The sequence below is a fragment of the Bacillus sp. CH140a_4T genome (genome assembly GCF_008923725.1).
GTDB lineage: Bacteria > Bacillota > Bacilli > Bacillales > Bacillaceae_G > Bacillus_A.
In genome coordinates, this window is the sequence record NZ_WBPF01000013.1 from 949,580 (window position 1) to 1,006,845 (window position 57,266).

A 57,266-nucleotide genomic window follows, 5' to 3' on the forward strand; every position below is an offset into this window, starting at 1 on the left:
ATTTCAAAAATTAAACTTCTTCTTTCAATGTTTATCATACAAGTGCGAGAAGTACGGCATTGAGTATGTAAAAGCTGATAAATGGTTTGCCTCAAGCAAGATTTGCTCATGTTGCGGAGTAAAATACGACCATTCAGTTCAACCAGAAGGACAGTCGAGTTTAAAAATACGTGAGTGGTGTTGTGCTTCATGCAATAGCCATCACGATAGGGATTTAAATGCTTCGATAAATTTATCAAGATGGGTAAAATAAAAGCTTGATAATAGGAGGTAACGATACTGCCTCGTGTTCTCGCAACCCCTCGTCCCTTTGGGGTTGCGAGAACACGATGAAGCACTAACTTGTGTAAATTTGATTGAATTGTATAGATTTAGTTAAGTTTATCGTATCGGTGGGAATAAACATGAACAAACCTAAAATTGGGATGATTGGACTTGGAAGTATTGCACAAAAGGCCTATCTTCCAACACTTACAAAAGAAACAGATTGGAATTTTGTAGGAGCGTTTACACCTAACGCTGAGAAAAGAAAACAAGTGTGCCAGCAATACCGCATTCAAGATTTTCATTCTATTGAAACGTTAGCTTCAGAATGCGATGCAATCTTCGTTCATAGTTCAACTGCTACACATTATGAAATCGTTTCTGAACTTCTGAAAAAAGGAATCGACGTTTATGTTGATAAGCCGCTAGCAGCTACAGTAGAACAAGCTGAGAAACTAGTCGAGTTGAGCGAAAAGCATAACCGAAAATTAATGGTCGGATTTAATCGCCGATTCGTTCCTATGTATGTTGCGGCAAAAGAGCAAGCTCACAATATTTCATGGGTTCGAATTGAAAAGCACCGTACAAATAAAGTCGGGCCATATACGTATGACTTTACTATGTTAGATGATTACTTACATATTGTAGATACTGCTCGCTGGTTAGCTAACGATGACCTTAACGTCGTTCATAATATGATGCAAACTAATGAAAAGAATGAACTTCTTTACGGACATCATACATATACAACGCCAAGTGGACTGTTGCTTTCTACTGCAATGCATCGCCATGCTGGTACAAATTTAGAACAAATTGAACTTGTAACGACAGGGAAAATCATTCGCGTAAAAAATATGAACACATTTGAAGTTGAGCAGGAAAATTCCGTTTCTCAAATTGGTTCACCATCATGGGATACAACGTTAAAACAGCGCGGCTTTGAAGATGCTGTTCATCATTTTATCGAATGTGTACATGGAGATACAAAGCCTGTTGTAGATGGATTAGAAGGATTAAAAACACAACAACTGCTGCAATCTCTACTAGATGATATAAATAAAAATTAAAACGGATACATTTTTCAGAATTTACTTTCATTCCCATTTCCCCTTTATTTCTGTCACAAATTTCTATAGAATATGTTGATAGGAATTATAAATTTCATATTGAATCGTGGAAAGGATGGGATTAACACATGTGGAACGAGTTTAAAAAATTCGCATTCAAAGGGAATGTAATCGATTTAGCTGTCGGGGTTGTAATTGGTGCTGCATTCGGTAAAATCGTTAGTTCTTTAGTAAAAGATATTATCACACCATTACTTGGTATGGTATTAGGTGGCGTTAACTTTACAGATTTAAAAATTACATTCGGTAAATCATCTATTATGTATGGTAACTTCATCCAAACTATTTTTGACTTCTTAATTATTGCAGCTGCTATCTTTATGTTCGTTAAAGTATTCAACAAATTAACATCTAAAAGAGAAGAAGAAGAAAAGAAAGAAGAACTTCCAGAACCAACAAAAGAAGAAGAACTTCTTAGCGAAATTCGCGACTTATTAAAACAACAAAATTCTTCAAAAGATAGAGCATAATTGAACGGATAAAAAGGCATGTCCCGAGGGACATGCCTTTTCTATATGCTATAACGTTTCCGAATTCATATGAATAAATAAAATAATACCAGCAACCATAAGTACCATGACACTACCTGCAAATAGTGTAATACCGATAAACATTAAACTCGTGCTCATGTCCACTGATACACTTTCAATAAAAATAGAAATTACATACGTGATAAGGGCAATTCCTGCAAGAATACTTCCTGGAACTAATCGCTTTAAGCCATTTTGTTTTAACGTCATATATGCAAAAATAGCAGTCATACAAAGCGTAATTATCCAAAGAACGATCATCTCTTCTCCCCCCTCACAAGCCTTTTCTTTCTATTATACATGACATTGCCCTATAATAGTTAAATTTGCACTTATGTGACATATAACAAGGAATCACTCCCACAATAGCGAAAGCATTACAACATACACTTACACAATAGGGAGGCTTTCTTTTGGAATACACTACCATATGCAATTTGGAACTAACCGAACGATTTGATTACGTTACGATTGACTTAGAAAAACAATCTTTTTATATCGAAGTTGTAAATTTACAAAGCAATACAACTGTACTAAAAATATCAATTAACTTGGAAAAAGACGAAACGATAGTAGAGGGAAATATAATTCAGTACGATACTTTTCACATAGAAGCATTATTACAAGGATTGAAACATACCGCTCAAACATGTATTGAACACAATTTAAGAAACCAAAGGGAACTGTTCGCATTTTTAGAAGAAAACTAGCTCCGAAAATGGTTATTTTTTATTTTTATTGATATAATTACCATATACAAATATTCTTTATAAGGGAGTGTTCATAATGATTTGGATTTCACTAATCGTATTAGCCTATTTCATCATTCTCGTCCCAATACAGTATAACTATATTAAAATGCTCAAGACAAAACAGAAAAAAATGAACATGTCACAAAACGAACTATATGACAACATGTCTTATGAAGAATCTCAAATACACTATCATTATCAAAGTAACGTATTTACAATACCTGCTTCACTTGTCGCAAGTATTATTTATAGAGTGAAACATGCAGCATAATATGTACGCTGTAAAATTATTGTTTGAATCTGTTCATTCTGGTGAGCCTCATCCTACGAAAATTGATGAGCATTATGAAGAAAGTCACGATACACTTTTTGAAGAAAGTATTATTCTTGTTAAAGCAAACAGTTTAGAAGAAGCTCACAAACTAGGTGAGAAAATCGCTATGCAATCTGAAGATACGTACGATAACATGTATGATGAGCAAGTGACGTGGACGTTCCGGAAAGTGTTGCATGTGTTTGAATTAGATGATACACCATTTGAAACTGGAAAAGAATTATACGCAAGATTTTTACACGTTAAGAAAAATGAAACGGTAGATACAGTAGTAGAAAAATACTACCATGAATACGAATAAAAGCTCACAGCAATCGCTGTGAGCTTTTTTATACTTACTTCGTTGAATCTCTAAATTGGATACGGTGAGGTAAGATAACAGTGTGATCTTCCACTTTTTCTTTGTTCATATACTTTGTTAATAGACGCATTGCTACTGCACCGATATCATACATTGGTTGTACAACTGTTGAAAGTTGTGGACGAACCATTAATGCAAGGCGTGTATTATCGAAACCAAGTACTTCTACATCAGTTGGTACGTTTAATCCAGCGTCTTGTGCTGCATGGATTACACCTAGTGCCATTTCGTCAGAAGATACGAAGATCGCTGTTGGCTTCTCATCATTACCCCAAAGCTTTTCGAATGCCTCGATACCTGAATCATATGTGTAATCTCCATCGATTATAAGATTTTCATCATATGAAATACCTGCTTCTTCTAAAGCTTTTTTATAACCTTGTAACTTCTTCGCGCTTCCCGCTTTATCCATGAAAGGACCAGAGACGAAACCGATACGCGTATGCCCTTGCTCAATAAAGTGCTTCATTGCGTCGTAAGCTGCTTGTGTGTAATCAATATTTACTGATGGCGTTTCATTTTGCTCATCGAATGACGCTGCTAATACGATTGGTACTGGAGACTTTTTGAATTCTTCAATGTGAATGTCTGTAATATCTTCACCCATGAAAACAATTCCGTCCACTTGTTTTCCAAGCATCGTATTTAATAAATGGAACTCTTTCTCTTTGTTTTGGTCAGAGTTACTTAAAATGATGTTATATTTGTACATTGTTGCAATATCTTCAATTCCACGAGCAAGTTCTGCATAAAACGTATTTGAGATATCAGGAATAATAACACCTACTGTAGTTGTCTTCTTACTTGCTAATCCACGTGCTACCGCATTTGGGCGGTATCCTAAACGATCAATTGCTTCTAATACTTTCTTTCTTGTTGTAGGCTTTACATTTGGGTTACCGTTCACAACGCGTGATACGGTAGCCATTGAAACGTTCGCTTCGCGCGCTACATCATATATTGTTACGTTCATCTCATCGCACACTCCTTCTATTTTTGTTATCTATTTTTATGTATCGGTTACTTGAATGAAAAAAAGACATCAACTCTATTTGCAGATGCCACCAATCGTCCCGAGTTCTTCCTTTTACTAATGATACGATAAAAACGCAGGCTCATACAATATTTTCCCGCAAAAGTTTCGAAAAAATTCGCTTCTTTTCTCGTATTTTCGTATTTTTTATGAAAAAAAGGGCATTTTTTGTAAAAATATAGATATTTCATAAATAGAAACTGTATATTAAGCCGTACGTTAGTATATGAAATTTATATCGGCGATTTTTCAAATATATCAACCACAACTCAAAATATATCAGCGATTTTCCAAATATATCGATCACAACTCAAATTATATCAGCGATTTTTTTAATATATCGACTTACCGACAGAAACCGACAATGGTAGTTATTTGATATGCTAGATCTGGAGGTGCGCGGTGCCCTGTAGAATGCGTTATATCAAGAACGACAGGGATAACTATATTTCATCCTTTAAAATTGGCACAGCGTAAATATGACGCGCTCTTTCCCATCGTACATTTTCACTTACAATATAAAAAAGACAGTTTAAACACTGTCTTTTTTACAAGAAGGAAACAAATGGTTTTTCGCTGTTTTTCTCTTTTATAATAATTGCCTCGATTTTACTCTCGGACTTGATCTGCAATTGTACTTTCGCATCTTTAGGTAATTTTTCTAACATACTTTGAGCAGCCATTTGGGTAAGGGCCATTAATTCTGTTTTACCGTTATATTTAATAACAATATTCATATTTAATGCATCCATTTGATTTTTCTTATAAGACACTTTAGCATTTACTGGGATAAAATCTCCAGGCGAAAACAGTTTCATTGCCTTAGCGAAGTCAGTTATTTTTGTATTATCTTCTCCATGCGCTTTTGTAAATTCATCAGAAGGATATGAATACGCTTGCTCATCGATTGTACTCCAATTTCCAAGATTCGTATCATTCTTTTGAACGGTAGCACTAGCAATATATGTACCATTTTTCAAAGAACTCGTACTTTCTTGCTTAAAGATAGCAAACGTAATTGGAGATTTGTTATACTTGTCATTTTTATTAATAGCGTCTATAAGTTGTCCAGCAACTTCAGTACCTTTAGACATTGCTTCTTCATTTGATACAGTTGACGACATTGCTAACCCGATCACAACGCCAGATAAACTTAATTCATTTGAATTCTGCTTCCCGAAATAGTCTTGTTCTATAATATTTGTCAAAACTGGCGCTTTTACTTTTGCGACTAGTTCATCAATTAACTTCTCAGGGATATACTGATTTAATTGTAGTACGTGATTTTCTGTATCGAATTGCTCTTTTGCAATATTCATTAAACCATTTTCATACTCTGCTAAATCTAATTTAGAATTTGTTGTTATATTAGCTGTATTTATAACCTTTTGTTCTTTTAAAGGAATTACAGTTCTATAATAATCTTTCGAAACAGCAGTTCTCGGAATCATGCTTTTTTCTTTCGTATCTTTCTGTATAACTTCATCCTTCTTACTAATCGTATCATTACTATTACTACAAGCTCCTAGTAATAAACTTACGACCGCGAAGGATAATGCCATTTTCTTCATTACTTAAAACCTACTTTCAACAATCTAGTTATTTAATTTGAACTAATAACAGTGTACCATTAAATATATTTCAACAAAAACAAAAAAAAGAAGCAAGCACCTTTAGCTTGCTTCTTTTTACTTAATATTCTCTTCTAAAGCGTCTTTTTTAATGTTCCAATGGGACGTATTCCATACTACCATCCCATCTTTTATGTATAACACTTGCGGAGATTCATGTTTTATGCTGTACTGTTCTGCAACACGATTCGAAACATCTCTCGCGTCTTGTACGTATAAATAATACGCTGGTACTGCTCTTTCTTCACTACAATACGCTTGAAATTCTGTATAGGCACCATGACTAATCGGGCATGTCGTACTATGTTTAAAAAGAACATACGGCTCGTTTTTTTCTACTAATACTTCAAGCTCTTCAATTGTTTCAACTTTTGTCATATTCATCACGATTCACCTCTCATACGAAGTCTAGAGCGCTTCTCTTTCTTTTCAGCTTTTTTCTCAAGTCTTTCTAATTTACGCTCTTCTTTTTCAACCTTTTTCTCTTGTCTTGACGCACGATAATGGTTGTATACTTCAATTGCTGCGCTACTCCACTGTACAACTTGCGCTACTTTATCCGCATTATTTTCAATTTCGTCCGTAACAGACTCTGATACATTACGAAGTTTCGTATTTAAAGAATGGATTGTCGTTCCAATTCCATCTACACCTGATACTACTTTATTTAACGATTGTGACTTCTGTTGAATGTCATCAGCTAACGCATTTGTTTTATGTAATAATTGCTCCGTCTCTACGCTAATCCCTTGCATTTGCTTTTCTAAACCTTCTAACGTGCTTGCAACGTTTTCTAACGTCTTCTGAACCGATAACAACGTTCTGCATACATACACTACTAATACAGCGAAAGCAACCGCGATAATAGCCGCACTTACATATAAAAGAACTTGCATTTCATCACTTCCTTTATCTTTTTCTTACTTTCTCCTATTATACAATCATTTTCCGTTTCGTTCTAATCCCTATCTTTTCATTAGAATTTTCATACTTGTTCGTTAACTTTAACATAAATCATTCAACAAATTCCACTAAGTAGGTTACAATAAGAGAGGATACATAATTAGTAGGGAGGCTTTACATATGAAAGATCCACGCATTGAAAAGTTAGCATACAATTTAATTAACTACTCTATCCGCTTACAAAAAGGCGAAAAAGTATTAATTGAAAACTTTGGCTTACAAAAAGAACTTGTAACTGCACTTGTAAAAGAAGCATATGCAGCTGGTGGTTTCCCATTCGTTTCTTTAAAAGATCATCAAGTAGATCGCTCTTTATTAATGGGTGCTACTGAAGAACATTTTGAACAAATCGCTGCATATGAAGCAAGCGTAATGAAAGATATGGACGCTTATATCGGTCTTCGCTCTGGCGATAACATTAACGAACAAGCTGACGTACCAAGTGAAAGAATGCAAATTCACGGTCAAACAGTTGGTAAGAAAGTTCATAGAGACATCCGTGTTCCGAAAACACGCTGGGTTGTTCTTCGCTACCCAAATGCTTCTATGGCGCAGCTTGCTAAAATGAGCACAGAAGCTTTCGAAGACTTCTACTTCGAAGTTTGTAACTTAGACTACGGTAAAATGGATAAGGCGATGGATAGCCTTGTTACATTAATGAATAAAACAGATAAAGTTCGCTTAACTGGCCCTGGAACTGACTTAACATTCTCTATTAAAGACATTCCAGCTATTAAATGCTCTGGTCATTTAAACATTCCAGACGGTGAAGTATACTCTGCACCAGTTCGCGATTCTGTTAACGGTACAGTTTCTTACAACACACCATCTCCTTACAACGGTTATACGTTTGAAAATGTACAACTTAAGTTTGAGAATGGCCAAATCGTTGAAGCAACTGCAAACGATACAGAGCGCATTAACAAAATCTTCGATACAGACGAAGGCGCACGCTTCGTTGGTGAGTTCGCAATCGGCGTAAACCCATACATCTTACATCCAATGGGAGACATCCTATTCGATGAAAAAATCGATGGCAGCTTCCACTTTACACCTGGACAAGCTTACGACGATGCATGGAACGGCAATAACTCGAACATTCACTGGGATTTAGTATGCATCCAGCGCCCTGAATACGGCGGCGGCGAAATTTACTTCGACGACGTACTAATCCGTAAAGACGGACGCTTCGTTGTATCTGAATTAGAAGCTTTAAACCCTGAGAACTTAAAATAATAATAAAAACGCTCGGAATTTTCTCCGAGCGTTTTTTTAATACTTTAATAAGTCTTTCGCCACATCTTCTGGCACTTTAAAACTCATTTTCTTATTTTTCATTTCAACTTCAACATACGGAACATCTTTATATACTGTCATAGTACCAATTTCATGTAATTCCTTTTTATCTTTACTCGACTCTGATAATTTTGGTGTATCTTCTTGATACATTTTAAATGTTTTCCCTTGCGGAGTATGTAAAGGCGCCGATTGCATTTCCCACTTATCCATTTTCATGACTTCAAACAGCTTTTCAATTTCTTTCTTATCGGTAATTACTTTTTTATCATTTGATTCTGTAAGTGATTCAATCTCAACCTTTTGTGCCTTTTCAAAGTTCATATCAGCCTTTTCCTTCTTCGCACTACACCCTATTAAAAGAACGGATGCGGTTAGCAAAAGTAAAAATAACGTAAGGACTTTTTTCATTTCTAATCCTCCTAACTACATAGAGCTACTTTTTTCGTTTTTTGTTTGCTGAAAATGAAAATAATATAAAAGCGCCACTGCAATAGTACCTATTAATATCGGTACATATAAGGGCAGATCCCATTTCATATATACTCTAGTGCAAATAGCAAGCACCAACAAAATTTCCAAACAAAACAAAGGTTTTACATATTTCATTTCTTACCTACCATTTCTATTTTTACATGTGGATTCTCTTGTTCTACAAGCGATAAAAACCGCTCCATATGTTGCGGCATCGCAACCATATGTACTTTATATGCATTCGTCGTAATTTCAAGAGATTTCCCAACTTGACGAATGATTCTTATCTCTTTCAATACGATATCGTCATTTAAAATGCCGTACTTTAATATACCATTTTCTACTTTATGCTTTTTAATAAATACTTCCCAAACGAGTGGCACATTGACAATGAAGCATAAGCCCATTCCAATTAACGCTGACATCCACTTTTCTTGATTGGTGAAAAGTATGACAAGTGGATACACAAACATAAAAGCTAATGTGAGACCAACGAAAATTACTACTGACTTACTTCTTTGAATTGGAAAATTCATACCTACACCCCTAACTAAATTATACCATTATTTCCATTTTAGTTCATAAAAAAAGGCCATTTCTGAATGACCTTCTTAAACGATATACATATAACATTTCTTACTTACCTTGAATCTCTTTCCACTCAGAAGCTAGTAAACTATATACAGCGATATCATGAAAATGATCATATAACCATTCATCATCTCTTAAAATACCATCTAACTTAAAACCTAAACGCTCTGGAATAGCGCGACTTTTCACATTTTCAACACCGCATCTAATTTCCATTTTATTTAATTTTAAACTCTCAAATGCATAGTGAAGTACAGCCTTCACGCTACGCGTCATAATACCTTTCCCACCAGCATCTTCCGCAAGGTAATATCCGAGACTCGCCGCTTTCTTTCCCCAGCTTACCGGATGAATGCCTACCATCCCAACGAGCTTTCCTTTGTAACGTATGCCACTTTCAAAACCGTCTCCCTCTGCAAACTTCTTTAACCACATCGGACAAATCTCATCATACGCACCAGCAGATTTTACCCCATCTACCCAAGGAAGCCATCTTCGTAAATGATTACGGTTTTGGTCTATTAATTGATATAGATCCTCTTTATGATGCTTCTCTAATAACTGTAATTCGATTTCATCGTCTACTCGAAGTGTGAACATGTTTTTTAGCTCCCTTTTAGTTTTCTTATTATTCTAACACTTACAGATGTAAATTGTTAAATATTAACACTTTCTTATAATTTTATATATGAACAACCACTATATATGATTGATATCTAGATATGAATCATATATAGTTAAAGCATGGAAAAAAATGATAATTTTATAATTCAATTACGTAAAGGTGTTTTTGATCTCGCTATTTTGTCTTTAATAAGTAAACAACCTATGTACGGATACGAAATTACAAGTGCATTACAAGATATCCCTGTGTTTCATATCCCAAACGGTTCGATTTACCCTATATTAAATCGAATCACGAAAAACAATTGGGCTGTTTCCTATTGGGAAGAGTCCGGTGATGGCCCAAAAAGAAAGTACTATCGCATTACAGACGAAGGGAGAGAAATTTTATATAGTCGCTTACATGATTATGATGCAGTTTATCAAGCTCTAATGTTACTAGCTAAAGGAGAGGATAAAAAATGAACAAGGAACAATTCTTCGCAAATGAACTCATTACTTCTTTCTTACAGGATTTCAACAAAGGTTTAATGAACTTACCTACACCAGCAAGAGAACAACATGTGCTAGAAATCAAATCTGATTTATATGAAAATGCATTAAGTAAAGAAAGTGAAGGGATACCATTAGAAATCATCCCTTCACAAGTGATTGAAGAATTTCTTCCTCCAAAAGAGTTAGCAAAGGAAATTGCAGTAGAATATACAGATGTTATTCAAAATGCACAGCAATCTACAAATACATTTATCAAATACTTTACAGGTCTATCAGTTGCTCCACTTGTTGCTTTATCAGTACCTATCGCACTTGGCTTTATAAATATTTCAGCTAATTTACCATTTTTATTAGCCTTTATCGCAAGCAACATTTGGTTCATCTGTAGAGAAAACCATTGGAATACACAGCAATTAAAATTTTTAAAAACAATGATTTCCTTTAGTACTAGCGTTTTAATCGCACTTCCATTTGCATTTTTTGCAATTCGAATTATGATAACAAAACAATTCGATATGTTTTCATTCTATTATTTAATTGGATACGTACTTTTTAGTTCAATTTATATCGTTTTGTTGAAACAACTATACAAAAAGAATCAACAATACCAACATATCAACGCTTTTTAAAATATATCGAACACAACAAAAAAGACGCACAGCCACAGCTATGCGTCTTTTCTATTACTTCTCTGCAACTTGAACTTCTTTTACGTAAGCTGCTTCGAATTTTTGGATGTCTCCTGCGCCCATGAAAATTAGAACACCGTTTTTATGTTTCTTTAATACATCCGTTGTTGTATCTGTAATTAGTTCTGCACCGTCAATACGCTTTTGCAGATCTTCAATTGTTAATTCGCCTTTGTTTTCGCGCGCTGATCCGAAAATATCACATAAGTATACTTGATCAGCTTTGCTTAGGCTTTCAGCGAACTCATCTAAGAACTTTTCTGTACGTGAGAATGTATGTGGCTGGAATACAGCGACAACTTCACGCTCTGGATGTTTTTGACGAGCTGCTTCAATCGTTGCATTAATTTCTGTCGGATGGTGTGCGTAGTCATCGATAATAACTTGCTCTCCCATCGGCTTTTCATTAAAGCGACGTTTTACGCCTTCAAAAGTTGTTAGCTGATGCTTAACTGCTTCTACATCAACGTTTTCATAATGGCAAAGCGCGATTACTGCTAATGCATTTAACACGCTATGGTTGCCGTATCCTGTAATTTTGAACGTGTCATAGTACGTATTACGAACGAATACATCGAAAATAGTACCATCTGTTCTCTTTTGAATGTTACGTGCTTGGAAATCATTATCTTCTCCAAATCCATAGAAAATAACAGGTACTTTCGCTTGAATTTTTTGAAGTTCTTCATCATCTCCACATGCAATAATGCCTTTTTTCACTTGCAATGCCATCTCTTGGAATGCATTGAATACATCATTGATATCTGTGAAATAATCCGGATGATCAAAATCAATATTTGTCATAATCGCATAGTCTGGATAATAAGACAAGAAATGACGACGATACTCACAAGCTTCAAATACAAAATACTTACTATTTTCTACCCCATGCCCTGTTCCATCTCCAATAAGGTAAGATGTAGGGTGTGCACCTTGCATTACATGGGCTAACAAACCAGTTGTTGATGTTTTTCCATGTGCACCAGTTACAGCAACGCTTGTGTATTGGTTCATAAGGTCACCTAAGAAGTGATGGTAACGATGTACTGGGATGTTTAATTCTTTTGCTGCTACGATTTCTTCATGCGTATCAGGAAATGCATTTCCTGCAATAATCACTTGTCCTTCTTTTACATTATTTTTATCAAAAGGAAGGATCGAGATATTACGCTTTTCCAACGCTGTTTGTGTAAAGAAACGCTTTTCATAATCAGACCCTTGAACAGTATGCTTCATGTCATGAAGAATTTGAGCTAATGAACTCATTCCTGTTCCTTTAATTCCTACAAAATGGTAAACTGTCATCTTAAAGAACCTCCAACATTTCGAACTAATACAACGGCCTATCTATAAGACAGTATATGAATCTTTTCTTATTTTGGTAATCATCATACATTTTTGATGTAGTGAAGTTATTCTTTCCCTTCACTTATCAGGATAAACTCGTACGTACTTTTTATGCCCATAACAAATCCATTATAGCAAAAAAGAAGCCGCTATACTATGATAACAGAAAAACTGATAGGGTCAATCACCTATCAGTTTTTCTCTCTTTTACATATCTTCTCTTTTTTCTAATTGAACACGCTCTAGACGTGGGTTTGGACGATATTTACGACCAGCTTTCGCTTCTGGTTTTCCATTTAATTCTACGTTATCACCAGTAAAGCCAATATTCATTTTTAATAAGCTACTTCCTACTCCGTATATATCAACAGGTACGTTTTGAGCTTCAAATTCACGAATACGTTTCTCATCAAATCCACCAGTTACAACGATGTCTACATGCTGGAATCCTTCTTCATCAAGTGCTTTACGAAGTGCGAATACAAGCGATGGGTTTACACCACGTGGATCGAATGTTCCAAGTACTTCTGGGTGGCGAATGAAGTATTGATCAATCATCGTGCGCGACGTATCTACACGTACACCTTTTAATGTTAATCCAAATTCACGCGCTACGCGAAGTGCATCTGTAATGACATCATTGTTGTAATCAATTAATACAACTAATTCATCTTCTGGGAATTTCTTATGATATGCTTTTGCCGCTTCCACAACATCACCATTAAACATTTGAATTAATGCGTGAGGCATTGTCCCCATACCACTTCTGCCCCACCATTCATTCATCGCATGCGTCGCTTGTGCACTCATACCTCCGATGTATGCTGCATAACCGTCACCAGCTTGTTGTGTATAATGATCGTCACGATCTCCCATGAAAATAACTGGTTTTTCTTTATCTACACTACGTGCAGCTTGGACAACGTTATATACGTTTGTCGCAACTGATGTACGACGAGCTAAAATCCCATCAATGACACCTTCTAAAAATCCGAAATTTTCATAAGGACCATGAATTGTTAACACTGTTTCAAACGGACTAATATTATCGCCATCTTTTAAAGAGTTAATTTCAAGTTCCTCAGGATTTTTAGCGAATGTTTGTAGCAATGCAATCACTTCATCTGTTCCGCAAAGAACTGCATTTTCCTTTTGGAAAAATTGCATCGTCACAACACTTTTCGGGCGAAATTCTTCAATGATTTCTCTAGTCTTTAAAAAGTAAACGGCAGAGAACCAACCTTCTCCAACACGTTCGTCAAATTTAAATGTTCTATTTGTTAGTCTATTTATTTCACCTTTTAATTTTAATTCAATCTCTTTCATGTCGCTTTACTCCCTACTTTACTATCCAACATTTTCTATTAGTATACAGCAAAACCGTTTACTATACATTTGTTTCCTGCATAGCAGCGAATTCATCCTCAGAAATAAGGACGTCTCTCGGTTTCGTTCCTCTTCCTTCAGAAATAATCCCTTGCGATTCCATCTCTTCAATGAGACGTGCCGCGCGATTATAACCGATGCGGAATTTTCGCTGTACAGAAGATGTGGACGCTCCCCCTTGTTCTACAACAAATTGACATGCATCAAAGAACAATTCGTCTTCGGACTCAGCCTGTTCTGTTTTCGCTAATAAATCCTCTTGCTTAAATAAGTAATTCGGCTTCATTTGCTTTCTCACATGATCAACTGTCTTTTCAATCTCATCATCCGATACATATACACCTTGTACACGAACTGGTTTAGACGTACCGTTTCCTAAAAATAGCATATCACCACGGCCAAGTAATTTCTCCGCGCCTCCAATATCAATAATCGTACGCGAATCAACTTGAGATGATACAGTAAACGCAATACGCGTTGGAATGTTTGACTTAATTAAACCTGTAATAACATCTACAGATGGACGCTGCGTCGCTACTAATAAATGAATACCACACGCACGTGCTTTTTGTGCAATACGACAAATCGCTTCCTCAACATCACCAGGTGCTACCATCATTAAGTCGGCTAACTCATCAATGACAATAACGATATAAGGTAATGTCTCTCCCGGAATTTCTCGCCCACTTACAATCGTATTGTAACGGGTTAAATCACGAGCACCAGCGTGCGCAAACAATTCATAACGGCGTTCCATCTCTTCGACTGCCCACTTTAAAGCCGCTGTTGCTGCTTTTACATCCGTAATAACAGGTGCTACAAGATGTGGAACAGAATTGTATGGTGCAAGCTCAACCATCTTTGGATCGATTAACATTAACTTCACTTCATGCGGTTTCGCTTTATATAAAATGCTCGTTAAAATTGCGTTAATACACACACTTTTACCAGAACCAGTCGCACCCGCAATAAGTCCGTGTGGCATTTTTCGAATATCCGTTACGATTGGATCACCTGAAATATCAAGTCCAAGCGCAACAGTAAGCGGTGATTCACTCTTTGTAAACACAGGACTTCTTAAAATTTCACGAAGAAATACTGGCTTACTTTCCTTATTCGGAACTTCAATTCCAATCGCACTCTTCCCTGGAATTGGCGCTTCAATACGAATATCTTTCGCTGCTAAACTCAGCTTAATATCATCGCTTAAGTTTGTAATTTTATTTACTTTCACACCTGGGTCTGGCTGTACTTCAAAACGAGTTACCGCCGGACCTTGTGACACATTAATAACATGTGCACCAACATGGAAATTATTAAACGTTGTATCTAATAATTCTTTCTGTTCATCCAACCACTCCGTATTATCCAACGCCGCTTGCTGCGGAATTGATAACAATGTTAATGGCGGAATTGCATATGTCGGTGGTGTTTGCAATACATTTCGCATATCGTTCTCTCTTTGATTTACAACATATGCTTTCTCTTGTACTTCCTTACTTGAAAGTGACTTTTGTACTTGCTCTACCACTACTTGCTGCACTGGACGTTCTTCCACTTGTGGTTCTACTGCCACTTGTTGCACTGGTTGTTCTTCCACTCGTGATTCTACCACCACTTGCTGCATTGGTTTCTCTTCCACTTGTGGTTCTACTGCCACTTGTTGCACTCGTTGTTCTTCCACTCGCGATTCTACCACCACTTGCTGCATTGGTTTCTCTTCCACTTGTGGTTCTACTGCCACTTGTTGCACTGGTTGTTCTTCCACTCGTGATTCTACCACCACTTGTTGCACTGGTGTTTCTTCCATTTTCGGTTCCACTACTTCTTGTTGCACTAATGTTTCTTCTACTTGTTGTATAGGCTTATTCTCTACTCGTTCGCTCATAGAAGATTGCATTGCATTCGCTCTAGCCGCATGTCTTTCCATTAATCGCGTTCTGTCTTGTTTCAACATAACAACATTAAATGGTACGTGACGCTTCTTCTCACGTTTTGGTTCTTCTTTTTGTACAATTGGTTGTTCTTCTGCAATCGGTGCTTCTTCTACAACTCGTTGTTCTTCTTCAATCGGTGCTTCTTCTACAACTTGTTGTTCTTCTTCAATCGATTCTTCTTCAATCGATGCTTCTTCTACAGCTTGTTGTTCTTCTGCAATTAAAACATTTGCAAAGCTTTGAACATCTTTTTTCGTTTGTTCATCAGCCTCAGCAACATGTATGAATTCATTCTTTTGTTCAATTGCTTTATTTAACAACATTTCTTGCTGCGTTTCCTCAAGTGCTACAGGTTCCGCTTCTTTTGCTTCTGTAATTACTTCCACTTCTTCTGACTCTTCTGCTTCTGCAATTACTTCCACTTCTTCTGACTCTTCTGTTTCCGCAATTACTTCCACTTCTTCTGACTCTTCTGTTTCCGCAATTACTTTCACTTCTTCTGACTCTTCTATTTCTGCAATTACTTCCACTTCTTCTGACTCTTCTGTTTCTGCAATTACTTCCACTTCTTCTGGTGCTTCTGCTCCTGCAATTACTTCCACTTCTTCTGACTCTTCTATTTCTGCAATTACTTCCACTTCTTCTGACTCTTCTATTTCTGCAATTACTTCCACTTCTTCTGACTCTTCTGTTTCTGCAATTACTTCCACTTCTTCTGGTATTTCCACGATGATTGTTTCTTCAAGTTTTTCTTCTGCTTTGACAATCACTGATTCTTCTGGAGCTTGCTTTTCTACTTCAATAGTAGGTTGTTCTATTTCTGTATTACGTTTAATTTCTTCTGATAATATTGTATCCTCGTGCTCTACTTTAGAATCTACTAATTCTGTTTGTAGAATGTTTTTGGCCACTACATCACTTTCTTGCTTCGCATCTTCCATACGCTCAACAATTGTTTGATGAAGTAATTCAGCCGCTGGAACTTCCTGCGGTGCACTAATTTCTTGAACCACTTCTTTTTCTTCTACTATAGGCTCTTGGCGTTCAATTTCATAACCGTTTTTCTCTAGCCATTGATCGACAACTGACTTTTCTTCCTTTTTATTTTGTTGATCTCGCTGATCAACTCCTTCATGACTGGAAGAATTCGTTGCTTGTCCTTCTGAGAAATCAGATAATGTATATCCTTTTTTCTCTAACCATGCATCAACGACTGATTTGCCCTCTACAGATATTTCAAGGTCTTCTCTTTCCTTTTCTTCCTCCTGCTTTTCTACCTTTTTCTCTACAGAAGGACGATTATATCCATAAATTGGCGAAATCATTTCTGTTGGACGAAATGGTCTACGGTTACTTTCTTGCGAAGGTGCAGATGCCTTTTTTACGACTGGCTCTCGTTCCGGTTCATATTGTACTTCCGGCTCTTCATATGTAGAAACTACCTTCTCCACATACTGTCGTCTACTTCTTTCCACTTTGATTCCTCTTTGAATAGGTTGCTCTTCATATACTTCCCTTTGAACAGGTTGTTCTTCAAAGTGAGGTAATTCTTTTACATCATCCTCATCGAACCCATTATCCGGTACTAATGGAAAACGGCATTTACCTGCATTCCTACTTGCCATTTGTGCTTCTCTTGCTTCAGTATAGTGGTTTACACGAGGAATTTTCGGCTGACTTTCAATTTGCTTTGGTACTTCTTTATTTATCGCTGTTTGTTCTTCCTCTTTGTTAAACAGCTTTTTCATCCAATCTAACATGCTTACCACTCTTTCTACTAAATAGTAACATCCTTTATTGTATCAGCATTCGGCAAAAAGTGCAGGTAAAATTAAGCATGTCATATTTATCCATAATATTCTAATTTACGAGTGTTTTCATATAGAAAAACGCACCCTTACATGTAAGACTGCGTTTAATCTTTACTCTTCCGATATTCATCTACACTATCCGTTACACTTTGCAATAAAGAATTTACATACTGCGGGTCAGATAATTTTTTATCTTCTTCAGGATTTGACATAAATCCAAGTTCTAATAGTACGCCAGGTACTTTGGACCAATTAAATCCAGAAAGGTCATCCCTAAATTTAATTCCATTTACTTTCACTTGCTGATTCTCTCTCATTTTATTTACTATCGTTTGAGAGATTTGAAGGCTTTCCGCATAAATCTCTTTCGTATACGGACTTCCTTCGGCCGGTGTCAATACAGCAAATCCACTTTGATTCGGATTTTCAGAACCATCTGCATGAAGACGTAAAAATACATCCGCCTTATGATCATTCGCCAATATCGCACGTTCTTTATTACTTATATCCACATCTTGTGACGTTCTTGTCATTAATACTTGCATTCCCTTTGCTTCTAACTTTTCTTTTAATACGAAAGCCATTTCCAATACAAGAACAGCCTCTCTTTTTTTCGTCACAACACCAGTTGTACCATCTGTCACTTTATATTTTTGCGTCGTCGCTCCTGGCCCAATCGGCTCTAAATTTAAATTCGCTTTGTGTTGATGGCCCGGATCAATAACAATGAGAAACTTTCCTTGTTTTTCATTATTCTCTACTTTTGGTTCATTATTTTGCAGTGGTTGCTCTGCTGGCTGTACTGGCGTAGCTTCCTCTTTCTTTTCTTCGGCCAGCACTTCTTCCTGCTTCTGCTCCACTTGCTCATTCGTTTGAACTGCTTGCGGTTCTTCTTTCTTTTCTTGTTCTTCTTGCTGCTTTTCTACCGGTGCGTCTTCCTTGTTATCTTTGTTTGCTTCCTGCATAGAAGATGTTACTTCTTGTTTTGGCTCTTCTTGCGAACAGCCTCCCATATATATTCCAATGAATGCAATCATGCTCATTATTTTTATATACTTCATATTTTTCTCCCATCACTTTGCACCGGTCTCAAAGTTTTTCTTATAATTGTTTTATAATCTCATCCATATTTCCAATGTGAACAGGTTGCCACGTCTCTGTACCACGCTCTGCCGTATAAACTAAATACGCATCATCGGCCACATTTACGAAAATCGGATCCCCCATATCTGTTTCATATCCGATAACAATCCATTCCTCTTTCCATTTTCCATGTTCTTCACTTATTAATGAATTTTTATGTTTATCATATCGATAACCGATTTGTCCTTTTTCTAATTCATTTTCACTAAACAAATATATTTCATAAGAACCTAACTCGATATCTTGCTGTTTTGAAGTTTCAATTCGTTTCAGAAGTTCTGCGATTTTTAGTTGTTGTTTCATACGTCTATCCCCTTCTTTTTTTCTAAATTTTAACTAGATTGTTTATAAAATACAATATAGATTTTGTGAAAAATGGTGACATCCTTATAATATGAACAATTTTTTGAATATATCTGTCACAACTCGTAATATATCAACGATTCAATAGAAAATATAGATTCCCCGGCGAAAAGTGAAAATAAAGAAAAGAGAGGCTGCCCAAAAGGACAACCTCTCTTTCCTTACATCAATTAAAATTTGAACTCTTGTCCAACTTCAAAGCTATCTTCTAATACAAGAATACCTTTTTCTTGCGGAGCATCTGGAAGCTCTAACTCACGTGCTGAGCAAATCATTCCAGAAGAAGGAACTCCGCGAAGTTCAGCTGGTTTAATTAGCATACCGCTTGGCATTACAGCGCCGATTTTTGCAACGACAACTTTTTGTCCTGCATCAACGTTCGGTGCGCCACATACGATTTGTAATGTTTCTGTACCGATTTCTACCTTACAAATGTTTAACTTATCAGCATTTGGATGCTTCTCTTTTTCAGCTACATAGCCTACAACAAATTTTGGAGAAAGATCTGCTTCTACTTTTTCTTCAAAGCCGTTCTTCGCTAAAATTTCATTGATTTTTTCTACAAGTTCTTTCGTTAATGTAAGGTTACCTGTTTCTTTTACTTCTAAGTAAGAAGATGCATTAAAGATGTTGAATCCTGCTGTTTCGTTGCTTTCACGGTCATATACGCGTGCAACATCTCCTTTGCGATCAAAAGTACGGTTCTCTAAAGTAATATCTTGTAAGGCAACAATTAGAGTGTCACCAATTCCTTCAAGGTTGTAAAAAACGTTCACTTCGTTCATCCTTTCTCTTTTCCATCTGTCTTCTTCCGATTCTTCGCTAAAATAAAGATTGGTTCAAAGTCCCCATCTTCATATACGAATGAAAGTGATGTAATCGGAACATGCCCTTCGGCAAAAAATTTCATTGTCATTTGTGCAATAATATCATAACCGATTTCGTTGACGATATCAGCAATAATTAATACATCTTGGTGAGGAACAGCAACAACCATGTCACCAGAAATCTTTTCACGCATCGATTGTAGTAACGATTCGTTTAAAATACGCGTCGCATCATACCCATCATTTGTGTTTAAAAAGTAGAATGTATTCCCTGCTACGGTTTCTTGTTTAAATTCATAACCTAGTGAGCGAGCGTTAAATAATGCCATTTCACGCACTTGCTGCTCTGTAAGTTCTAATTTCTGTAATAGACGCTCATCAATTAGTCGATATGTTTTATTCGAATCTAGCGCATAGTAAATACGTGTTTCTGCCGTATGATCCGTCATAATAAACGGATTTCCTTCTTCTGCTTGTTTCGGGAAAGAAGTAGAGCGAATAACAGGTAGAATTTTCGCCGCGCTATTTTCTTCTCTATGCATCGCAATTAACGCTTCTTGTACGTAATAGGCAACCTCTTCAATCGCCTTTTCTTTATTCACTTCCCATTTTGCTACAACTCCTGGAAGCGATACGTTAATACCTTTTTTCGAGTCTTTCTGTTCTATACGTAGAACTTCTTTCTCGCTATCATACTGAAAGTCCCATTCTGGGCGAGATAATTTCTTCATTAACTCGTCTTTCATCTTTTTACTTGTCATCTTCATCTCTTTTTCCTCCCTTCCAAAAAAACAACCTCCCCCGCGAAGGTAGAGGTTGTTTTACAATTCAATTGGCAAATTGCCTTATTTTAAACCTTCAATGAACTCTTCGATTTGTTCTTGTGTTTTACGATCTTTGTTTACATAGCGACCTGTTTCTTCACCTTTATTGTACGCTACAAAGCTCGGAATGCCAAATACGTCTAATTTTATGCATAGATCAATAAACTCATCACGATCTACATAGTAAAATGAGAAATCACTATATTTCTCTTCTACTTCTGGCATAAATGGATCTACAAAACGGCAGTCTGGGCACCATTCTGCTGAGAACATAAAGACTACATTCTCTTCATTTTTCAATTGTTGGAATTGCTCCATGCTTTCTAATGATTTCATCTATATTTCCTCCTCTAACGAGTGCATTTTTTCATGTTATAATCTTTCTTTTATACTACCATACATCGCGCACGGTGCAAGGTTTATGCTTGCTTTTCGTCATACTTATATTGCCCAACAAGTAACTTAACAACGTGTACAAATAATTCCGTACGGTCGACATAATCATCTGTAAAAATACCGATAGCACCTTCGTGGCTACGAATATCTTTTCTCTGCACAAACTCTTCCATCACTTCACTTAACTCTTTGCCATCTTCAAGAGGTGCTAAAAAATCATCTGGTAACTTAATACGTGCACCGCCGGCAACGAATGTTTTACCGTCACTTGTTGCTAGCGCGCCCCAGTTACACATAAATAAACCGTGCTCCATTTTCATTACGCCGCCCTCTAGCCCAATACCAATTTGAGCTTCTCCTTCTTGCAGCGCTCGCTTCGCTCTATTAACCGCTCCTTGCATCGTCTCTTCATCTGTAAACGGCTGGCTCGCTACCCCTGAAGGAACAGACAGAGATGTAATTGTAGCATCGCTCCAAACCTTCTCCACAGCACCAACTTTCGTTTTATTCTTCGATCCAACTACTACTTTCATTTCGTTCACCTCTATATACATTCATCATCTTACCTTAATCAAATTACTCTTTATACATGGGAGCACGGCCACCATACATCGCTAGGGCATCTCTCCCACCTAAAAAAAGAAAGGCTCTTCAGCCCTTCTTCCTCTCTACGCGTTATTCTTAATTGTTTCTAACGTCGTTTTATCCGTTGCTCTTACAAGCTTCGTAATGAGTTCTTTTGCTGCCGCATAATCATCAACATGCAAAATAGAAGCATGTGTATGAATGTAACGCGCACAAACACCAATTACTGCTGATGGGATACCTGAGTTACTTGTATGTACACGGCCCGCATCTGTACCACCTTGTGAAATAAAGTATTGGTACGGAATGTTGTGTGTTTCTGCTGTATCTAAAATGAATTCGCGCATTCCTCTATGCGTTACCATCGTACGGTCGTAAATACGAAGAAGAGCACCTTTTCCTAATTGACCGAACTGTGTTTTATCACCAGATGCATCGTTCGCTGGGCTTGCATCAAGCGCATAGAAAATGTCTGGTTGAATCATATTTGCAGCAGTTTGTGCACCGCGAAGACCAACTTCTTCTTGTACAGTCGCACCAGAGTATAATGTGTTTGGTAATGTTTCGTCTTTTAATTCTTTTAACAATTCGATTACAAGGCCACATCCGTAACGGTTGTCCCAAGCTTTCGCCATAATTTTCTTTTCGTTTGCCATCGGCGTAAACGGACAAATTGGCACGATTTGTTGTCCTGGTTTTACACCAATCTCAATCGCATCTTCATAGCTATCTGCACCTATATCAATTAACATATTTTTTATATCCATCGGTTTTGCACGTTGCGCGTCACTTAATAAATGAGGAGGAATAGAACCAACAACCCCAATAACAGGGCCATTCTTCGTCATAACTTGTACACGCTGTGCTAATAGTACTTGGCTCCACCAGCCGCCTAACGTTTGAAAACGAAGCATCCCGTTTTTCGTAATTTGCGTAACCATGAACCCTACTTCATCCATATGACCTGCTACAAGAACACGTGGGCCAGTTTCGTCCCCTTTTTTCAGACCAAATACGCTACCTAAACCGTCTTGCACAATTTCATCCGCATATTTGCTTAATTCTTGCTTCATAAAACGGCGTACATCATGTTCGAAACCTGATGCACCTTGTAATTCTGTTAACGTACGAAATAATTGTAATGTCTCTTTATTCACGAAGTCCCCTTCTTTCAAACCTTAGTAGAATACCTCTTTTATTGTAACGAAATTTTCGAAATGTTTCTAGTTTCTTCTTTTTTAGCTGTATTTGCTTTATAATTATTATTGGTACACTATTTTTATTTTACAGAATTGAGGTGAATATATGAGCTGGAAAGGTTTAGTAGCAGGTCTTGGCGTTGGATTTGCAGCTGGTTATCTCGTTGCAAACAAAGTACAAGAACAATCCCATATTTCTTCAGAAAAAGCATTGAAAATGGTGAAACAAGCATTAAGTCATAAAGGTGAAATTACTGGCTCTTGGGTACATATGGTTCCAGAGACATTTGAAAAATATGATGTCGCATACGAAGTTTATCGCGGCGGTCTTACAACGATGTTAGATGATATACAAGAACGATTTGAATTTTTAGTTGATGCTAAAACAGGTACTGTTTTAGAGGTTATAGCAGCATAAAAAGGAAGGTTCCCATTAGGTGAACCTCTTATTTTTTTATCGTGGATAGTAATTGAAATTATATCGACGATTTACCGAATATATCGACTTACCGCCAAAAAACGAAAACAAAAAGGAGACTGCCCCAACAGACTTCCGGAACAACCTCCTCTTTTTATCCCGCTTTAATGGGCAGTAAGACCCCCACCTCAAAATTTAGCGAAAGCAAAGAAGTTAGGTGGGGGATCAACTGCCCATAAAAGTCCGATTGGTGAGGGCTAATAATCAGTGGGGGATGAAGAAAACCCCCACTGATTAAAGTCTCACTTTATGCTTCTATACTCGTTTTCCGTTCTATTTTTTCTACAATCTGCCCTTCTTCATTCCACTTTACTGCACGGTAATACGCGTCATGATAAAACGTGAACCAAGCATTGTTTTCAGCACCGTACTTCATCCACTTTTGTTTATTTTCAATCGATGTCATTGGATAGTCATCGTAGGCCATTACCCATAGTACATTTTGATGTGCGTGCGTCGGCAAGAGATCTGCTAAATGAAGCATCGTTTCACCTTTGCTTTCTAAAGCAATAACTGCATGTCCATCACTATGACCGCCCGTATGCGCCATTTTTACTTCATCTGTAATTTCTATTTCTTGCTGAAACGTAACAACTTGATCTACAATCGGCTCCCAATTTTCCTTCCAGTATGTATTACGTGATCTAATATTTGGGTTCCTCATTTCATTCCATTCTGTTTCGCTTACGTAAACTTTCGCATTCGGAAACGATGGTACAAGTTGATCACCTTCCCATTTCGTTAAACCAGATGCATGATCAAAATGTAGGTGTGTCATTAAGACGTACTGAATATCTTCAGGCTTTAATCCTAGTTTTTCTAATGATTCATAAACTGTTGATTCTTCAGTTACACCTTGATTCCGCTTCATCTTCTCATTCAATTTACCGTTTCCTATTCCGGAATCAATGAGCATATTACCGTCTTTCGTTTGCAAAAGTAACGGATCTGTTCGTAAATAAATATGATTTGTATCATTATGTTTATATTTACGTGACCAAAGTACTTTCGGCACGACACCAAACATCGCTCCCCCGTCTAAATGTGTGTTCCCGCCTTTTAGCCACGTCACTTTTATATCTCCAATTTGTAACTGTTCCATTTTTCATCCCCCTTTCCTTTCAATACTAACATAAAATTCTGATTATTTTAGGTACAAAAAACCTATGCATTACTGCATAGGCTCTGTGCGATATTTTGCTTCCACTCGGTAAATACGGTGACCTTTACTAGAGAATTTCTCTTCGTATTCTGTCATAATGTTTCCTTCATAATCACTATTATGAAGATCTAGGCTCAGGTAAGTTAATAACATACCGTACTCAGCCATACTCATTAGAGAGTATTCAAATAAACCTTGGTTATCTGTTTTGAAATGAATTTCTCCGCCTTCTACTAACACTTCTTCATAATTGCGTAAAAACGTTTTATACGTTAAACGACGCTTCGTATGACGTTTCTTTGGCCATGGATCTGAGAAGTTTAAATAAACGCGATCAATCTCACCTTTGGCAAAGAAAACTGTTAAATCTTCAGCATCTTTATTAATTAACTTTAAGTTCGGTACTTCTTCTTCAATTAATTTATCAAGTGCATCTACAACAACACTTGTGAATTTTTCAATTCCAATATAATTAATATGTGGATTTGCTTTTGCCATATCATACATAAAGCGGCCACGACCTGTACCTACTTCAATATGAATTGGTTGTTCATTTCCAAATACTTCTTTCCAGTTACCAGCGCGCTCCTCTGGGTTTCCGATTACGATATGTGAATACTCATTAATTCGATCCATTGCATACGGTTTATGTCTTAAACGCATAGATGTCTCCCTCTCTTTACATAGCTATTTTAAAGGAATAATTCCTTCTTTCTGTTTTAATCAATCTACCAAACAAAAAACCAAGTACGTACGAGCACTCGGTCCGTTTATTTCAAGTATAAGATGTACCATTTTGATAAAAACTACATACAGCATTAAACATTCCATGACGAAACAGCTTTTTCTCTTACATTTGAAGAGAAAAACAATCGAAAGGATGATCCGTTCATGCCAATTAATCAACAACATCAATTAGAAGTGCTGAAAGATATTTTAGTCAATCACCAAAGTGATTGTTGCGGGACAGTTTCTGAATGCGAGCAATTAGAGCGTCTCATTCAATCGTTACTCGCAAACGATAGTATAAGTAGTGATGCTAAAGCAATGCTAAACGATGTATATTCTTATAGTCAATCGGGTAAATCTTCCTCTAATTTGGACAACCACATTTCCAATAATCAAGAACAACTTACTCAGTGGATTGCTGGAATGGACAATTTTTCTTAAATATTACTCTGAAGCAAGTAGCTGCTGTAAATATTGATGCCAATATTCAGCTTCTGCTTGCTGTTTTTTTGTTGTGTGCCATTGCATAGACAAAATCGTTTGTGCTATTACATACCATCTCATACGTCTAAGCAGCGATTCATCCATTTCAATATCATAATATTCGAGCCACTCGCTCCATTCGTGGCGCGGAATGTACCAATATAATAACATACCGAGGTCTAGAGCTGGGTCAGCAATTACAGCTCCATCCCAATCAATTAAAAACAACTCATCTTCATCCGACAATAGCCAGTTGTTATGGTTTACATCACAATGGCATACAACGAATTCGTTGTATTCAATATCTTTTAATGAATCCATTAAATATTGAAGGCCTTGCTGAATTGTTTCATCATCCCTTATATCTCCTCTTAAAACAAGTTGCAGTTGTTGTAATAACTCTTGTGCGTGAAGCGGCTGCTTCCCAAGTCTTTGAATCATCTGTACAAGCGCTTTAGAGGAGTGTATTTTCTTCAAAAGTTTTGCAACACGTTCTAGTTTCATATCCTCTGGCTCTAGCTTCTGTCCCGGAAGCCATTTTTGAGCAGAAATTACATCACCGTTCGTTACCCTTCTTGTCCAAAGTAATTTTGGAACAATTCCTTCTGCTGACAATACCGCTAAAAAGGGCGATGTATTCCGCTTTAAAAATAACTTCTGTTGTCCGTTTTGCGCAATATATGCATCGCCCGTTACTCCACCAGCCGGTACAAGACTCCACTCTTTTCCTAATAATTGTTCCAACCATTCCATATTCATTACCCGTTAACAAATCCTTATCTTTTATAGTTATGAAAAGAAAACCGCAACATTTCTACACATGTTGTGGATTCATATATTTTACTGTAAATGAAAAGAAAATTTGGCATAAGCCAAAAACTCTCTATTTTATTTTACAAAACCAGCCATAGAATGACAAATTATCAAAATCGTCACCTTTGTCAATTCTACATTTATTACATTCTCATCGTCAAGTAGCGATTTGTCACATTATCGTCAATATATACGTGCTAATTGGAGCGAGCCTAAGTTCCTTTCCTCTAAATGAAGAAATTGGCTCTATTTTCGCTTGCTTTTCGTTTACTAACACATGCCACATTTCTTCTTTCGGAAGTTGCACCGTTTTAGCTTCTAAACCACTATTAAATAAAACGACAATCTCTTTCCACGGCCCAAACGCTTCTACATGCTCTAGGTGGTATGCAAGTACTTCTGGAGATGTTTGCAAAAAAGTCATATGTTTTTTTATAAGATCTGCGTTTTGTAATCGGAATGCTCTGTGCTCTTTGCGAATCGCAATTAAACCTTTTATATAGTGAACGGTCTCTATCTCTTTCTCTTTTTGATCCCAATCTAATTGATTAATTTCATCATTGGCATTATAACTATTTTCATTCCCTTGCTTCGTACGATAAAACTCTTGCCCAGCATGTAAGAAAGGAATACCTTGCGACAGAATCACCATTGCGCTCGCTAGAAGGTGGCGTTTTTTCAAAATCTCCTCTGGCTCTTCATTACTGCGCATTAGTTTATCCCACATCGTCATATTGTCATGGCATTCTACATAGTTAATGCTTTGCACAGGCTCTAGAAACAAACCTGTTTCTTTCATACGCAAAAGGCTTCCTGATGCTATATACTGCAAATGATTACAGTCTACATGCCCACCAAATGCAAAACCACGTTTATTTATATGAAAGGTACTCCCTTTTATCCCATCACGAAATTGATCATTAAATTGCGCAATATACGGCATTTTCTTTGCATTATTTAACGTTGCTTTTTCTTCGGCAGGAAGTGGTGTTTGTAGCTCCCACCCTTCTCCTAATAACAATGCATCTCGCTTTATGTTTCGCACTTCTTTTTCTATTATATTCATTGTATCAACATCTATAATTCCCATTAAGTCGAACCGGAATCCATCAACATTGTATTCAGTAAGCCAATATAAAATAGACTCTACAATGAATTTCCTTATCATTTTTCGTTCAGATGCTATATCATTCCCGACTCCCGTCCCATTAGAAGGCATACCATTTTCACCATGACGGAAATAATATCCTGGGACAAGCTTTTCAAATGATGATAGCTCTCTTTCATAAACATGATTATATACAACATCTATAATCACTCTAATGTCATGCTCATGAAATGTTTCAATTAACTGTTTACACTCTACTATCCTGTTATATGGATCAGAGGGATTTGTAGCATAATATCCCGTTGGCGCATTGTAATATAATGGATTGTAACCCCAATTATAGGCAGAGGAAGGATTCGCCTCATCTACACCACCGAAACAATATAAAGGTAATAACTCAACATGTGTAACACCTAAATCTTTTATATGAGACAAGCCTGTCAACGTCCCATTTTCCCCTGTTGTTCCTTCTTCCATTAGCCCTTTATACGTTCCTTTTTTACTCACTCCACTATTCGGATGAATAGTAGCATCACGAATATGCAGTTCATACAATATAGCATCTGTCATTGACTGTAATGGCGGTAATTGCTCTCGCTTTGTTACATTTGTCTTTTCCAAATCGATAACAATGCCGTACTTCCCATTTACAGTCACTGACTTTGCGTAAGGATCCACCGCTTCATTCCATATTAAATTAATACAAACAAGAAATGTATACTTTGCTCCGGCTAAATCGCCTTGTAATGTATGAGTCCAAACTCCATTTTCTCCTCTATACATTTCATGATCGATATACTCTTTATCACTTTTATAAATCCTTATTTTTGCAAGTCTCGCAGTTGGAGCCCATACTTTAAATATAGTTGCTTCTTTTTGATACACAGCACCTAAATCAGTACCTTCGTAATAATACTTTTCATCAAAAATCGCCGTTCTTATGACAGCACCTATTTGTAAATCTGTTTCTTCATTCCGTTCATCTCGTACTGTATAATACTTCCCCACATCTAGCGGCTCTTCTATAAAGCACTCATACTTCGTTGCATCCGGAAGCGCAATTGTATGAGCAATCGGTAAATCTTTCACGTTACTTCCTTCTTGCAAACGAAATGTCCGGCTTGTTCCATACGCATGTGGGAGCAAAATTGTAATTTTATTCATTTCATCTAAGTAGGCATCAAATGGACGTTTTACTTTCAGCATAAAAAAATCACCATCATTCTTAAAGTTAAATGAAACGAGCTGCAAATGATAAGGCTTTTCTTATCAGCAACACCCTATACAGTAACACATTGTTCTTTATAGTATATTCACCTGTATAAAAAACGTTTTCATACATTCTATTTTTGTAATTTTATTTCAGCAATTGCTTTATACTTCGGTGTCTCCTTCACGTGAGATTCGTATAAAGTAATCGTATCCGCTTGAAATGATATTTCAGGCACTTCCTTTATATGTTCTAAATCAAACTTCTCTTCTCCTACCCATTTACGAGCAACAGTAATATGCGGATGATACGGGCGAGTTTCTAAAGAAAAGCCATTCCCTTCACAAATAGCGTGCACTTGCTTTTGTAATTGAAACAAATCGTGATTCTCGCTTACCTTCGACCAAAAAATACGCGGTCTATCTTCCATACCGAACGTTGAAAATCCTTGTAATGTGAACGATAGTTCCTTTGTTTCTGTAAGTGTTTGTAATCCATTCTGTATTCCTTCTAATTGTTCCTCTGTCGCACTACCTAAAAATGAAAGGGTAATATGATAGTCTTCTTTATGTACCCACGAACGAAATGGCAATTCCTCTTTCATTTCCTCTTTATGAATAGACAGCACTTCTTTTATATGATTTGGTAAAGTAATCGCGACAAAATAATGCGGCTCCATGTACATCTTCTCCTTCTTTCTATTGTTGCTTTTCTTTCTTATCTCATTCAAGCGAAAAGAATCAAACTTCCCTACAAGTCTAACCAAATTAAGGTTGGGCTAATAAATCAAATTATATCGGCTTAACAACAAACAATACGTAACAGAAAACCGTCCCAAAGTATGTATCGGGACGGTCTCCTATTATTTATATATCTATTACTTCGCTAATTCATGAATTGCTTGCGCGTAAATTGCTGTTGCTTTTAATAAGTCTTCAATTTCAATGTACTCGTCTTTTTGATGCGCAAGTTCTTCTTTTCCAGGGAACAACGGACCAAACGCAACACCAGCTTTCAATGAACGAGCGTAAGTACCGCCGCCGATTGCTAATAGCTCTGCTTTTTCTCCTGTTTGTTCTTCATATACGCGTTGCAACGTACGAATTAACACATGGTCTTTATCAACGTGATGCGGGCGAGAGTTCGAATAGTCCGCTACTTCAAATCCATGAGTACCAACGTATTCTTTTAACTTCGCAATCATCTCTTCAAAGTTAGTCGTAACTGGATAACGTACATTTAATCCTAAATTACCACCAGTCTCTTTCGTATAAGAAAGACGACCAACATTTACTGTTAACGGACCGCTAACTTCATCTTTATAGGCGATAGTAGCCTTTTCACCATAAATATCACCAGTAAATGTTTCTATTGCAAATGTTGCAAACGAAGCTCCTTTTCCATCAAGAGCGACTTTCGTTAAGAAGTTTGCCAGTAATAAACCGGCATTCTCACCCTTCTCCGGAGTAGATCCGTGAGCTGAAATCCCTTTAATTTGCAACGTCACCTTATTACCTTCTACAATGGCTTCACCTATTTTTTTAGCAGTTTGTAAATACTCCTCATATGCTACTGTAAGTGCATTTACATCTTCTCCTATAATAATTGCTTCTGCAAAATCAGGAACCATATTTAAACGGCGACCTGATTCAAATGAAACAAGTTCATATGTACCTTTCTTCTCTTCACTACCACTTTGCACAACTTGTATATCAGAAATTCCTTTTTCTGCATTAATAATTGGAAAATCTGCGTCTGGCGCAAAACCGATTGTTGGCATTTCTTCATTTTTAAAGTAGTGATCTACACATTTCCAATTGCTTTCCTCATCTGTTCCTAAAATCATGCGAACGCGTTTTGAAAGAGGTAAACCTAATTCTTTCACAATTTTCATCGCATAATAAGCTGCCATCGTTGGGCCTTTATCGTCAATTGCACCACGCGCAAAAATCTTTCCGTCGCGAATATCTGCACTATATGCAGGAGTCGTCCAGCCATCTCCTTCTGGTACAACGTCAACGTGACAAAGAATACCTACTAACTCTTCTCCTTGTCCCATTTCAAGATGACCTGCATATCCTTCTAAATTTTTAGAAGCAAAGCCTTCTGTTTCCCCTTTATGTAACATAAACGATAAAGCTTTTTCTACACCTTCGCCGAATGGTGCGCCCTCTTTCGCCGATTCTTCTTCCCATACACTTTTAATTTGTAAAAATTGTTGTGTATCACGAATTAAATCATCTTTTCGTTTTGCAACTTCTTCTGTCCAATTAATTGCTGACATCACGCATCCATCCTTCACTATATTGTTTCTTTCATCATAACAAACCGAAATCTCTTATGCTATACACGAAAACCAAATACCGAACAATTGTAATATTTCAGATATTTCTTATTAGTTTTTCTTTTATTTTCCCAAAAAAATTTGCAGGAATTTGGCGTTTTACGTAGAATTTTATGTGTTAGTTGACTGACCATATATATAATGTCAACTACCAATATTTTTCTATATGAATATTTGTTAAACTTTTGTAAAATTTAAGTAGATTAAAGCATGAATTTTATCATGTAGAGTACAATGGTAGTAACGACCTTCTTTCCTGAATGGGGTCAAAAAAACTAGTAGAGGAGTGGTTTTCTCTTGAAACCTACAACTACTCGTATGCTAACACGCATTAAATCAATTTATATGTACATCAATGAAAACGGAACGGTAACGACGAAAGACCTTGTAGATGAGTTCGGGATCACACCGCGAACGATACAACGTGATCTAAATGTGTTGCAGTTTAATGAACTCGTGTATAGCCCTTGCCGCGGTAAGTGGACAACAACAGGAAAGAAAGTGAGAATGACCTCATAATGAAAAAATAATTGTATGTAAATAAATACATACCCCTTTCTAACTCATTAGAAAGGGGTCTTTTCTGCGCCGAAAAACAGCACTATTTCTCAGTATCTACTTGATATGTTTTTAACATCTCTACTTCTTCATCTGATAGCTCTCGGTATTCTCCAAGTTCTAACTCTTCATCTAATACTAACGGTCCCATCTCTGTTCTCTTTAGGTAGACTACTTTTTTCCCTACCGCTTCAAACATACGCTTCACTTGATGGAACTTTCCTTCTGTAATGACAAGCTCGATTTCAGAAATCTCCTCACTTTTTAATATTGTAAGTGCACCTGGCTTTGTTTCATAGCCATCATCTAAAATAACACCTTTAGCAAACTCTTTTACATCCTCTTCTGTTACTACTCCTGCAACGTGTGCATAATATTTTTTCGGCACATGCTTTTTCGGAGATAACAATTGATGTGATAACTTCCCGTCATTTGTTATCAATAAGAAACCTTCCGTATCAATATCAAGTCGTCCAACTGGGAACGGATCAAAGATTGCATCTTCTAACTCTAATAAATCTATTACTGTTTCATGATTATCATCTTCTGTCGCTGAAATAACGCCTTGTGGTTTATGCAACATTAAGTAAACAAACTCTTTATATTCCACAACTTCTCCGTGAATCATAACTTCTTGCTCTTCTACATTTACATGAACCTTCGCATCTTTCACTGGCGTTCCATCAATTTTCACAACGCCGTCTTTCAATAATTTCTTTACTTCTTTTCTACTTCCATATCCCATATTTGCTAATAATTTATCTAATCTCACGTTTTTCACCTTCTTTGTTTATCATAGAAAAGGGGACGTAATTACGCCCCTTTTGATTTCAACTTTATTTTGAATCTATTGCCAAGTTTACGCTGGATTTTCTCTAACGCTTCTCCGCCAAATACTCGTTCAAGTACTCCTGTGCGAATTGCTAACAATCCGTACACAAGACCACCAATACCTGCACAAACCACAACTGTAATAAGAGCACCCATTCGGCCATCAGGCGAAATCATGAAGGACAGAATCCATTGTGATAACTTTACAGTAATGACCATTACAAGTGTTAATACTGCAATTTGGAATGTTCTCTTATATACAACACCAAATGAATAGTGTACATGTTTTTTGATTTGTCTATTCGTATACCATACGGAAGCTAAGAATCCGACTGCAGTAGCTAAAATCGCTCCAACTGTACCGAAATAACGAATAAAGATTACGTTACATACGAATTTCAAAATAACACCCATAATAAGCGCGACAATCGCATGTTTTTGTTGGTTGATTCCTTGCAGAATTGCTGCTGTTACTGTAAATAAAGCGAATAACAACGCAACCGGTGCATACCACATTAACACTTGTCCACCTAGTGGATCTGAGTCATAGAACGCAGTATAAATTGGGTATGCAAGTGTTGAAATACCCACAACTGCTGGCAATGTTAAGAACATATTTGCCTGGAATGTTTGTGTAATTTGTAACTTTAAATAACGGTATTGTTTTTCAGTAAATGATTTTGTAATCGCTGGTACAAGCGTTAAACTAAACGCTGTTGCAAGTGATACAGGAATCATAATTAATTTATGTGTCCACATTGTGAAAATACCAAGCGCTCTCTCTGCAATATCACCTTGGCCAATCGCCTGCATAATTGAGTTAAATGTCAATGTATCAATTTGTTGATATAAAGGAATTGTTAACCCAATTACAACGTAAGGAATCGCATATGCAAATAATTCTTTAAATAATTGAACGGTACTCACTGTCGATTCTGGTACAGTTTGTTCAATTAAATATTGATCCAAATGTTTTTTACGTTTTAACCAGTACCAAATAAGTACACCGAGCGCTCCAACTGCTGAAACGAACGCAGCAAATGTCGCTACCCCAACTGCTGTTGCAACTGTACCGCCAAGTACTTTAATAACGATAAAACTACCCGCTAATAAAAAGACGATACGAATAATTTGCTCAATAATTTGCGAAACAGTAGTCGGTCCCATCGATTGGTGACCTTGGAAATAACCACGAATTAAACTCGCTGCTGGTACAACAATAAGAGCAAAACTTACAAGACGAATAATCGTCGTAACTTCTCCTATATTACTGTGTACACTTTGTTTACCAAGCATTGCTTCTGCAAACAGTGGCGCTGTCATGTATAGAACTAGGAACGAAAGAACTCCTGTTACTATCATCATAACCATTCCCGAGCGGAACATTCTCCGGCTCGTTTTATAATCGCCAAGCGCATTATATTTGGAAACAAATTTTGAAACAGCAAGCGGTACCCCTGCCGTTGCAATACTTAAAAAGATCGTATATGGAATGTATCCATATGTATAGAGCGTTCCGCCTTCTGTACCTACTAATGCATGAAACGGAAAGACGTAAATCATGCCTAAGAACTTTACTAAAAATGTCCCTAACGTAACAATAAGCGTCCCGCGCAGAAATTTCGAATCGGACATACAAAAATCCTCCTACATCTACATAAAGTGAAACTATAATTAATGGAACTATTCGAGCATTTACGGGCTGCCAAACTCCCTATTTATTTCTCTTACATCTTAAGGTTTTAGTCTTATTACCCGCAAATAGCAGGATAGTGCTGAACTCTAACTTTTGTATTGTACCACAATTCTCTCCTTAAGCAGTACTTCACTCTATTTTTCTTTTAAGGGAAAACATGCTATTCTTTTAGGCAGGAAATGTAGAAAATGAGGTCGATATATTATGCATTATGATGTTATTGTCATCGGCGGCGGGCCTTCTGGTCTAATGGCTGCAATCGGTGCTGCAGAAGAAGGCGGAAATGTCTTACTTCTTGATAAAGGAAATAAACTAGGGCGTAAACTTGCGATTTCTGGTGGTGGCCGTTGTAACGTAACGAACCGTCTACCACTTGATGAGATCGTTAAACATATACCAGGAAACGGCCGCTTCTTATACAGCGCTTTTTCTATTTTCAATAATGAAGATATTATTACATTCTTCGAAAAGCTTGGCGTGCAACTAAAAGAAGAAGATCATGGTCGCATGTTCCCTGTATCAAATAAAGCACAATCAGTAGTAGACGCACTTTTAACACGATTAAAAGACTTAGGTGTAAAAATCCGTACAAATACACCTGTTGAAACGATTGAATATGAGAATGGTCAAACGAAAGCAGTCGTACTGCAAACTGGCGAAGTGTTAGAAACAAATCATGTCGTTATCGCTGTTGGCGGAAAATCTGTTCCTCAAACTGGCTCTACTGGAGACGGATACGCTTGGGCTGAAAAAGCTGGGCATACAATTACAGAGTTATTCCCAACAGAAGTACCGATCCTTTCAAACGAACCATTTATTCGTGATCGCGTATTACAAGGCCTTGCTTTACGCGATGTAAACTTAAGCGTATTAAACCCGAAAGGAAAAGCTATCATTTCTCACAAAATGGACATGCTCTTCACTCATTTCGGCCTATCTGGTCCTGCCGCTCTTCGCTGTAGTCAATTCGTCGTGAAAGCACTAAAAAAGTTTAAAACGAATACAGTTCAAATGAGTATCGATGCATTGCCAGAAGAAAATAGTGAACAACTATTCCAGCGCATGCTGAAACAAATGAAAGAAGATCCGAAAAAGGGAATTAAAAACGTTTTAAAAGGTTATGTACCTGAACGTTACTTCCTATTCTTATTAGAAAAAAATGAAATTGACGGTAGTGAACAAGCTGGACAAGTTTCTCACGAGAAGATTCGTGCACTTGTAAAAGACTTTAAAGAGTTTACTGTGAATGTAAATGGTACGCAGTCAATTGAAAAAGCATTCGTTACTGGCGGCGGTGTATCCGTTAAAGAAATTAATCCGAAAGAAATGTCTTCTAAATTCACGAACGGCGTATATTTCTGCGGAGAAGTTCTTGATATTCACGGTTATACTGGTGGCTATAACATTACATCTGCTCTCGTTACTGGTAGAATTGCCGGAACAACAGCTGGAGAAAACGCAAAAATGCAGTATTAAAAAAGAAACAGGGATTCCTGTTTCTTTTTTTATAGGTACATGAAATTATATCGGTGATTCCTCAAATATATCGACTTACCGAAAAAAAGCCACAAATATACGCTCCACTTAACTTCCCATTGCTTTTTTGTTGCTTTATATACCTTAGTACCTTTATATTTTATATTGTTGAATATTTAAAAAAGGGTAAGGGGAAAACATATGAGAAAAAAAGTCATGATGTCTTTAATGCTAATGACGTTTCTTTCTGCGGTAGAAGGAACGATTGTTAGTACAGCAATCCCTCGTATAACGAGTGATTTGTCAGGCGTCGAACTTGTTAGTTGGGTATATGCAATTTATATGCTTGCAACAGCTGTTTCGACTCCAATATACGGAAAACTCGCTGATTTATTCGGGCGTAAAAAAGTTTTACTCATCGGAGCTACAATCTTCTTAATCGGTTCTGCGCTTTGCGGAGTCGTTACATCGATGGAACAGTTAATTTTCTTCCGCGCTCTTCAAGGTATAGGTGCTGGTGCTGTTATGCCAATCACAATGACGATTATTGGAGACTTATATAGTGAAGCGAGAGACCGCGCAAAAGCACAAGGCTGGATGAGTGCCGTTTGGGGTGTATCTGGTGTTATCGGACCGTTAGTAGGTGGATTTTTAGTGGATTCCCTATCTTGGCGTTATATTTTCTTCTTAAACGTTCCATTCGGAATTATCGCTTGTTTAATGATTGCAATTTATTACAAAGAATCTATTAAGTCATCTAAGCAACATATCGACTACCTTGGTGCTACAGTCTTTTCATTAAGCACAATCGCTTTACTATACGCATTATTAACAGGTAGCAGTAAGCAAAACTGGGGAGACATAACAATTATCGGTCTATTAATCTTCTCTGTCGTTTCATTCATTATTTTCTTATTCATCGAGAAAAAATCTCCGGAACCATTAATTCCGCTAGCACTTTTCTCTAATCGTACACTATCTACGATAAACATATTAACGCTTATTGCTGGCGCAATGATCATTAGTATTACAATGTACCTTCCAATTTGGAGCCAAGGTGTATTAGGAAAAAATGCAACGGAAGCTGGACTTATTTTAATGCCTATTCCTGTTATGTGGACATTTGGCGCTATTTTCTCCGGTAACTTAGTAGGCAAATTAAAAACGAAACAAATCATTTTACTTGGAGCTAGCATTTTATCAGTCGCTACGTTCTTATTATTTACATTATCAACACATTCACCATCGTTCCTTATTTATGTAGCAGTCGGATTATTCGGCTTAGGAATGGGGCTTGTGACACCAATTTATATGGTAACAATTCAAGCAGCCGTACCAGCTCATACACGCGGAACAGCCGTTGGTTTAAACACATTTATTAATACATTTAGTCAAACGTTAGGTGCTGCAATCTTTGGCACAATCTTCAATACGATGATTCACGCACGCGGCATTAAAAACCTTGATCTTGTATCTGGTGGACACGGCGGAACTACAGCAAATGTAGCAACTGAATCGCAATCCGCATTAGCAGCAAGTGTACATGTCATTTATATGAGTACTTTCGTATTAGCAGTATGTACATTAATTATCGCTTGGCTTTTACTAAAGCCAGCTACACAAACAAGTGAGCAATAATAAAGAGGATGACCATTTCGGTCATCCTCTTTATTATTCTTCATTCTCCACAATATGTTTCAGCATGGACAATTTATTATCCCAAAAACGTTCATAATACGAGAGCCACTGTTGTAATTCCTCTAATGGTTCTGGATGCAAACGATAGATCTTCTCTCTTCCGCTTTTTCTTCCGCTTACTAAATTTGCTTCCGAAAGTATATGAAGATGCTTTACAACCGCAGTACGACTCATCGGAAAATGATCCGTTATTTTGGAAATCGGTAACTCTTTATCACTTAATAACCGTATTACTTCTCGGCGGGTTGGATCAGCAATCGCTTGAAACACATCATATTTCGCTGCTGATGAGGACACTTAACCTTCAACAACCTTTTTCAGTTTTTCATTTACAATCGCTACCCAGCCACCGCTCATTCTATCGCGAATAATAGAGCTCTTCGCATTCGCTTTCAGAAGAATTTCATCAGGATGTTTCCAACCGCCGTGAATTAACGTAAATTCTGTTTTATTATCTCCTAGGTCTTTCAGATTAAATGAAACGACCCAGCCATCTGTATCCCATGAGAAAGATAGATAGTTTGGCTCATCGATTTCTAACACTTTACATGGTGATGGCCCGAATGGGGATTGCACATGAAATTCATGCCCTACTTCTAATTTAAAATCATTTGGCATAAACCATGATGAAATTCCTTCTGCTGTTGATACTACATTCCATACTTTTTGAATAGACGCGTTAAAAACAATCGTTTGTTTAATATCAGTTAATGTATTTTGTTGTTCCATTTTCATTCTCCTTTATTCGGCGTTCAAATATGACACCTTTTGGTTACATTCAGATAATATAACACCTTTTGGTTATATGTCAACATTGATATTTTCTTACTGTTGAGAAATTCTCAACATTTTTTCAACAGGACAAACACCCTCTGAGCATTTCCTCATAATATACTCACAAAGGCAACAAAAAATAAAAACTTCTCTCAACATGAAACTCCATCATTCATCTTGAAAGAAGCGCCTTACGTATATCATGCGTATTTCGTCTCTCCTCCTTCCCTCAGGGACACTACGCGAGATATGAAAAATCAGAAGGAATATGCCCACCATTTGAGTAGGTAGTTATTTCTCTTCTCCTCAACATTTCCTTAGGAGCGAAATGACTACCGACTCACTTTTTTCAAACAAAAATAAAAAGGAGATGAAAGCTATGTTCTATTGCATTAACTGCTCTGATATTCATCATGAAAAACATCCGAATGATAAAGTATTCAAAAACGGTTTTTATATTGATCCATTTTTAGGTGATCGTTATCACCTTGGTATGTGTACAGATGCCCAAAATCATGAAACTGGGGAGCCTCTTTTAACGACAAAGAAATTAGACGCACCCCCATCTATTATGAACGTATTACCGACACATGTTGTCCCAACATAAAGCATAAAAAAGAGCTGGCTCCCCAGCTCTTTTTTATGCTTTATAAACAATCATTGCTGAAAAACAATAAATTTGGTTCTCATCATCGTTAATGGAAACACCGACTTGGTACTTAATATCTACAAAGTTACTATCATCAATCTTTTTCAAAAACACATTTACAGCGTCTTCTAAGTCTTTTTCGTGACTTTCATCAAACACTTTCACACGAATCATGTTAACACCATCCTAGATCGCAGCCCTCCGCCGCTTGATTATTGCCACGGTGCGTATCTATGATGCGATAAAATTTTCCGTCTTCATATATATATCCGTCTTCTAACACATATTGTTTACCTTCAGTATAGACATAAAACTTACCTATCATAAATTTACTCGTATATAATTCCAAACAATCTGGTCTAAATTTAGCTACAACTTTATTTGTAATATCAATTTTTATTGTGCGCCCCACCTTCTCTCCCTCCTTTGCAAAGAACGGATTTAGGTATATTGTATTAGCGATTTTATATTTTATGCTTAAAAATAAGTGGATATGCCTACCTTCCTCACCTGTACTATTTTTCTAAAAAAATCATAGGTAAGTAAGAGCAAAAAATATATATAAAAAAAGAGCTTTTACTTATTGACTCGAACATAATTATTATGGTATTATATAAAATTTGACATTTTTATTCACTTATGTTATCATTAAAGATGGTTACCACATATGGAGGTGGATGATTTGTTTCAAATTGGTGATAAAATCGTTTATCCAATGAACGGCGCAGGAGTCATCGAAGCCATTGAAGAGAAAGAAATATTAGGAACTATACGTCAATACTGTGTGATACGTATCATTAGTAAAGATATGCAAGTAATGCTTCCTATGGATCAATTACAAAAATCAGGTATTCGTTATATCGTAGATAAAGGTACGTTAGATGATATACTTCTTGAATTTCAAAACGGGGAATCAGATACATCACTTTCCTGGAAACAAAGATATACAATGAATATGGAAAAAATGAAAAACGGCAATCTGCAAGATAGCGCAGAAGTTGTTCGGGATTTGCTTCGCCGCAATAAAGAGAGAGCTTTAAATGCGAGCGAAAAACAAATGCTAGATAATGCCCGAAAAATGATGATTAGCGAAGTTGCACTCGTACAAAATGTTTCTGAACATCAAGCAACAGCATATCTTCAAGATACAATTAATCATTAAATTTAAAATAGCCGACCGCTATTTTTTTTGCTTAAAAAGGACAAAGAGATAAACCTCTTTGTCCTTTTTTATTACCCGCGTCCTGCTTGGAACGATGGATATAACGTCATTCCACCGTCTGCAAATAACGTAATTCCAGTTACGTAGCTTGCCTCCGATGAAGCGAGCCACGTTGCGACTGCTGCAATTTCTTCCGGTTTTCCGATGTAACCCATCGGTATCATGCTTTCTACGTCAGCACGTTTTTTAGGATCAGCAAACTTCTCTGCATTAATGGGCGTATTTATTGCACCTGGCCCAATATTATTTACTCGAATGCCTTTTGGTGCGTATTCTAGCGCTAACGTTTCTGTCATCAGTTTAATGCCGCCTTTACTCGCCGCATAGTGCACAAATAGTGGCCACGGAATTTTCTCATGAACACTCGACATATTAATAACAGATCCTTTAATATCGTGCTCTACAAAATATTTAATCGCTTCACGGCTTCCTAAAAAAGCACCTGTTAAATTTGTATTGATTACTTTATTCCAATCTTCAAGCGGCATTTCATGCGATGGTACCGCATTTTCTATCCCTGCATTATTAATCATAACATCGAGCGTACCAAATTCTTTCACAGCAGATTGAATGAGGTTCACAACATCAGACTCAACCGTCACATCACCTTTTACAGCAATCGCTTCTCCGCCTACTTTCTTAATTTCTTCTAATACATCATGCGCTTCTGACTCTCGTGAGCGATAGTTAATCACTACTTTCGCTTTCTCCTTAGCAAACCTCACTCCCATCGCTCTTCCAAGACCAGTTGCCGATCCTGTAATAACGACAACTTTCCCTGCTAAATCACTATACATTTCCATACCTCCTTTAACTTTTTGCAATACCTAACATAATTCCAGCTGCGATAATAAAAACGATACCGATAACAATACCCGTTAATTGGCGTTTCGTTTTTCTTTCACCTAATATAAGAATCCCACCAAGCGTTGAAATAATAATTCCCATTTGTGATAGCGAGAAACTTGTTGCCACTCCAACACGCGGCTGCGAAATGAATAAAAACATATTTCCAGCTGCCCAAATTAATCCTGGAATAATATTTCGTATTGCATATTTATTAAATGGATGATGTTTAAAAGTAAGCAAAATGCCCCCTAACACCATACCGACTGCTTGTGGCAATAAAGCTGACCAACCATCTACGTTAAATAGTCTAATTACTACTACATAAACTAAATAACCGACTGTTGAAATCAATAAAATGATAATGCCTCTTTTAAAATTCCCCGCTTGCTCTGCACTCTTTTCTTCTTCACTTTGAAGTGATGTTAAAATAACACCGATAATAATACAAATGAGCGCCAATACACCAAGGACAACTGATATCGTCGTGGACCACTCATGAAATACGATGACTCCAAATAAAGTCGTCGCAACTAATTGAAGTCCTGTTGAAATGGGCATCGTCCTCGAAACGCCCATTAAATCAATACTTTTTAATTGATTCGCCTGACCAAGTGCCCAAAATAAACCTGACACAATCCCAACCCCGATAACAGTAGGAGTTAATACGGGCTTCATAAAAATATAAACAACAATCGAGAAAATAAGTGCACCAAACGTTGTACCGAGCGTTTGACTATACGGTCCTCCGCCCAGTTTCACGTTAAATAGCACAATACTCCCCCAAAATAGAGCCGGTAAAATCGCTAAAAGTATGTCCATCGCTCATTACCTTTCTTTACTGAGTGTCATAGATTATCACTCTGAATCATTAGAGTGAGCTTTTATTTTTTCTCTTTCTCGTTCACAAACTTTTTCTGCAATAGAACCAGAAACATTCTTTTCTCGCTCTACTTTCTTTATCTTTACGTGATCTAAATGATCTTCCAAAGTAAGTGTAACTTTATCATTCGGCGGATTATGTGCACCTTGGAACGTAAGAAATTGTAGCGTAATTTCAAATCTAGGAACGAACTCACCATTCTTGCCGAGACGTTTTGTATTTATAACCGAAGCACATTCATATTGATCTTCTGTCACTTGTCTAATAACCGAATAATACCTATTCGATAATGCACTCTCTAAAAGCTGTTCCCTTGATTCTTTCGCGAAAGAATCGCTTGGAGAAGAGAAAAAGACCAAACATATCATTATAATAACTACACATATTTTTTTCATAACACCCTCCTTGTTCTATACGTTAGTGTTCACAAAACTGCTATAAAAAAACGACTTCCCCAATATAGGAAAGTCGTTTTCATGAATCCAATATTAACCACCGCTCACCGGTGGGATTAGTGCAACAACATCACCAGATTGGACCGTGTCATCTTCATTTGCATATTCTTCATTAATTGCAACCATAATTGGCGCTGTCATTGGTACATTATATTCTTTAGCAACAACATCTTTTAACTCTGCAACCGTAATATTTTCTTTCTCTATTTGTAACTCACTTGTTCCAGCTTCCTCTTGCAAGTACGCGAATAACAATACTCGAATCATACTTATAGCTCCTTCCCAGGCTCTCCCGCCGGATATGGCGTTTTTTCTAATTGATCACCAATCCATGAATCTCCATCTTCCCAAAACTCTTTTTTCCAAATCGGAACAATTTGTTTTATGCGTTCCATAATATATTCATTCGCCTCATAAGCCGCTTTACGGTGCGGCGTTGAAACTGCAACAACAACCGCGATATCAGAAATTTGCAGTGTTCCGGTGCGATGTGTAATCGCAACGTATGTACCTGGCCACTTCTCTTTCACTTCTGAACCAATTTTCTCTAACATCTTTTCTGCCATCGTTTTATAAGCGACATACTCTAAGTATAATGTACGACGCCCTTTCGTAAACTCTCTAACCGTTCCAATAAAAGTTGTAACAGCACCGCATTCACGGCGTATAACTTTCTTCGCTACCTCTTCAATCGAGATTTCTGACTCAATTACTTCATAATACGTATTTGTCATTTCGTACTCCTTACCGTTTGTAAAAACCAGTCTATATACAACTCTTCTTCTGTTATATGAAATACTTTATATTTTTCTCGTAAGTTTGCGGAGGCATCATGCCACGTAATAACTGCTACTATATTTTCTACTTTATGTAAAAGTTCAACATCTTCCGCAGAACGAAGTAACACTACTTTCGGATAGTTCTCTTTTTTATAGCCCTCTATTAAAATTGTATCCACTTCAAAAAACTCATATAAGCGAATAATTTCTTGCAAGGACCATTCCTCTCTTAATGACGACAGTGAAAGTAATCCAGCGCCTTCTACACTACTAACGACAGCACCAGCCTTTCGGTGCCTTTCACTATCTTTTTGCACTACTTCCGGCAAACCTCCGTGCCCATGATGTTTAATGGTAGCAACTTTCATTTTCCGTTCAGCTAACGCATGCACTATTTTCTCAACAAGCGTTGTTTTCCCGCTATTTTGATATCCTACTATTTGTAAGATTGAAGGGGCTTTGCCCATGGCCAATCACATCCCTCGTTGTGCTCTAACAATAATACAGATACTTTCATCCCTGCCTCAAATCCTCTCGTTCCTCCAGGCAATACAATAAAAGCATTCGCATCTGCGAGTGAAGATACCGCACTCGATTTATCTAAACCGACCGGCATCGCTTGTAATACCCCTTCCGCGATTGTCACCTTTGCTCTTACAAAACGAGTGAACGGATTTGGCTTTGGAAAATCTTTTTGTAAAATAGCATCTGCTCTATATACGTGAGGCTCCTTCGCATACAAATATGTTTGGATCACCGGATGCACAAATAACTCAAAGCCTACGTAACAAGCTGACGGATTTCCTGATAAACCGAAAAGTAACTTCCCATTAACTTCAGCTACTGTCGTTACACTTCCTGGCCTCATCGCTATTTTATTAAAGAGTACATTCGCTTGTAATCTTTCATAAATGGCCGGCAAGTAGTCATAATCTCCTACCGACACACCGCCTGTCGTAATTAAAATATCAACCTCATCCATCGCTGATTGAACCGCTGTAAAACATGCATCTAACTCGTCGGCAAGTTGGCCATAATAACGAACTTTCCCTCCGGCTTTCATAATTTGAGCCGCAATCATATAGGAGTTGCTATTTCTAATTTTCCCCGGCTGTAACGACTCATGTACTTCTAACAATTCACTTCCTGTCGTCACAATACCAACAACAGGCTGTTTTACAACTTTCACAGTACTATATCCAAACGTCGCTAATAAAGCGGCAACACCTGGATTAATTGCAACGCCTTTTTGAACGAGAACTTGATTTTGTTTTATATCTTCTCCTTTAAATGACACATTGTCACCACTATGAAAAGGACGCTTTAACTTCATATATGTTTTTCCGTTCTTCTCAAAACCCTCTGTCAGTTCTAGCATTACGACTGCATTACAATCCTCTGGAATAGCTGCTCCTGTCATAATACGAACTGCCTGAAAAGACCCTACTTCTTCTGTAAAAACAAATCCCGCTCCGATCTCTCCTATTACTTCAAACTCAATCGAATTCTCTTGATTTGCTTCTTTCGTATCTTCTGCCCGGATTGCGAAACCATCGTAAGGAGAACGATCAAAATGAGGAACGTCATGATCAGAGACAACATCCTCCCCAAGAATTCTCCCGTAACTTTCCGTAATAGAAACCTCTTCTACTTCACCATTCTTCGCACATTCCATTACCCTCTCTACTGCCTCAGCAACTTGAATCGGAATTCGTTTTTCTACCATCGTTTCTCACCTCATATTTGCAATTTTTTTTATCTCGATTAAACTTTATATATTAAATAGAAATTACTTCAAGGAGGAATTCCATGTCTTCATTTACACACTTTAATGACCAAGGACGCGCGAAGATGGTTGATATAAGCGACAAAAAAGTAACCGTTCGAACAGCAATTGCGTGCTCTAGCATTGTCGTTACAAAAGAAATTTATGATAAAATCACTCACAACGAAATCGGGAAAGGTGACGTATTAGCAGTTGCACAAATCGCTGGTATTATGGCTGCGAAACGCACTTCCGATATTATCCCAATGTGCCATCCTTTATTATTAAAAGGTGTTGACGTTTCTTTCGATTGGAAACAATCCGAAGAACAATATCGATTACTTATTGAAGTAAAAGTTAAAACAGAAGGTAGCACAGGTGTCGAAATGGAAGCTTTAACAGCCGCTTCCGCAACCGCTCTTACCGTGTACGATATGTGTAAAGCTGTTGATAAAGGTATGATTATTGGCGAAACGTACTTACTTGAAAAAACAGGTGGAAAAAGTGGCGATTATACGAGAAAATCTTAATCTTCTCTCTGTTGAACCTAAAGGATTCCCCTTTAGGTTCAACCTATATATCTTGCATATAAACGTTTTGCTACATTTATATCATTCGTCCCATGAATAAACGCCCTGCCATCTGTAAATAAAACAAAACGAAATTCCTCTACCAGAAATGATAATAAATACGGAGTAGATTTTACATCCACACTTCTTTGTAAGCGCTTTTTAATTTCTTCTAAATTAAATTCATTCCTCACACCTGGACGGATTTGTACTGTATTTCGGCCACATAACACTTCTGTTTTCGTTTGTGCTTCAAACGTTAAACTCGGATATGTACGTAATCTTCCGCAAGATAGACATGTGTCTTTTTTCTGCCTATTCACTTTAAAGGCCATCTGTTGATTATTCCAAAGATCAAACGATAACATCGTTTCGCGAAGTGCCCCATAGTCTTCTACTAATATTTTCAGCGCTTCCGTTATTTGATGCGCCACTACTAATTGTACTGCTGGCTGTATAATACCAGCCGTATCACATGTTGCTCCGCTCGCCGGATGCTCCATTAAACAGCGGAAACACGGTGTTTTTCCTGGTAAAATTGTATACGTTACTCCGTAGCTTCCGACACAACCACCATATATCCACGGAATATTATACTTTTGTGAAATATCATTAATAAGAAGACGCGTTTCAAAATTATCTGTCGCATCTAATATTAAATCTACATCATTCACTAGCTCTTCCATTTCTTGCACTGTTACATCAGTCACAACCGGATTTATTTCCACCTCAGAATTAATCGCTTGTAAATGTTCTGCCGCTGCTACCGCCTTCGGTTTATACTGCTTTGCATCTTCTTCTGTATATAATTGTTGCCTTTGTAAATTGCTCCATTCTACATAATCACGATCCGCAATTGTTATTTTTCCAACACCTGCTCTAACAATCGCTTCTGCATTTGCTGCACCGAGAGCACCAGCGCCGATAATAAGCACATGCTTCTCTCTAATTTTTCTCTGTCCTTCTTCTCCAACACCAGAAAATAATATTTGTCTTGAATATCGCTCCTGCATACGATATCCCCCTTTCTTATCCTCCTATATAAGACATTTCAATTTTCGGACGATTCTTTGCACTTTCTTCTGTCCGTTCATCTGAATACCTATCTTTTCTATTCATCCATACATCTTGTATAACGTTTACTAACTCATCATCCGAAAGATTTCCTCTAAGAAGTTCCCTTACATCCAATCCTTCTGTCGCAAATAAGCAAGTATAAAACTTTCCATCTGCCGAAATTCTCGCTCTCGTACAAGAAGAACAAAATGACTCAGAAACAGAAGTAATAAAACCGACTTCGACATTTGTTCCAAGATAACGATATCGCTTCGCAACTTCACCGAAATAATGCGCTTCAGCTGGCTCAAGTGGATACACGCTATGAATCATCTCAATTAACTCTCGCTTTGTAACAACTTGGTCAAAGTTCCATCCATTTGTACTACCAACATCCATAAACTCAATAAACCTAAGCGTGATTCCTTGCTCTTTAAAATAAGTAGCCATCGGAAGTACTTGATGGTCATTCATCCCTTTTTTCACAACCATATTTACCTTTACATCAAGCCCGGCCTCTTTTGCAGCCATAATTCCCTTTATAACAGGTTTCGTATTAATATTCCGGCCATTAATGTCCTTAAATACATCGTCATCTATTGCATCCAAGCTAACATTTACTCTATGTAATCCAGCTTCTTTTAATGCTTTTGCTTGTTTCGTTAAATGAATCGCATTTGTCGTTAACCCTATATCTACTAACCCTTCAATTTTCACGAGACGTGCAATAAGTTTTGTTAAATCTTTACGAAGCAGTGGCTCGCCACCAGTAATTCTAATTTTTCGTACACCGATGCTAACAAATAATTTTGCCAAACGCTCAATTTCATCAAACGTCAGTAAAAACTCATCTTTCAAAAAAGCATAATCTGGCCCAAACACTTCCGCTGGCATACAATATGTACATCTAAAATTGCAACGATCAATGACAGATATGCGCAAATCTTGAAGTGGGCGTCCAAAAAAATCTGTAACCATCTCCTGCATCGCCACCCTCCCTTTCTGCCAAATTTCTCTCTTTTCATTCTATTATAATATATTTTCGAACTGCGATGTTTTTGCTCAAGTGAATAAAGTGAAACTTTCCTAACCAATTAGACTTCCTACTTATAACGAGATAAAAAACCTTGAAGCATAAAAGCCCCAAGGTTTTCTCCCTATTAACTTAACCTAATAATAGTTAGCGTAGCTCCTGGTGTTGTCGTAGATAATGTAGCTATTGCAAGTAATCCAAATAACTGCAGACTAATAGCAGCTCCAGCAGGCAAATTAGCAATGATTGTCGCATTAAACGAACCTGTAGCTACTGCTGGTGAATTAACCGTTCCTGCAAGTTGAACCCCATTTACAGTTATACGTGAACTTACGAGTAAAGCTGCCGTTATATTAATTGTATAAGCTATATAATAATTCCCTGCGTTCGCAACTGTGAATACAGTATTCGTACCATTAACAGTGATCCCTGGACCAATATTTTGATTGTTCGGTAACGGTACATTCGTACCACCTAACAGAACAGAAATAGCACTTCCTGATGTATTATTTGCAAATGAGTACGTTGCAGTTGTACTAACTCCGGTGGTTCCTGTCGCTCCTGTTGGACCTTGGATTCCTTGCGAACCAGTTGGACCCGTATTCCCTGTTGGACCTTGGATTCCTTGTGGGCCTTGGATTCCTTGAGGACCGGTCGCTCCTGTTGCTCCCGTGACTCCTGTTGGACCTTGAATCCCTTGTGAACCTTGTGTTCCAGTCGGTCCTCTGTCCCCTGTTGGGCCTTGTGGACCTTGCAATCCTTGCACGCCTTGCGGACCGGTTGGACCTATTTCTCCTTGTACTCCTTGAATTCCGGTTGGGCCTTGTGGACCAGTCGGACCTTGCACACCTTGTATCCCCTGAATTCCCTGCGGACCTTGTGCTCCGGTTGCCCCTGTCACACCTTGGATTCCTTGGGGGCCTTGATCTCCTTGTATCCCTTGTGGACCCGTTGGACCTTGAATTCCTTGTGGACCTTGGATTCCCTGTGAACCTTGATCTCCTGTCGCCCCAGTTACTCCTTGTATCCCTTGGGGACCTTGAACACCTTGCGGGCCTGTTGGACCTTGGATCCCTTGCACTCCTTGTATTCCTTGCGGGCCTTGTAAACCCGTAACCCCGGTTGCTCCCGTTTCTCCTGTCGCTCCTGTCATTCCTGTTGAGCCCGTAGCCCCAGTATCTCCCGTTACTCCTGTCGAACCTGTTGCCCCTGTCGGGCCAGGTGGGCCACCGGATGGACCTGTCACACCAGTCGGTCCTGATGGCCCCGTCGGACCAGTCGGGCCTGCTGGGCCTCCAGAAGGACCAGTTACCCCTGTTGGACCAGTTACTCCAGTTGGGCCTGTAGTTCCTTCCCCTGTCGCACCTGTTGTACCCGTATCCCCCGTTACTCCTGTCGGACCTTGGATTCCCTGTATTCCTTGTGGACCTTGCACTCCTTGAGCACCCGTTGCTCCTTGAATTCCTTGAATTCCTTGAATTCCTTGAACTCCTTGTGGCCCCATTGGACCTGTTGGGCCAATCGCTCCTTGAGCACCTTGAACTCCTTGCGGGCCCTCTGGACCTGTTGCACCTATATTCCCTTGTACACCTTGAATTCCAGTTGCACCTTGTGCTCCCGTTGCTCCGGTTTCACCTTGAGGTCCTATAGCCCCCTGTATACCTTGTGGACCTTCTGGACCAGTTGCTCCTATCGGTCCTTGAATTCCCTGTATACCTTGCGGACCCTCTGGACCGGTTGCTCCAGCTGGTCCTGGCACCCCTTGTATTCCTTGCGGCCCTTGAAGTCCTTCTGGGCCTTCTGGTCCTGTTGGTCCTATTTCACCCATCGGACCTTGTATTCCTTGAACCCCTTGTGGTCCCGTTTCTCCTGTTGGCCCTGGTACCCCTTGTATACCTTGCGGACCTTGATCTCCTGTTGCTCCGGTTTCACCTTGAGGTCCTATAGCCCCCTGTATACCTTGTGGACCTTGATCTCCTGTTGCCCCTGTTATCCCTTGAATTCCCTGAACACCTTGGATTCCTTGTGAACCAGTTACTCCCGTCGGACCAGGAATACCTTGAATACCTTGCGGACCTTCTGGACCCGTTGGTCCAATTGGCCCTTGAACCCCTTGTATTCCTTGCAGGCCCTGTGCTCCTGTTTCTCCTGTACTTCCAGTTGGACCTGTATTTCCCGTTGCTCCAATTGCCCCTGTAATTCCTGTTGCTCCCGTCGCACCCGTACTCCCACTCGGTCCACCTCCTGGACCTGTCGCACCAGTTGGCCCTGTCGGACCTGGAGGACCTCCAGATGGACCCGTTATCCCTGTTGGACCTGTTATTCCAGTTGGGCCTGTAACACCTTGACCAGTTGCTCCTGTTGTCCCCGCATTTCCACTCGGTCCTTGTGGGCCTTGCATCCCCTGCGCTCCTTGTATCCCTTGTGGACCAGTTGCTCCAGGTACTCCTTGCACACCTTGAATCCCTTGAGGTCCCTCAGTTCCTGTTGCACCAATTGGACCTTGTAATCCCTGTACACCCTGTATTCCTTGTGCTCCAGTCGCTCCCGTTGGACCAATCGGACCTTGTAACCCTTGCACACCTTGAACTCCTTGAGATCCCGTTTCTCCCTGTGGTCCTCTCAATCCTTGTGGCCCCTGCTGTCCTTCTGGTCCTGTTGCCCCCATTTGCCCAACTGGTCCTTGAATCCCTTGGACACCTTGAGGTCCTGTCGGGCCCATCTCCCCCATCGGACCTTGTAATCCTCTTGGTCCCTGTGGGCCTGTTGGACCTTGCGGACCGGTTGGGCCTGTAATCCCTATACCAGTAAATCCCGTTGGAACGGGAGGAAAGGTAGGTCCAATAAGATTTGGTGAAATTCTGAAATTAGAGTTTAATGAATTTTGTTTATCGCGTTCTTTCACACTTTCACCACCTACACACCATCTTTTTTACATTAAACAAACCTCTTCTTAATATGTATTTACAAAAACAATCTCAAAGACTATTTTTATTTTGAATAATAAAAACTCCCTTAATTCCTTAAGGGAGTCCGGCAGTTGAATCCGTATTATCTGTATTCGGGACGGCTTGTGCTATACCCGATGTATTTACACTTTGCCCCATATTGGTTCCTGTTACAGTACCAGCAGGAGTACCTCGTGTATATGTTGTCGTCACCGAATCACCTGGCTGTAAACAAAGCTTCGTCTCCGTTCCTATTACTGTAACAACATCAATCCAAGTACAACCCATTGAACCACTATACGATTTCGTAGCAGTAAATGAATTATCACTCAAATTATCACCGGTAAATATATTCCCAGTGTTATTTACAATAACAAACTCTTTTATATGAGCAGGCATAATTACACTCTACCTTTCCTCTATGAACCTAATGTACGTGTACTCGTTGCCAAAGGCGGAAGAAATACTGATGTTCGAATCACCGCTTCTGGCTGTCTTTTCCCATTTAAAAAAATAGCCGCACTCGACCCTCCAGCACCTGCATATATTTTTGCTACAGCTAAAGGTGAGATATCATAACAATCGCCGACATTAACAGCCCCTGTATTATTAATAATTTTTACCTTCCGCAAGTTAATCCCCATTTACCTATCCCCCTTTTGTACACTGTATGCAAAAGAAAAAAACTTGAAACAAACACGTTTCAAGTTTTTTAAGCTACTTATTTCGTTTCACCTTCATATTGAAGCATACCGCCAACCATGTTCACTGTTTTAAATCCTTGCTCATTTAAATAATGGCATACATTTTCACTACGCATTCCCGAACGACAAATAAAGATATATTCATTCTCTTTATCAAAGAAGTCTACTTTATTTGGGATATCGCCCATTTTAATATGTACAGCTTCTGGAATTTTGCCTGCCGCTACTTCTTCATCTTCCCTTACGTCTACTAAAAATAACGTTTCTCCGCTTTCTAAACGCTCTTGCACTTCTTCTGTGGTAATTGTTTTAACTTCTGTCATATGTCGTTCCTCCTTATATACAATAAAACCTTTAATCTCTTCCTTAAACAAGCATGTCTAATCAATTTTAGCATGCGAAAGAAAGAACGCAAAGAACGGAAAATTTATTTCTCAATTTTCCCGCAAAACTTATTCTTTACAAATCTAACTCCTGCATTGTATCCTCAATATACTTGTTTTATGAAAGGAGTCAATGAAAATGACACTTTTTCTTTTCATTATGGGCATCATTTTCTTAATCGCCGCAATTATTGCACTTAGTATGAAAAATAATAAAAAGATAAAATCACCACAAGAAATGTCATTCTTATTTCTATTGCTTAGTATCGCATTCTTCGGTATAGCAATTGCCACATATATTTTCCGTCTACAAATCATGTAAAAAAAGGTGCCTACTACATACATTGCACCTTTTTCACACCATTTATTTTCTACACCAAACTAGATACTTTCCGATTTAAAAATTCATAAACTTTCTTTTCAAATAAATGAATATCAAACGCTCCCGCCATATGCCCATTTATACTTTCTATCTCATACACTTCCGCATATTTTCCTTGTTTTTGCAAAATATCTACCATTTTATAATTATAACGTGACGGCTGAAGCAGGTCTTGTTTGCACGGAATCATAAGTACATTCGCTTCTATGTTAGACAGTGCCTCTTCTAAAGACGAAAATCCATGCGCAATATCATGTAATAAAACTGCTTTCGCAGTGTACATCCACGAATTTGCATCTACTAACTCTATACTTTTATATGTCACTTTATTTATTTCTTTCTCAAATGATGTTAATGTAGAAAACCTTTCATAAGGGTCTACTTCTATACTATTACGAGGGAATGTTGTTTCATAAAAATGCTCATCAAATGCATTCATAAACATCATTCTGTTTGCTAAATGAAGTCCCTTCATTGGCTGCTCTTCTCCATATTTTCCGCCCTTCCAACTTGGATCCAGTTGAATAGCCTCAATTGCATTTTGCGCTACATTTACCGACGTAATAATTGGATTTTGCGGGTTCGTAATAACACCAATCATCCGCTCTACCATATGAGGATAATGAACAGCCCATTGCTGCGCAATCATCCCGCCAGCTGACGGTCCCATTACAGCATGTAGCCTTACGATTCCCATATCTTTTATTAACTCATATTGCATACGAGCTACATCAAGAAATGTAAAAACCGGAAAATCCATCGCATATTCATCTCCAGTTTTCGGATCAATTGATTTCGGTCCTGTTGTAAACACATAAGGGTTTTTCACCTGCACATTACAAAGATTATCAGTACATATAACAAAGTATTTATTTGTATCAATTGCTTTTCCCGGTCCAATTAAACCATCCCACCAACCAGAATCCTCATCATGCGCTGTATATTTTCCTGCCGCGTGACTCGTTGCACTAAAATAATGGCATACCAAAATCACATTTGACCTTTCTCTATTTAAAATACCATACGTCTCGTACCCCATTTGAACAGGAATTTCCCTACCATTTTCAAACGTAAACTCTCTTAAAATAAACTTTTCTTTTTTTACAAATTGCACAGACTCGCCCTCTCCCCGTCATAGTATGAACTGCTTACTAAAGGATTTTTTCTATGCAAACCAATCTCCTCCTTCTTTTCATAAATAAATGAATAATATACAAAATTAGCCACAAAATAGCACTATATTACACAATCAAAGAGGGCATACATATGATTTGGAATTGGCTACGTAAGAAAAAAAAATCAAATACGACAGAGAAAAGCGAAACAGATAACTCGGAGCAACAACCTAACAACCAAGAGGATGATAACAAAGAACAGACTAGAAGTATGAAACATAATAAAGATAGCAAGATCGAGCAACAAAAAGAAGAGCATAAGGAGTCTTCCCAGGATCAGCAGCATCACTCTAAACAAAAGGATTCGAATCAGGATAAACAACAAAGCTCTAAACAAGATGACTCGAATCAGGAGAAACAGCAAAGCTCTAAACAAGATGACTCGAATCAGGAGAAACAGCAACATTCTAAGCAAGGCGATTCAGCTCAGGATAAACAACAAAGCTCTAAACAAGATAATTCGAATCAAGGTAAACAGCAAAACTCTAAACAAGGTGACTCATCTCAAGATAAACAGCTACACTCTGGAAATAATAGTATTTATGATTTTACGAAACCAGAAAAAGACCGTATTCATTCTCTACAAGATTTAATAGAGAAGCTCAAACAGTCTAGTGATTTTGTTAATTATCACACATCTGACGATGAAACGATGCCTTATTGGATTTCTTACTATCGTCCTTCGCTTGATGGAGAGAAATTGCAAAAGTATTTAATGCCTACTCTTTTAGAACGACCTAACGCTTCACTAGAAGAACTGAAAGAACATATTCCAATGAGCGGCATTACAATTACAAACGATTTACAAAAAATTGAGGACATGGTTTTAAAGGGGCATGCGATTATTCAGTTGAATCAGAAAGATCAAAAATGTATGCTCGCAAACATTGCAATTGATAATTATCGCGCACCAACTCCTCCTTTAAATGAATCGACTGTTATCGGTCCTCAAGAAGGTTTCGTGGAGGATATTGATACAAATATTAATTTAGTACGAAAACGTCTTCCAGTTTTAGATTTACATACAAAAGAAATGATTGTCGGCGAGTTTTCCAAAACAAAAGTTGTCATGATGTATTTGGATAACCTTGCTGAAAAAGAGAATATAGATTTTCTAGAAGATTCATTACGCGCTCTTGAATATGATCAAATTAATGATAGTGCTTATATACAAGAATTAATGGGAGAAAAGTCGATTTTTCCTCTCTATATCAATACAGAACGTACTGATAGAGTTACAAAAGCACTAATTGATGGAAAAATCGCTATTTTTGTTGATGGTTCTCCAAGTGTTTTACTAACACCTGTATCCTATTTCGACTTTTTCATTTCACCAGAAGACTATAACGTCTCTTGGCTATACGCTACATTTTCAAGAATTTTACGCCTTATCGCCGTTCTATTCTCGATATGTGCTACACCATTATACGTTGCAGTTTTAAATTATCATTATGAACTTATTCCGAGCGATTTACTTGAAACTTTAATTTTATCAAGGGCACAAGTACCATTCCCCCCTTTAATTGAAGCACTATTTTTAGAACTCGCAATTGACTTATTAAGAGAAGCTGGCGCGAGGTTACCGATGAAAGTTGGTCAAACGCTCGGTATTGTAGGCGGTATCGTAATCGGGCAAGCATCTGTACAAGCTGGTTTAACGAGTAACATTTTATTAATTATCGTTGCCTTATCAGCACTCGCTTCCTTTATTACACCTATTTATAAAATGGGTAATGCTGTTCGATTACTACGTTTCCCATTTCTCATATTTGCAGAAATAGGAGGACTGTTCGGGATTTCTATTGGATTTATCTTTTTATTTACTCATCTATTTAGACTTACCTCCTTACGTAAGCCTTACGCCTTGTTTTACCCGACAAGACAACAATCTGTTAAAGATTCTTGGATTCGTTTTCCTTTAACAATGATTGATACAAGAGATGTACAAGCAAGGCCACAACATGTAAAAAAAGCAGCAAAAGGAATTTCAACAAAACATCGATCAGACTTTGATGATTAAGGAATGAGGTGCATTGATGAGTAAAGTTCAAGAAAAATATCAAGTATCTCCTGTCTTTGTTTTCTTCTTAATTCACGGTGCACAGTTTGGAGCTGGCGTTCTCGGGTTCGCTCGAATTATCGCAAAAGCTGCTGGATACGACGGCTGGATGGGAGTTTTAATCACAGGAATCTGTATCCATATTCTTATATGGATGATGTATGTCTTATTAAAAGAAACAAACGGAAATTTAATTGATTTACATCGACAAACATTTGGAAAATGGCTAGGAAATGTGATGAACCTCATTTTTATGGCTTATTTCTTAGCCGTCAGCATTTCTGTCATTCGAACATACGTTGAAATTATTCAAGTATGGATGTTCCCTACCGCCTCTACCTTTATGTTAACAATATTTTTATGCTTAGTGAGTTATTACATTATTTCTTCTGGTTTTCGTGTCATTACTGGCATTTGCGTCATCTCTGTTGGCGGTACATTGGGATATTTGTTTCTTAGCTTATTCGTTTTTAAATACTCTCATTGGCCTAATTTACTACCTATGTTCACACATTCTTTTTCAGATATCTTAAAAAGCGCTCATATGTCAATCTACAGTATGACAGGATTTGAGATTTATCTTATGGTATATCCATTTGTAAAAAAGCCTATGCAGTCTCATAAATTCGCTCAATACGGAGCACTATTTTCAAACCTTCTATATTTATTTAGTACCCTTTTAGCCTTTTCGTTTTTTAGTGAGAAACAATTGTTAAAAACAATCTGGGCCCAACTTTCTATGACCCAAGTCATTCAATTACCATTCATAGAAAGGCTAGAATATATTGCAATTTCAGCTTATGTACTCGTTATTATTACGAGTTTTATCCTGCCTTTATGGGCGGCAACAAGAGGAACTCATGAAATATTTCGTGTAAAACAAAGAGGCATTTTAATTGCTTTTATGCTTATTACACTTATTGTTTCACAACTTTTAACAAACAGACACGATATTAACAATTTTATTAGTTATGCATCAAGAGTTAGTTTTTGGCTCATTTATGTATACATCCCAATTCTATTTATTATTGTGTGGGTGAAAAGAAAATGGAAAAAATCAAAAGCACAAGCAAATTAATACTTATTTCTTGTATAACACTCTTCAGTTTAACTGGATGTTTACAAAAAAATATTATCGATGATGTACATCTTATTCAAGGAACGGTTTTTGATGTAGCAAAAGATAATCAGGTAAAGGTTACATTCGTTTGCCCTGTTCAACAAAAAGGAAATAAAGTTCAAGTTTTTGAAGGATCCGCAAATGCAGTAAAACAAATAAAAGCAAACACATCTTTAGAGTCTTCCCAACCATTTGCAAGCGGACAAATGCGGGTCGCTCTATTTACTACAAGAATTGCAAAAAAAGGAATGGCCCCTTCCTTCGATACATTAATCCGCGATGTGAATATCGGGAATGCGTTATATGTCGCTTTGCTTGACGGGAATGGTACTGAGCTTTTAAAAGGAAAATACACAACTTCATCTAACGTTGCAATTTATATAAAAAAATTGCTAGAACATAATATGGAGACTGGTCCTTTACCAAGGGACAATCTACATTTAGGAGCATTTCGTTATTATCAAGAAGGTCGCGACTACTATGTTCCAATTTTGAAAAAACATAAAGATAAAATAAAAATTATCGGCATTGGTCTTTTTAAAAAGGATAAATATGTAGGTAAAATCAAGGAACAAGATATGTTTGTATTTAAGGGATTGTTAGAAAAACATAAATTAGATTCACATGAATTTAAAGCCAATCCCGGGTACGTAATGATTAATAATATCCGTTCAGTTCCAACATACGAAGTAACAATAAAAAATGGGAAGCCTTCTTTTTTCATTCATGTAACACTTGATGCCCGTATTCAAGAATTATCGAAGCAAATCAATTTAGACAATCCTAAAAACACAAAAAAAATTGAAAAAGCTATCCAAAAGCAATTGGATACACAAGGTGACAAACTAATTAAGCAGTTTAAATCTTTAGGCGTCGATCCGCTCGGGCTAGGAGCT

66 protein-coding genes (1 of these 66 cut by a window edge) are annotated in these 57,266 nt (G+C 37.6%); 21 read left to right on the forward strand and 45 right to left on the reverse strand.

Annotated elements, in window-relative coordinates; translation table 11 throughout:
* The 3 genes from F8162_RS13705 to mscL form a co-directional block, all read left to right on the forward strand.
* On the forward strand, positions 1-253 hold a 253-nt coding region (locus tag F8162_RS13705), incomplete at its 5' end, for a zinc ribbon domain-containing protein (protein WP_151869337.1).
* Between the two features lie 151 nt (positions 254-404).
* Positions 405-1,331 carry a Gfo/Idh/MocA family protein gene (locus F8162_RS13710; protein WP_151633759.1) on the forward strand — a complete coding sequence of 309 codons (927 nt, stop codon included), beginning with the start codon at positions 405-407 and terminating at the stop codon, positions 1,329-1,331.
* A 128-nt stretch (positions 1,332-1,459) separates the two neighbouring features.
* A complete protein-coding gene (gene mscL / locus F8162_RS13715; RefSeq protein ID WP_151633761.1) occupies positions 1,460-1,861 on the forward strand; it encodes a large-conductance mechanosensitive channel protein MscL in 402 nt (133 codons plus the stop codon).
* 48 nt (positions 1,862-1,909) lie between these two features.
* Here the strand turns inward: mscL and F8162_RS13720 are convergent, their stop codons facing one another.
* The gene (locus F8162_RS13720; RefSeq protein WP_048531801.1) at positions 1,910-2,182 is read right to left on the reverse strand and encodes a DUF3917 domain-containing protein; all 273 of its coding nucleotides are present in this window, start codon (positions 2,180-2,182) and stop codon (positions 1,910-1,912) included.
* Between the two features lie 152 nt (positions 2,183-2,334).
* Between F8162_RS13720 and F8162_RS13725 the strand changes: the two genes are divergently transcribed.
* From F8162_RS13725 to F8162_RS13735, 3 genes are all read left to right on the forward strand, one after another.
* Positions 2,335-2,631, forward strand: coding sequence for a hypothetical protein (locus F8162_RS13725; RefSeq protein WP_151633763.1), 297 nt, complete (start codon positions 2,335-2,337; stop codon positions 2,629-2,631).
* A 76-nt stretch (positions 2,632-2,707) separates the two neighbouring features.
* Positions 2,708-2,944, forward strand: coding sequence for a DUF3949 domain-containing protein (locus tag F8162_RS13730; RefSeq protein ID WP_097840840.1), 237 nt, complete (start codon positions 2,708-2,710; stop codon positions 2,942-2,944).
* A gap of 1 nt (position 2,945) precedes the next feature.
* Positions 2,946-3,308 (forward strand): DUF4288 domain-containing protein, encoded by a 363-nt coding sequence (locus F8162_RS13735; protein WP_151633883.1) that lies wholly within the window; start codon positions 2,946-2,948, stop codon positions 3,306-3,308.
* Positions 3,309-3,342: 34 nt separating this feature from the next.
* Here the strand turns inward: F8162_RS13735 and ccpA are convergent, their stop codons facing one another.
* From ccpA to F8162_RS13760, 4 genes are all read right to left on the reverse strand, one after another.
* A complete protein-coding gene (gene ccpA, locus F8162_RS13740; protein ID WP_151633765.1) occupies positions 3,343-4,341 on the reverse strand; it encodes a catabolite control protein A in 999 nt (332 codons plus the stop codon).
* 608 nt (positions 4,342-4,949) lie between these two features.
* Entirely contained in the window at positions 4,950-5,972 is a 1,023-nt protein-coding gene (locus F8162_RS13750; RefSeq protein ID WP_151633767.1) for a CamS family sex pheromone protein, read from the reverse strand.
* Between the two features lie 117 nt (positions 5,973-6,089).
* Positions 6,090-6,416, reverse strand: a complete 327-nt coding sequence (gene ytxJ / locus F8162_RS13755) for a bacillithiol system redox-active protein YtxJ (protein WP_001057490.1) — start codon at positions 6,414-6,416, stop codon at positions 6,090-6,092.
* Positions 6,416-6,928, reverse strand: coding sequence for a DUF948 domain-containing protein (locus F8162_RS13760; protein WP_048531826.1), 513 nt, complete (start codon positions 6,926-6,928; stop codon positions 6,416-6,418). Before F8162_RS13760 ends, ytxJ begins: the two co-directional genes overlap by 1 nt.
* A 187-nt stretch (positions 6,929-7,115) precedes the next feature.
* Between F8162_RS13760 and F8162_RS13765 the strand changes: the two genes are divergently transcribed.
* On the forward strand, positions 7,116-8,231 hold the full coding sequence (locus F8162_RS13765) for an aminopeptidase (protein ID WP_000654737.1): 1,116 nt from the start codon (positions 7,116-7,118) through the stop codon (positions 8,229-8,231).
* 36 nt (positions 8,232-8,267) lie between these two features.
* Here F8162_RS13765 and F8162_RS13770 read toward each other — a convergent pair whose 3' ends face one another.
* The 4 genes from F8162_RS13770 to F8162_RS13785 all read right to left on the reverse strand — a co-directional run bounded on the left by F8162_RS13770 (position 8,268) and on the right by F8162_RS13785 (position 9,956).
* Entirely contained in the window at positions 8,268-8,702 is a 435-nt protein-coding gene (locus tag F8162_RS13770; RefSeq protein WP_151633769.1) for a hypothetical protein, read from the reverse strand.
* A gap of 15 nt (positions 8,703-8,717) precedes the next feature.
* A complete protein-coding gene (locus F8162_RS13775) occupies positions 8,718-8,900 on the reverse strand; it encodes a hypothetical protein (protein ID WP_151633771.1) in 183 nt (60 codons plus the stop codon).
* Positions 8,897-9,301 (reverse strand): PH domain-containing protein, encoded by a 405-nt coding sequence (locus tag F8162_RS13780; RefSeq protein ID WP_151633773.1) that lies wholly within the window; start codon positions 9,299-9,301, stop codon positions 8,897-8,899. The genes F8162_RS13775 and F8162_RS13780 overlap by 4 nt, the downstream gene beginning before the upstream one ends.
* A gap of 100 nt (positions 9,302-9,401) precedes the next feature.
* Positions 9,402-9,956 (reverse strand): GNAT family N-acetyltransferase, encoded by a 555-nt coding sequence (locus F8162_RS13785; protein ID WP_151633775.1) that lies wholly within the window; start codon positions 9,954-9,956, stop codon positions 9,402-9,404.
* 144 nt (positions 9,957-10,100) lie between these two features.
* On the opposite strand from F8162_RS13785, the gene F8162_RS13790 reads away from it, so the two are divergent.
* Both F8162_RS13790 and F8162_RS13795 read left to right on the forward strand, forming a co-directional pair.
* On the forward strand, positions 10,101-10,445 hold the full coding sequence (locus tag F8162_RS13790; protein ID WP_151633777.1) for a PadR family transcriptional regulator: 345 nt from the start codon (positions 10,101-10,103) through the stop codon (positions 10,443-10,445).
* Positions 10,442-11,104, forward strand: coding sequence for a hypothetical protein (locus F8162_RS13795; RefSeq protein WP_151633779.1), 663 nt, complete (start codon positions 10,442-10,444; stop codon positions 11,102-11,104). The genes F8162_RS13790 and F8162_RS13795 overlap by 4 nt, the downstream gene beginning before the upstream one ends.
* 54 nt (positions 11,105-11,158) lie before the next feature.
* On the opposite strand, the gene murC is transcribed toward F8162_RS13795, so the two are convergent.
* From murC to F8162_RS13845, 10 genes are all read right to left on the reverse strand, one after another.
* Entirely contained in the window at positions 11,159-12,469 is a 1,311-nt protein-coding gene (murC, locus tag F8162_RS13800; protein WP_151633781.1) for a UDP-N-acetylmuramate--L-alanine ligase, read from the reverse strand.
* Positions 12,470-12,718: 249 nt separating this feature from the next.
* Positions 12,719-13,837 (reverse strand): nicotinate phosphoribosyltransferase, encoded by a 1,119-nt coding sequence (locus F8162_RS13805; protein ID WP_149237463.1) that lies wholly within the window; start codon positions 13,835-13,837, stop codon positions 12,719-12,721.
* Between the two features lie 61 nt (positions 13,838-13,898).
* Positions 13,899-17,594: a DNA translocase FtsK gene (locus F8162_RS13810; RefSeq protein WP_151869335.1), complete on the reverse strand. Its 3,696-nt coding sequence runs from the start codon at positions 17,592-17,594 to the stop codon at positions 13,899-13,901.
* Between the two features lie 155 nt (positions 17,595-17,749).
* Positions 17,750-18,706 (reverse strand): N-acetylmuramoyl-L-alanine amidase, encoded by a 957-nt coding sequence (locus F8162_RS13815; RefSeq protein ID WP_151633785.1) that lies wholly within the window; start codon positions 18,704-18,706, stop codon positions 17,750-17,752.
* Between the two features lie 40 nt (positions 18,707-18,746).
* A complete protein-coding gene (locus tag F8162_RS13820) occupies positions 18,747-19,091 on the reverse strand; it encodes a thiamine transporter (protein WP_151633787.1) in 345 nt (114 codons plus the stop codon).
* Between the two features lie 230 nt (positions 19,092-19,321).
* On the reverse strand, positions 19,322-19,936 hold the full coding sequence (ytpR, locus tag F8162_RS13825) for a YtpR family tRNA-binding protein (RefSeq protein WP_151633789.1): 615 nt from the start codon (positions 19,934-19,936) through the stop codon (positions 19,322-19,324).
* Positions 19,933-20,745, reverse strand: coding sequence for a DUF1444 domain-containing protein (locus F8162_RS13830; protein ID WP_151633791.1), 813 nt, complete (start codon positions 20,743-20,745; stop codon positions 19,933-19,935). Before F8162_RS13830 ends, ytpR begins: the two co-directional genes overlap by 4 nt.
* A gap of 78 nt (positions 20,746-20,823) precedes the next feature.
* Entirely contained in the window at positions 20,824-21,138 is a 315-nt protein-coding gene (locus tag F8162_RS13835; RefSeq protein ID WP_046958699.1) for a thioredoxin family protein, read from the reverse strand.
* An 83-nt stretch (positions 21,139-21,221) separates the two neighbouring features.
* Positions 21,222-21,731: a DUF84 family protein gene (locus F8162_RS13840; RefSeq protein ID WP_151633793.1), complete on the reverse strand. Its 510-nt coding sequence runs from the start codon at positions 21,729-21,731 to the stop codon at positions 21,222-21,224.
* 135 nt (positions 21,732-21,866) lie between these two features.
* Positions 21,867-22,940: a M42 family metallopeptidase gene (locus F8162_RS13845; protein WP_151633795.1), complete on the reverse strand. Its 1,074-nt coding sequence runs from the start codon at positions 22,938-22,940 to the stop codon at positions 21,867-21,869.
* Positions 22,941-23,088: 148 nt separating this feature from the next.
* On the opposite strand from F8162_RS13845, the gene F8162_RS13850 reads away from it, so the two are divergent.
* The gene (locus F8162_RS13850) at positions 23,089-23,400 is read left to right on the forward strand and encodes a PepSY domain-containing protein (protein WP_000118541.1); all 312 of its coding nucleotides are present in this window, start codon (positions 23,089-23,091) and stop codon (positions 23,398-23,400) included.
* A gap of 307 nt (positions 23,401-23,707) precedes the next feature.
* On the opposite strand, the gene F8162_RS13855 is transcribed toward F8162_RS13850, so the two are convergent.
* Both F8162_RS13855 and trmB read right to left on the reverse strand, forming a co-directional pair.
* Positions 23,708-24,562, reverse strand: coding sequence for a YtnP family quorum-quenching lactonase (locus F8162_RS13855; RefSeq protein ID WP_151633797.1), 855 nt, complete (start codon positions 24,560-24,562; stop codon positions 23,708-23,710).
* 69 nt (positions 24,563-24,631) lie between these two features.
* Positions 24,632-25,285 (reverse strand): tRNA (guanosine(46)-N7)-methyltransferase TrmB, encoded by a 654-nt coding sequence (gene trmB / locus F8162_RS13860; protein ID WP_063262108.1) that lies wholly within the window; start codon positions 25,283-25,285, stop codon positions 24,632-24,634.
* Positions 25,286-25,513: 228 nt separating this feature from the next.
* Between trmB and F8162_RS13865 the strand changes: the two genes are divergently transcribed.
* Complete coding sequence (locus F8162_RS13865; protein WP_001122236.1) at positions 25,514-25,792, forward strand: YtzH-like family protein; 279 nt, start codon at positions 25,514-25,516, stop codon at positions 25,790-25,792.
* Positions 25,793-25,795: 3 nt separating this feature from the next.
* Here F8162_RS13865 and F8162_RS13870 read toward each other — a convergent pair whose 3' ends face one another.
* From F8162_RS13870 to pepV, 4 genes are all read right to left on the reverse strand, one after another.
* On the reverse strand, positions 25,796-26,593 hold the full coding sequence (locus F8162_RS13870; RefSeq protein WP_002096266.1) for a phosphotransferase family protein: 798 nt from the start codon (positions 26,591-26,593) through the stop codon (positions 25,796-25,798).
* A gap of 226 nt (positions 26,594-26,819) precedes the next feature.
* Positions 26,820-28,961, reverse strand: coding sequence for a type I pullulanase (gene pulA / locus F8162_RS13875; RefSeq protein WP_151633799.1), 2,142 nt, complete (start codon positions 28,959-28,961; stop codon positions 26,820-26,822).
* A 137-nt stretch (positions 28,962-29,098) separates the two neighbouring features.
* Complete coding sequence (thpR, locus tag F8162_RS13880) at positions 29,099-29,644, reverse strand: RNA 2',3'-cyclic phosphodiesterase (protein ID WP_151633801.1); 546 nt, start codon at positions 29,642-29,644, stop codon at positions 29,099-29,101.
* Positions 29,645-29,842: 198 nt separating this feature from the next.
* The gene (gene pepV / locus F8162_RS13885) at positions 29,843-31,249 is read right to left on the reverse strand and encodes a dipeptidase PepV (protein WP_151633803.1); all 1,407 of its coding nucleotides are present in this window, start codon (positions 31,247-31,249) and stop codon (positions 29,843-29,845) included.
* Between the two features lie 357 nt (positions 31,250-31,606).
* Between pepV and F8162_RS13890 the strand changes: the two genes are divergently transcribed.
* Positions 31,607-31,828: a DeoR family transcriptional regulator gene (locus tag F8162_RS13890; protein WP_000805512.1), complete on the forward strand. Its 222-nt coding sequence runs from the start codon at positions 31,607-31,609 to the stop codon at positions 31,826-31,828.
* Positions 31,829-31,910: 82 nt separating this feature from the next.
* Here the strand turns inward: F8162_RS13890 and F8162_RS13895 are convergent, their stop codons facing one another.
* Entirely contained in the window at positions 31,911-32,639 is a 729-nt protein-coding gene (locus F8162_RS13895; RefSeq protein WP_151633805.1) for a pseudouridine synthase, read from the reverse strand.
* Positions 32,640-32,680: 41 nt separating this feature from the next.
* Entirely contained in the window at positions 32,681-34,333 is a 1,653-nt protein-coding gene (locus F8162_RS13900; RefSeq protein WP_151633807.1) for a polysaccharide biosynthesis protein, read from the reverse strand.
* Between the two features lie 265 nt (positions 34,334-34,598).
* Between F8162_RS13900 and F8162_RS13905 the strand changes: the two genes are divergently transcribed.
* Positions 34,599-35,870, forward strand: coding sequence for an NAD(P)/FAD-dependent oxidoreductase (locus tag F8162_RS13905; protein WP_151633809.1), 1,272 nt, complete (start codon positions 34,599-34,601; stop codon positions 35,868-35,870).
* 201 nt (positions 35,871-36,071) lie between these two features.
* On the forward strand, positions 36,072-37,508 hold the full coding sequence (locus F8162_RS13910; RefSeq protein WP_151633811.1) for an MDR family MFS transporter: 1,437 nt from the start codon (positions 36,072-36,074) through the stop codon (positions 37,506-37,508).
* 33 nt (positions 37,509-37,541) lie between these two features.
* Here F8162_RS13910 and F8162_RS13915 read toward each other — a convergent pair whose 3' ends face one another.
* Together F8162_RS13915 and F8162_RS13920 are read right to left on the reverse strand one after the other, a co-directional pair.
* A complete protein-coding gene (locus F8162_RS13915) occupies positions 37,542-37,865 on the reverse strand; it encodes an ArsR/SmtB family transcription factor (protein WP_000098837.1) in 324 nt (107 codons plus the stop codon).
* Positions 37,866-38,297, reverse strand: a complete 432-nt coding sequence (locus tag F8162_RS13920; protein ID WP_151633813.1) for an SRPBCC family protein — start codon at positions 38,295-38,297, stop codon at positions 37,866-37,868.
* A 424-nt stretch (positions 38,298-38,721) separates the two neighbouring features.
* On the opposite strand from F8162_RS13920, the gene F8162_RS13930 reads away from it, so the two are divergent.
* Positions 38,722-38,949 (forward strand): DUF3973 domain-containing protein, encoded by a 228-nt coding sequence (locus tag F8162_RS13930; RefSeq protein WP_151633815.1) that lies wholly within the window; start codon positions 38,722-38,724, stop codon positions 38,947-38,949.
* A gap of 33 nt (positions 38,950-38,982) precedes the next feature.
* Here F8162_RS13930 and F8162_RS13935 read toward each other — a convergent pair whose 3' ends face one another.
* Both F8162_RS13935 and F8162_RS13940 read right to left on the reverse strand, forming a co-directional pair.
* A complete protein-coding gene (locus F8162_RS13935) occupies positions 38,983-39,165 on the reverse strand; it encodes a sporulation protein Cse60 (protein ID WP_000621751.1) in 183 nt (60 codons plus the stop codon).
* Between the two features lies 1 nt (position 39,166).
* Positions 39,167-39,403 (reverse strand): DUF2553 family protein, encoded by a 237-nt coding sequence (locus tag F8162_RS13940; protein WP_000533797.1) that lies wholly within the window; start codon positions 39,401-39,403, stop codon positions 39,167-39,169.
* A 255-nt stretch (positions 39,404-39,658) separates the two neighbouring features.
* Here F8162_RS13940 and F8162_RS13945 point away from each other — a divergent pair, with 255 nt between their 5' ends.
* Complete coding sequence (locus F8162_RS13945) at positions 39,659-40,153, forward strand: CarD family transcriptional regulator (RefSeq protein WP_192797619.1); 495 nt, start codon at positions 39,659-39,661, stop codon at positions 40,151-40,153.
* Between the two features lie 71 nt (positions 40,154-40,224).
* Here the strand turns inward: F8162_RS13945 and F8162_RS13950 are convergent, their stop codons facing one another.
* The 7 genes from F8162_RS13950 to moeA form a co-directional block, all read right to left on the reverse strand.
* Positions 40,225-41,010: a glucose 1-dehydrogenase gene (locus F8162_RS13950; RefSeq protein ID WP_000286669.1), complete on the reverse strand. Its 786-nt coding sequence runs from the start codon at positions 41,008-41,010 to the stop codon at positions 40,225-40,227.
* Between the two features lie 13 nt (positions 41,011-41,023).
* Entirely contained in the window at positions 41,024-41,881 is an 858-nt protein-coding gene (gene glcU, locus F8162_RS13955) for a glucose uptake protein GlcU (protein ID WP_151633819.1), read from the reverse strand.
* Positions 41,882-41,917: 36 nt separating this feature from the next.
* Positions 41,918-42,337, reverse strand: coding sequence for a DUF3888 domain-containing protein (locus tag F8162_RS13960; RefSeq protein ID WP_151633821.1), 420 nt, complete (start codon positions 42,335-42,337; stop codon positions 41,918-41,920).
* Positions 42,338-42,430: 93 nt separating this feature from the next.
* The gene (gene moaD / locus F8162_RS13965) at positions 42,431-42,664 is read right to left on the reverse strand and encodes a molybdopterin converting factor subunit 1 (protein WP_151633823.1); all 234 of its coding nucleotides are present in this window, start codon (positions 42,662-42,664) and stop codon (positions 42,431-42,433) included.
* A gap of 2 nt (positions 42,665-42,666) precedes the next feature.
* Complete coding sequence (moaE, locus tag F8162_RS13970) at positions 42,667-43,131, reverse strand: molybdopterin synthase catalytic subunit MoaE (protein ID WP_151633825.1); 465 nt, start codon at positions 43,129-43,131, stop codon at positions 42,667-42,669.
* Positions 43,128-43,649: a molybdopterin-guanine dinucleotide biosynthesis protein B gene (mobB, locus tag F8162_RS13975; RefSeq protein WP_151633827.1), complete on the reverse strand. Its 522-nt coding sequence runs from the start codon at positions 43,647-43,649 to the stop codon at positions 43,128-43,130. The genes moaE and mobB overlap by 4 nt, the downstream gene beginning before the upstream one ends.
* Positions 43,613-44,902 (reverse strand): molybdopterin molybdotransferase MoeA, encoded by a 1,290-nt coding sequence (moeA, locus tag F8162_RS13980; protein WP_151633830.1) that lies wholly within the window; start codon positions 44,900-44,902, stop codon positions 43,613-43,615. The genes mobB and moeA overlap by 37 nt, the downstream gene beginning before the upstream one ends.
* An 83-nt stretch (positions 44,903-44,985) precedes the next feature.
* Between moeA and moaC the strand changes: the two genes are divergently transcribed.
* Positions 44,986-45,471 carry a cyclic pyranopterin monophosphate synthase MoaC gene (moaC, locus tag F8162_RS13985; RefSeq protein ID WP_151633832.1) on the forward strand — a complete coding sequence of 162 codons (486 nt, stop codon included), beginning with the start codon at positions 44,986-44,988 and terminating at the stop codon, positions 45,469-45,471.
* A gap of 38 nt (positions 45,472-45,509) precedes the next feature.
* On the opposite strand, the gene F8162_RS13990 is transcribed toward moaC, so the two are convergent.
* The 6 genes from F8162_RS13990 to F8162_RS14015 form a co-directional block, all read right to left on the reverse strand.
* Positions 45,510-46,523, reverse strand: a complete 1,014-nt coding sequence (locus F8162_RS13990; protein WP_151633834.1) for a molybdopterin-synthase adenylyltransferase MoeB — start codon at positions 46,521-46,523, stop codon at positions 45,510-45,512.
* 16 nt (positions 46,524-46,539) lie between these two features.
* Positions 46,540-47,553, reverse strand: a complete 1,014-nt coding sequence (gene moaA / locus F8162_RS13995) for a GTP 3',8-cyclase MoaA (protein WP_151633836.1) — start codon at positions 47,551-47,553, stop codon at positions 46,540-46,542.
* A gap of 173 nt (positions 47,554-47,726) precedes the next feature.
* The gene (locus tag F8162_RS14000; protein WP_151633838.1) at positions 47,727-50,504 is read right to left on the reverse strand and encodes a BclA-related collagen-like exosporium protein; all 2,778 of its coding nucleotides are present in this window, start codon (positions 50,502-50,504) and stop codon (positions 47,727-47,729) included.
* A 118-nt stretch (positions 50,505-50,622) separates the two neighbouring features.
* A complete protein-coding gene (locus F8162_RS14005; protein WP_151633840.1) occupies positions 50,623-50,946 on the reverse strand; it encodes a hypothetical protein in 324 nt (107 codons plus the stop codon).
* Between the two features lie 20 nt (positions 50,947-50,966).
* Positions 50,967-51,191 carry a spore germination protein gene (locus F8162_RS14010; RefSeq protein ID WP_000512461.1) on the reverse strand — a complete coding sequence of 75 codons (225 nt, stop codon included), beginning with the start codon at positions 51,189-51,191 and terminating at the stop codon, positions 50,967-50,969.
* A 77-nt stretch (positions 51,192-51,268) separates the two neighbouring features.
* On the reverse strand, positions 51,269-51,574 hold the full coding sequence (locus F8162_RS14015) for a rhodanese-like domain-containing protein (protein ID WP_048529458.1): 306 nt from the start codon (positions 51,572-51,574) through the stop codon (positions 51,269-51,271).
* Between the two features lie 199 nt (positions 51,575-51,773).
* Here F8162_RS14015 and F8162_RS14020 point away from each other — a divergent pair, with 199 nt between their 5' ends.
* Complete coding sequence (locus F8162_RS14020) at positions 51,774-51,956, forward strand: hypothetical protein (protein WP_044737521.1); 183 nt, start codon at positions 51,774-51,776, stop codon at positions 51,954-51,956.
* A 49-nt stretch (positions 51,957-52,005) separates the two neighbouring features.
* Here F8162_RS14020 and F8162_RS14025 read toward each other — a convergent pair whose 3' ends face one another.
* On the reverse strand, positions 52,006-53,130 hold the full coding sequence (locus F8162_RS14025; protein WP_151633843.1) for an alpha/beta fold hydrolase: 1,125 nt from the start codon (positions 53,128-53,130) through the stop codon (positions 52,006-52,008).
* A gap of 152 nt (positions 53,131-53,282) precedes the next feature.
* On the opposite strand from F8162_RS14025, the gene F8162_RS14030 reads away from it, so the two are divergent.
* The 3 genes in view from F8162_RS14030 to F8162_RS14040 are tightly spaced (at most 16 nt apart) and all read left to right on the forward strand, a layout consistent with a single transcriptional unit that may run on beyond the window.
* The gene (locus tag F8162_RS14030) at positions 53,283-55,211 is read left to right on the forward strand and encodes a spore germination protein (RefSeq protein ID WP_151633845.1); all 1,929 of its coding nucleotides are present in this window, start codon (positions 53,283-53,285) and stop codon (positions 55,209-55,211) included.
* Between the two features lie 16 nt (positions 55,212-55,227).
* Positions 55,228-56,328 carry a spore germination protein gene (locus F8162_RS14035; RefSeq protein ID WP_151633847.1) on the forward strand — a complete coding sequence of 367 codons (1,101 nt, stop codon included), beginning with the start codon at positions 55,228-55,230 and terminating at the stop codon, positions 56,326-56,328.
* Positions 56,298-57,266, forward strand: the 5' portion of a protein-coding gene (locus F8162_RS14040; RefSeq protein ID WP_151633849.1) for a Ger(x)C family spore germination protein. Its footprint extends 117 nt past the window's final position; the window shows 969 of its 1,086 coding nt (coding positions 1-969); the start codon lies at positions 56,298-56,300; its stop codon lies beyond the right edge, outside the window. The genes F8162_RS14035 and F8162_RS14040 overlap by 31 nt, the downstream gene beginning before the upstream one ends.

Bases quoted from the DNA above. Each gene is read 5' to 3' on its own strand.
- moaE (WP_151633825.1), bottom strand. From the start codon at position 43,131: ATGACAAATACGTATTATGAAGTAATTGAGTCAGAAATCTCGATTGAA.
- F8162_RS13780 (WP_151633773.1), bottom strand. From the start codon at position 9,301: ATGAATTTTCCAATTCAAAGAAGTAAGTCAGTAGTAATTTTCGTTGGT.
- F8162_RS14005 (WP_151633840.1), bottom strand. From the start codon at position 50,946: ATGCCTGCTCATATAAAAGAGTTTGTTATTGTAAATAACACTGGGAAT.
- F8162_RS13950 (WP_000286669.1), bottom strand. From the start codon at position 41,010: ATGTATAGTGATTTAGCAGGGAAAGTTGTCGTTATTACAGGATCGGCA.
- F8162_RS13930 (WP_151633815.1), top strand. From the start codon at position 38,722: ATGTTCTATTGCATTAACTGCTCTGATATTCATCATGAAAAACATCCG.
- ytpR (WP_151633789.1), bottom strand. From the start codon at position 19,936: ATGAACGAAGTGAACGTTTTTTACAACCTTGAAGGAATTGGTGACACT.
- moaC (WP_151633832.1), top strand. From the start codon at position 44,986: ATGTCTTCATTTACACACTTTAATGACCAAGGACGCGCGAAGATGGTT.
- F8162_RS13870 (WP_002096266.1), bottom strand. From the start codon at position 26,593: ATGAATATGGAATGGTTGGAACAATTATTAGGAAAAGAGTGGAGTCTT.
- glcU (WP_151633819.1), bottom strand. From the start codon at position 41,881: ATGGACATACTTTTAGCGATTTTACCGGCTCTATTTTGGGGGAGTATT.
- trmB (WP_063262108.1), bottom strand. From the start codon at position 25,285: ATGCGTTTAAGACATAAACCGTATGCAATGGATCGAATTAATGAGTAT.
- F8162_RS13990 (WP_151633834.1), bottom strand. From the start codon at position 46,523: ATGCAGGAGCGATATTCAAGACAAATATTATTTTCTGGTGTTGGAGAA.
- F8162_RS13810 (WP_151869335.1), bottom strand. From the start codon at position 17,594: ATGTTAGATTGGATGAAAAAGCTGTTTAACAAAGAGGAAGAACAAACA.
- ccpA (WP_151633765.1), bottom strand. From the start codon at position 4,341: ATGAACGTAACAATATATGATGTAGCGCGCGAAGCGAACGTTTCAATG.
- mscL (WP_151633761.1), top strand. From the start codon at position 1,460: ATGTGGAACGAGTTTAAAAAATTCGCATTCAAAGGGAATGTAATCGAT.
- moaA (WP_151633836.1), bottom strand. From the start codon at position 47,553: ATGCAGGAGATGGTTACAGATTTTTTTGGACGCCCACTTCAAGATTTG.
- F8162_RS13760 (WP_048531826.1), bottom strand. From the start codon at position 6,928: ATGCAAGTTCTTTTATATGTAAGTGCGGCTATTATCGCGGTTGCTTTC.
- pulA (WP_151633799.1), bottom strand. From the start codon at position 28,961: ATGCTGAAAGTAAAACGTCCATTTGATGCCTACTTAGATGAAATGAAT.
- F8162_RS13945 (WP_192797619.1), top strand. From the start codon at position 39,659: ATGGAGGTGGATGATTTGTTTCAAATTGGTGATAAAATCGTTTATCCA.
- F8162_RS14030 (WP_151633845.1), top strand. From the start codon at position 53,283: ATGATTTGGAATTGGCTACGTAAGAAAAAAAAATCAAATACGACAGAG.
- F8162_RS13710 (WP_151633759.1), top strand. From the start codon at position 405: ATGAACAAACCTAAAATTGGGATGATTGGACTTGGAAGTATTGCACAA.
- F8162_RS13785 (WP_151633775.1), bottom strand. From the start codon at position 9,956: ATGTTCACACTTCGAGTAGACGATGAAATCGAATTACAGTTATTAGAG.
- F8162_RS13865 (WP_001122236.1), top strand. From the start codon at position 25,514: ATGCCAATTAATCAACAACATCAATTAGAAGTGCTGAAAGATATTTTA.
- F8162_RS13900 (WP_151633807.1), bottom strand. From the start codon at position 34,333: ATGTCCGATTCGAAATTTCTGCGCGGGACGCTTATTGTTACGTTAGGG.
- F8162_RS13790 (WP_151633777.1), top strand. From the start codon at position 10,101: ATGGAAAAAAATGATAATTTTATAATTCAATTACGTAAAGGTGTTTTT.
- F8162_RS13750 (WP_151633767.1), bottom strand. From the start codon at position 5,972: ATGAAGAAAATGGCATTATCCTTCGCGGTCGTAAGTTTATTACTAGGA.
- F8162_RS13730 (WP_097840840.1), top strand. From the start codon at position 2,708: ATGATTTGGATTTCACTAATCGTATTAGCCTATTTCATCATTCTCGTC.
- F8162_RS13850 (WP_000118541.1), top strand. From the start codon at position 23,089: ATGAGCTGGAAAGGTTTAGTAGCAGGTCTTGGCGTTGGATTTGCAGCT.
- pepV (WP_151633803.1), bottom strand. From the start codon at position 31,249: ATGTCAGCAATTAATTGGACAGAAGAAGTTGCAAAACGAAAAGATGAT.
- F8162_RS13765 (WP_000654737.1), top strand. From the start codon at position 7,116: ATGAAAGATCCACGCATTGAAAAGTTAGCATACAATTTAATTAACTAC.
- F8162_RS13835 (WP_046958699.1), bottom strand. From the start codon at position 21,138: ATGAAATCATTAGAAAGCATGGAGCAATTCCAACAATTGAAAAATGAA.
- F8162_RS13795 (WP_151633779.1), top strand. From the start codon at position 10,442: ATGAACAAGGAACAATTCTTCGCAAATGAACTCATTACTTCTTTCTTA.
- F8162_RS13935 (WP_000621751.1), bottom strand. From the start codon at position 39,165: ATGATTCGTGTGAAAGTGTTTGATGAAAGTCACGAAAAAGACTTAGAA.
- F8162_RS14020 (WP_044737521.1), top strand. From the start codon at position 51,774: ATGACACTTTTTCTTTTCATTATGGGCATCATTTTCTTAATCGCCGCA.
- murC (WP_151633781.1), bottom strand. From the start codon at position 12,469: ATGACAGTTTACCATTTTGTAGGAATTAAAGGAACAGGAATGAGTTCA.
- moaD (WP_151633823.1), bottom strand. From the start codon at position 42,664: ATGATTCGAGTATTGTTATTCGCGTACTTGCAAGAGGAAGCTGGAACA.
- F8162_RS13830 (WP_151633791.1), bottom strand. From the start codon at position 20,745: ATGAAGATGACAAGTAAAAAGATGAAAGACGAGTTAATGAAGAAATTA.
- F8162_RS14035 (WP_151633847.1), top strand. From the start codon at position 55,228: ATGAGTAAAGTTCAAGAAAAATATCAAGTATCTCCTGTCTTTGTTTTC.
- F8162_RS13815 (WP_151633785.1), bottom strand. From the start codon at position 18,706: ATGAAGTATATAAAAATAATGAGCATGATTGCATTCATTGGAATATAT.
- F8162_RS13905 (WP_151633809.1), top strand. From the start codon at position 34,599: ATGCATTATGATGTTATTGTCATCGGCGGCGGGCCTTCTGGTCTAATG.
- F8162_RS13770 (WP_151633769.1), bottom strand. From the start codon at position 8,702: ATGAAAAAAGTCCTTACGTTATTTTTACTTTTGCTAACCGCATCCGTT.
- thpR (WP_151633801.1), bottom strand. From the start codon at position 29,644: ATGGAGCCGCATTATTTTGTCGCGATTACTTTACCAAATCATATAAAA.
- F8162_RS13840 (WP_151633793.1), bottom strand. From the start codon at position 21,731: ATGAAAGTAGTAGTTGGATCGAAGAATAAAACGAAAGTTGGTGCTGTG.
- ytxJ (WP_001057490.1), bottom strand. From the start codon at position 6,416: ATGAATATGACAAAAGTTGAAACAATTGAAGAGCTTGAAGTATTAGTA.
- F8162_RS13820 (WP_151633787.1), bottom strand. From the start codon at position 19,091: ATGAAACAACAACTAAAAATCGCAGAACTTCTGAAACGAATTGAAACT.
- F8162_RS13735 (WP_151633883.1), top strand. From the start codon at position 2,946: ATGTACGCTGTAAAATTATTGTTTGAATCTGTTCATTCTGGTGAGCCT.
- F8162_RS14010 (WP_000512461.1), bottom strand. From the start codon at position 51,191: ATGGGGATTAACTTGCGGAAGGTAAAAATTATTAATAATACAGGGGCT.
- F8162_RS13805 (WP_149237463.1), bottom strand. From the start codon at position 13,837: ATGAAAGAGATTGAATTAAAATTAAAAGGTGAAATAAATAGACTAACA.
- F8162_RS13855 (WP_151633797.1), bottom strand. From the start codon at position 24,562: ATGGAACAGTTACAAATTGGAGATATAAAAGTGACGTGGCTAAAAGGC.
- F8162_RS13910 (WP_151633811.1), top strand. From the start codon at position 36,072: ATGAGAAAAAAAGTCATGATGTCTTTAATGCTAATGACGTTTCTTTCT.
- F8162_RS13775 (WP_151633771.1), bottom strand. From the start codon at position 8,900: ATGAAATATGTAAAACCTTTGTTTTGTTTGGAAATTTTGTTGGTGCTT.
- F8162_RS13960 (WP_151633821.1), bottom strand. From the start codon at position 42,337: ATGAAAAAAATATGTGTAGTTATTATAATGATATGTTTGGTCTTTTTC.
- moeA (WP_151633830.1), bottom strand. From the start codon at position 44,902: ATGGTAGAAAAACGAATTCCGATTCAAGTTGCTGAGGCAGTAGAGAGG.
- F8162_RS13720 (WP_048531801.1), bottom strand. From the start codon at position 2,182: ATGATCGTTCTTTGGATAATTACGCTTTGTATGACTGCTATTTTTGCA.
- F8162_RS14015 (WP_048529458.1), bottom strand. From the start codon at position 51,574: ATGACAGAAGTTAAAACAATTACCACAGAAGAAGTGCAAGAGCGTTTA.
- F8162_RS13920 (WP_151633813.1), bottom strand. From the start codon at position 38,297: ATGGAACAACAAAATACATTAACTGATATTAAACAAACGATTGTTTTT.